The 55,627-nt window shown below is 69.7% G+C and carries 58 protein-coding genes (2 of these 58 running past the window's edge); 31 read left to right on the forward strand and 27 right to left on the reverse strand.

Annotated elements, in window-relative coordinates; translation table 11 throughout:
- The 5 genes from KLK06_RS46255 to KLK06_RS46275 all read left to right on the forward strand — a co-directional run.
- Positions 1–380 carry the final stretch of an MFS transporter gene (locus KLK06_RS46255; protein WP_214642116.1) on the forward strand. The gene continues 883 nt to the left of window position 1, outside the view, so 380 of the gene's 1,263 nt are visible here — the last part of the coding sequence; the start codon falls outside the window, past its left edge; the stop codon is at positions 378–380.
- Between the two features lie 96 nt (positions 381–476).
- A complete protein-coding gene (locus KLK06_RS46260; RefSeq protein ID WP_214642117.1) occupies positions 477–977 on the forward strand; it encodes a SigE family RNA polymerase sigma factor in 501 nt (166 codons plus the stop codon).
- Positions 974–1,753 carry a hypothetical protein gene (locus tag KLK06_RS46265; protein WP_214642118.1) on the forward strand — a complete coding sequence of 260 codons (780 nt, stop codon included), beginning with the start codon at positions 974–976 and terminating at the stop codon, positions 1,751–1,753. Before KLK06_RS46260 ends, KLK06_RS46265 begins: the two co-directional genes overlap by 4 nt.
- Before the next feature lie 92 nt (positions 1,754–1,845).
- On the forward strand, positions 1,846–2,820 hold the full coding sequence (locus KLK06_RS46270; RefSeq protein ID WP_214642119.1) for a sporulation protein: 975 nt from the start codon (positions 1,846–1,848) through the stop codon (positions 2,818–2,820).
- Between the two features lie 208 nt (positions 2,821–3,028).
- Positions 3,029–3,478, forward strand: coding sequence for a hypothetical protein (locus KLK06_RS46275; RefSeq protein WP_214642120.1), 450 nt, complete (start codon positions 3,029–3,031; stop codon positions 3,476–3,478).
- Here KLK06_RS46275 and KLK06_RS46280 read toward each other — a convergent pair.
- The 6 genes from KLK06_RS46280 to KLK06_RS46305 all read right to left on the reverse strand — a co-directional run bounded on the left by KLK06_RS46280 (position 3,467) and on the right by KLK06_RS46305 (position 7,978).
- Positions 3,467–3,727: a hypothetical protein gene (locus KLK06_RS46280; RefSeq protein ID WP_214642121.1), complete on the reverse strand. Its 261-nt coding sequence runs from the start codon at positions 3,725–3,727 to the stop codon at positions 3,467–3,469. The two genes, KLK06_RS46275 and KLK06_RS46280, sit on opposite strands and share 12 nt — an antisense overlap.
- Entirely contained in the window at positions 3,724–4,761 is a 1,038-nt protein-coding gene (locus tag KLK06_RS46285) for an ABC transporter ATP-binding protein (RefSeq protein WP_214642122.1), read from the reverse strand. The genes KLK06_RS46280 and KLK06_RS46285 overlap by 4 nt, the downstream gene beginning before the upstream one ends.
- Complete coding sequence (locus tag KLK06_RS46290) at positions 4,758–5,600, reverse strand: ABC transporter permease (RefSeq protein WP_250907075.1); 843 nt, start codon at positions 5,598–5,600, stop codon at positions 4,758–4,760. The genes KLK06_RS46285 and KLK06_RS46290 overlap by 4 nt, the downstream gene beginning before the upstream one ends.
- Before the next feature lie 5 nt (positions 5,601–5,605).
- Positions 5,606–6,412 carry a molybdate ABC transporter substrate-binding protein gene (gene modA, locus KLK06_RS46295; RefSeq protein ID WP_374197193.1) on the reverse strand — a complete coding sequence of 269 codons (807 nt, stop codon included), beginning with the start codon at positions 6,410–6,412 and terminating at the stop codon, positions 5,606–5,608.
- A 12-nt stretch (positions 6,413–6,424) separates the two neighbouring features.
- Positions 6,425–6,838: a molybdopterin-binding protein gene (locus KLK06_RS46300; protein ID WP_214642124.1), complete on the reverse strand. Its 414-nt coding sequence runs from the start codon at positions 6,836–6,838 to the stop codon at positions 6,425–6,427.
- A 459-nt stretch (positions 6,839–7,297) separates the two neighbouring features.
- The gene (locus tag KLK06_RS46305; protein ID WP_214642125.1) at positions 7,298–7,978 is read right to left on the reverse strand and encodes a DUF998 domain-containing protein; all 681 of its coding nucleotides are present in this window, start codon (positions 7,976–7,978) and stop codon (positions 7,298–7,300) included.
- A gap of 53 nt (positions 7,979–8,031) precedes the next feature.
- Here KLK06_RS46305 and KLK06_RS46310 point away from each other — a divergent pair, with 53 nt between their 5' ends.
- The 3 genes from KLK06_RS46310 to KLK06_RS46320 all read left to right on the forward strand — a co-directional run bounded on the left by KLK06_RS46310 (position 8,032) and on the right by KLK06_RS46320 (position 10,348).
- On the forward strand, positions 8,032–8,733 hold the full coding sequence (locus tag KLK06_RS46310) for a TetR/AcrR family transcriptional regulator C-terminal domain-containing protein (protein WP_214642126.1): 702 nt from the start codon (positions 8,032–8,034) through the stop codon (positions 8,731–8,733).
- A 249-nt stretch (positions 8,734–8,982) separates the two neighbouring features.
- On the forward strand, positions 8,983–9,702 hold the full coding sequence (locus tag KLK06_RS46315) for an aminoglycoside phosphotransferase family protein (protein ID WP_214642127.1): 720 nt from the start codon (positions 8,983–8,985) through the stop codon (positions 9,700–9,702).
- Positions 9,703–9,745: 43 nt separating this feature from the next.
- Complete coding sequence (locus tag KLK06_RS46320) at positions 9,746–10,348, forward strand: cadmium resistance transporter (RefSeq protein WP_308168750.1); 603 nt, start codon at positions 9,746–9,748, stop codon at positions 10,346–10,348.
- 374 nt (positions 10,349–10,722) lie between these two features.
- On the opposite strand, the gene KLK06_RS46325 is transcribed toward KLK06_RS46320, so the two are convergent.
- Both KLK06_RS46325 and KLK06_RS46330 read right to left on the reverse strand, forming a co-directional pair.
- A complete protein-coding gene (locus KLK06_RS46325) occupies positions 10,723–11,271 on the reverse strand; it encodes a TetR/AcrR family transcriptional regulator (protein ID WP_214642129.1) in 549 nt (182 codons plus the stop codon).
- Entirely contained in the window at positions 11,268–11,591 is a 324-nt protein-coding gene (locus KLK06_RS46330) for a multidrug efflux SMR transporter (RefSeq protein WP_214642130.1), read from the reverse strand. The genes KLK06_RS46325 and KLK06_RS46330 overlap by 4 nt, the downstream gene beginning before the upstream one ends.
- Positions 11,592–11,710: 119 nt before the next feature.
- Between KLK06_RS46330 and KLK06_RS46335 the strand changes: the two genes are divergently transcribed.
- Positions 11,711–12,247 carry a GNAT family N-acetyltransferase gene (locus tag KLK06_RS46335; RefSeq protein ID WP_214642131.1) on the forward strand — a complete coding sequence of 179 codons (537 nt, stop codon included), beginning with the start codon at positions 11,711–11,713 and terminating at the stop codon, positions 12,245–12,247.
- Positions 12,248–12,497: 250 nt separating this feature from the next.
- Here the strand turns inward: KLK06_RS46335 and KLK06_RS46340 are convergent, their stop codons facing one another.
- The 5 genes from KLK06_RS46340 to KLK06_RS46360 all read right to left on the reverse strand — a co-directional run bounded on the left by KLK06_RS46340 (position 12,498) and on the right by KLK06_RS46360 (position 19,681).
- Positions 12,498–13,661, reverse strand: a complete 1,164-nt coding sequence (locus KLK06_RS46340) for an FAD-binding oxidoreductase (RefSeq protein ID WP_214642132.1) — start codon at positions 13,659–13,661, stop codon at positions 12,498–12,500.
- An 8-nt stretch (positions 13,662–13,669) separates the two neighbouring features.
- Complete coding sequence (locus tag KLK06_RS46345) at positions 13,670–14,722, reverse strand: Gfo/Idh/MocA family oxidoreductase (RefSeq protein ID WP_214642133.1); 1,053 nt, start codon at positions 14,720–14,722, stop codon at positions 13,670–13,672.
- A gap of 2 nt (positions 14,723–14,724) precedes the next feature.
- Positions 14,725–16,380 (reverse strand): hydantoinase B/oxoprolinase family protein, encoded by a 1,656-nt coding sequence (locus KLK06_RS46350; RefSeq protein ID WP_214642134.1) that lies wholly within the window; start codon positions 16,378–16,380, stop codon positions 14,725–14,727.
- Between the two features lie 13 nt (positions 16,381–16,393).
- A complete protein-coding gene (locus KLK06_RS46355) occupies positions 16,394–18,439 on the reverse strand; it encodes a hydantoinase/oxoprolinase family protein (RefSeq protein WP_214642135.1) in 2,046 nt (681 codons plus the stop codon).
- Between the two features lie 177 nt (positions 18,440–18,616).
- Positions 18,617–19,681, reverse strand: a complete 1,065-nt coding sequence (locus KLK06_RS46360; protein WP_214642136.1) for a LacI family DNA-binding transcriptional regulator — start codon at positions 19,679–19,681, stop codon at positions 18,617–18,619.
- A gap of 395 nt (positions 19,682–20,076) precedes the next feature.
- On the opposite strand from KLK06_RS46360, the gene KLK06_RS46365 reads away from it, so the two are divergent.
- Positions 20,077–21,426 (forward strand): MFS transporter, encoded by a 1,350-nt coding sequence (locus tag KLK06_RS46365; RefSeq protein ID WP_214642137.1) that lies wholly within the window; start codon positions 20,077–20,079, stop codon positions 21,424–21,426.
- Between the two features lie 21 nt (positions 21,427–21,447).
- Here KLK06_RS46365 and KLK06_RS46370 read toward each other — a convergent pair whose 3' ends face one another.
- Positions 21,448–22,827 carry an FAD-dependent oxidoreductase gene (locus KLK06_RS46370; protein ID WP_214642138.1) on the reverse strand — a complete coding sequence of 460 codons (1,380 nt, stop codon included), beginning with the start codon at positions 22,825–22,827 and terminating at the stop codon, positions 21,448–21,450.
- Positions 22,828–22,958: 131 nt separating this feature from the next.
- Between KLK06_RS46370 and KLK06_RS46375 the strand changes: the two genes are divergently transcribed.
- Entirely contained in the window at positions 22,959–23,336 is a 378-nt protein-coding gene (locus KLK06_RS46375; RefSeq protein WP_250907077.1) for a mycoredoxin, read from the forward strand.
- Positions 23,337–23,363: 27 nt separating this feature from the next.
- Here the strand turns inward: KLK06_RS46375 and KLK06_RS46380 are convergent, their stop codons facing one another.
- A complete protein-coding gene (locus tag KLK06_RS46380; protein WP_214642139.1) occupies positions 23,364–24,263 on the reverse strand; it encodes a phosphotransferase in 900 nt (299 codons plus the stop codon).
- A 39-nt stretch (positions 24,264–24,302) separates the two neighbouring features.
- Between KLK06_RS46380 and KLK06_RS46385 the strand changes: the two genes are divergently transcribed.
- Positions 24,303–25,010, forward strand: a complete 708-nt coding sequence (locus KLK06_RS46385; RefSeq protein ID WP_214642140.1) for a 2'-5' RNA ligase family protein — start codon at positions 24,303–24,305, stop codon at positions 25,008–25,010.
- Positions 25,011–25,045: 35 nt separating this feature from the next.
- Here the strand turns inward: KLK06_RS46385 and KLK06_RS46390 are convergent, their stop codons facing one another.
- From KLK06_RS46390 to KLK06_RS46400, 3 genes are all read right to left on the reverse strand, one after another.
- Complete coding sequence (locus tag KLK06_RS46390; RefSeq protein WP_214642141.1) at positions 25,046–25,447, reverse strand: hypothetical protein; 402 nt, start codon at positions 25,445–25,447, stop codon at positions 25,046–25,048.
- 83 nt (positions 25,448–25,530) lie between these two features.
- Positions 25,531–28,671, reverse strand: a complete 3,141-nt coding sequence (locus KLK06_RS46395) for a tetratricopeptide repeat protein (RefSeq protein WP_374197194.1) — start codon at positions 28,669–28,671, stop codon at positions 25,531–25,533.
- 466 nt (positions 28,672–29,137) lie between these two features.
- Positions 29,138–29,824, reverse strand: a complete 687-nt coding sequence (locus tag KLK06_RS46400; protein WP_214642143.1) for a response regulator transcription factor — start codon at positions 29,822–29,824, stop codon at positions 29,138–29,140.
- A gap of 175 nt (positions 29,825–29,999) precedes the next feature.
- Here KLK06_RS46400 and KLK06_RS46405 point away from each other — a divergent pair, with 175 nt between their 5' ends.
- From KLK06_RS46405 to KLK06_RS46450, 10 genes are all read left to right on the forward strand, one after another.
- Positions 30,000–30,251, forward strand: a complete 252-nt coding sequence (locus KLK06_RS46405; RefSeq protein WP_214642239.1) for a MoaD/ThiS family protein — start codon at positions 30,000–30,002, stop codon at positions 30,249–30,251.
- Between the two features lie 74 nt (positions 30,252–30,325).
- Complete coding sequence (locus tag KLK06_RS46410; RefSeq protein ID WP_214642144.1) at positions 30,326–30,991, forward strand: DUF2993 domain-containing protein; 666 nt, start codon at positions 30,326–30,328, stop codon at positions 30,989–30,991.
- A 37-nt stretch (positions 30,992–31,028) separates the two neighbouring features.
- Entirely contained in the window at positions 31,029–31,541 is a 513-nt protein-coding gene (locus tag KLK06_RS46415) for a sigma-70 family RNA polymerase sigma factor (protein WP_214642240.1), read from the forward strand.
- Complete coding sequence (locus KLK06_RS46420) at positions 31,541–32,347, forward strand: zf-HC2 domain-containing protein (RefSeq protein WP_250907107.1); 807 nt, start codon at positions 31,541–31,543, stop codon at positions 32,345–32,347. Before KLK06_RS46415 ends, KLK06_RS46420 begins: the two co-directional genes overlap by 1 nt.
- Before the next feature lie 28 nt (positions 32,348–32,375).
- Positions 32,376–32,819, forward strand: a complete 444-nt coding sequence (locus KLK06_RS46425; RefSeq protein ID WP_214642146.1) for a thioredoxin family protein — start codon at positions 32,376–32,378, stop codon at positions 32,817–32,819.
- A 177-nt stretch (positions 32,820–32,996) separates the two neighbouring features.
- Positions 32,997–33,428, forward strand: a complete 432-nt coding sequence (locus KLK06_RS46430) for a DUF4395 domain-containing protein (protein ID WP_214642147.1) — start codon at positions 32,997–32,999, stop codon at positions 33,426–33,428.
- A complete protein-coding gene (locus KLK06_RS46435) occupies positions 33,425–34,264 on the forward strand; it encodes a sulfurtransferase (protein WP_214642148.1) in 840 nt (279 codons plus the stop codon). The genes KLK06_RS46430 and KLK06_RS46435 overlap by 4 nt, the downstream gene beginning before the upstream one ends.
- A complete protein-coding gene (locus KLK06_RS46440) occupies positions 34,264–34,593 on the forward strand; it encodes a DUF1416 domain-containing protein (protein ID WP_214642149.1) in 330 nt (109 codons plus the stop codon). The genes KLK06_RS46435 and KLK06_RS46440 overlap by 1 nt, the downstream gene beginning before the upstream one ends.
- Positions 34,594–34,768: 175 nt before the next feature.
- A complete protein-coding gene (locus KLK06_RS46445) occupies positions 34,769–35,329 on the forward strand; it encodes an RNA polymerase sigma factor (protein WP_308168751.1) in 561 nt (186 codons plus the stop codon).
- On the forward strand, positions 35,326–36,066 hold the full coding sequence (locus KLK06_RS46450) for a methylated-DNA--[protein]-cysteine S-methyltransferase (protein ID WP_214642150.1): 741 nt from the start codon (positions 35,326–35,328) through the stop codon (positions 36,064–36,066). The genes KLK06_RS46445 and KLK06_RS46450 overlap by 4 nt, the downstream gene beginning before the upstream one ends.
- A gap of 7 nt (positions 36,067–36,073) precedes the next feature.
- Here KLK06_RS46450 and KLK06_RS46455 read toward each other — a convergent pair whose 3' ends face one another.
- The gene (locus tag KLK06_RS46455) at positions 36,074–36,628 is read right to left on the reverse strand and encodes a helix-turn-helix domain-containing protein (RefSeq protein ID WP_214642151.1); all 555 of its coding nucleotides are present in this window, start codon (positions 36,626–36,628) and stop codon (positions 36,074–36,076) included.
- A 158-nt stretch (positions 36,629–36,786) separates the two neighbouring features.
- Here KLK06_RS46455 and KLK06_RS46460 point away from each other — a divergent pair, with 158 nt between their 5' ends.
- A complete protein-coding gene (locus tag KLK06_RS46460; protein ID WP_214642152.1) occupies positions 36,787–38,115 on the forward strand; it encodes a hypothetical protein in 1,329 nt (442 codons plus the stop codon).
- 25 nt (positions 38,116–38,140) lie between these two features.
- On the opposite strand, the gene KLK06_RS46465 is transcribed toward KLK06_RS46460, so the two are convergent.
- The 3 genes from KLK06_RS46465 to KLK06_RS46475 all read right to left on the reverse strand — a co-directional run bounded on the left by KLK06_RS46465 (position 38,141) and on the right by KLK06_RS46475 (position 40,358).
- Complete coding sequence (locus tag KLK06_RS46465; protein WP_214642153.1) at positions 38,141–38,710, reverse strand: hypothetical protein; 570 nt, start codon at positions 38,708–38,710, stop codon at positions 38,141–38,143.
- Between the two features lie 359 nt (positions 38,711–39,069).
- Positions 39,070–39,699, reverse strand: a complete 630-nt coding sequence (locus tag KLK06_RS46470; protein WP_214642154.1) for a hypothetical protein — start codon at positions 39,697–39,699, stop codon at positions 39,070–39,072.
- The gene (locus KLK06_RS46475; RefSeq protein ID WP_214642155.1) at positions 39,696–40,358 is read right to left on the reverse strand and encodes a hypothetical protein; all 663 of its coding nucleotides are present in this window, start codon (positions 40,356–40,358) and stop codon (positions 39,696–39,698) included. The genes KLK06_RS46470 and KLK06_RS46475 overlap by 4 nt, the downstream gene beginning before the upstream one ends.
- Before the next feature lie 163 nt (positions 40,359–40,521).
- Between KLK06_RS46475 and KLK06_RS46480 the strand changes: the two genes are divergently transcribed.
- The 3 genes from KLK06_RS46480 (at position 40,522) to KLK06_RS46490 (ending at position 46,816) form a co-directional block, all read left to right on the forward strand.
- The gene (locus KLK06_RS46480) at positions 40,522–42,456 is read left to right on the forward strand and encodes a hypothetical protein (RefSeq protein ID WP_214642156.1); all 1,935 of its coding nucleotides are present in this window, start codon (positions 40,522–40,524) and stop codon (positions 42,454–42,456) included.
- A gap of 74 nt (positions 42,457–42,530) precedes the next feature.
- A complete protein-coding gene (locus KLK06_RS46485; RefSeq protein WP_214642157.1) occupies positions 42,531–45,521 on the forward strand; it encodes an ATP-binding protein in 2,991 nt (996 codons plus the stop codon).
- A gap of 602 nt (positions 45,522–46,123) precedes the next feature.
- Positions 46,124–46,816 (forward strand): hypothetical protein, encoded by a 693-nt coding sequence (locus tag KLK06_RS46490; protein WP_214642158.1) that lies wholly within the window; start codon positions 46,124–46,126, stop codon positions 46,814–46,816.
- A 50-nt stretch (positions 46,817–46,866) separates the two neighbouring features.
- Here the strand turns inward: KLK06_RS46490 and KLK06_RS46495 are convergent, their stop codons facing one another.
- Positions 46,867–48,249, reverse strand: a complete 1,383-nt coding sequence (locus KLK06_RS46495; RefSeq protein ID WP_214642159.1) for a pyridoxal-dependent decarboxylase — start codon at positions 48,247–48,249, stop codon at positions 46,867–46,869.
- 103 nt (positions 48,250–48,352) lie between these two features.
- On the opposite strand from KLK06_RS46495, the gene KLK06_RS46500 reads away from it, so the two are divergent.
- A complete protein-coding gene (locus tag KLK06_RS46500; RefSeq protein WP_250907110.1) occupies positions 48,353–49,096 on the forward strand; it encodes a GntR family transcriptional regulator in 744 nt (247 codons plus the stop codon).
- An 84-nt stretch (positions 49,097–49,180) separates the two neighbouring features.
- On the opposite strand, the gene KLK06_RS46505 is transcribed toward KLK06_RS46500, so the two are convergent.
- The gene (locus KLK06_RS46505) at positions 49,181–49,612 is read right to left on the reverse strand and encodes an RlpA-like double-psi beta-barrel domain-containing protein (protein ID WP_214642161.1); all 432 of its coding nucleotides are present in this window, start codon (positions 49,610–49,612) and stop codon (positions 49,181–49,183) included.
- Between the two features lie 290 nt (positions 49,613–49,902).
- Complete coding sequence (locus tag KLK06_RS46510; RefSeq protein WP_214642162.1) at positions 49,903–50,406, reverse strand: MarR family winged helix-turn-helix transcriptional regulator; 504 nt, start codon at positions 50,404–50,406, stop codon at positions 49,903–49,905.
- Positions 50,407–50,479: 73 nt separating this feature from the next.
- On the opposite strand from KLK06_RS46510, the gene KLK06_RS46515 reads away from it, so the two are divergent.
- Both KLK06_RS46515 and KLK06_RS60700 read left to right on the forward strand, forming a co-directional pair.
- The gene (locus tag KLK06_RS46515) at positions 50,480–50,908 is read left to right on the forward strand and encodes a hypothetical protein (RefSeq protein WP_214642163.1); all 429 of its coding nucleotides are present in this window, start codon (positions 50,480–50,482) and stop codon (positions 50,906–50,908) included.
- A gap of 73 nt (positions 50,909–50,981) precedes the next feature.
- The gene (locus tag KLK06_RS60700) at positions 50,982–51,695 is read left to right on the forward strand and encodes a VOC family protein (RefSeq protein ID WP_250907078.1); all 714 of its coding nucleotides are present in this window, start codon (positions 50,982–50,984) and stop codon (positions 51,693–51,695) included.
- Positions 51,696–51,888: 193 nt separating this feature from the next.
- Here KLK06_RS60700 and KLK06_RS46530 read toward each other — a convergent pair whose 3' ends face one another.
- The gene (locus tag KLK06_RS46530) at positions 51,889–52,350 is read right to left on the reverse strand and encodes a GNAT family N-acetyltransferase (RefSeq protein WP_214642243.1); all 462 of its coding nucleotides are present in this window, start codon (positions 52,348–52,350) and stop codon (positions 51,889–51,891) included.
- A gap of 96 nt (positions 52,351–52,446) precedes the next feature.
- Between KLK06_RS46530 and KLK06_RS46535 the strand changes: the two genes are divergently transcribed.
- Both KLK06_RS46535 and KLK06_RS46540 read left to right on the forward strand, forming a co-directional pair.
- Positions 52,447–53,097: an HAD family hydrolase gene (locus KLK06_RS46535; RefSeq protein WP_214642164.1), complete on the forward strand. Its 651-nt coding sequence runs from the start codon at positions 52,447–52,449 to the stop codon at positions 53,095–53,097.
- Positions 53,098–53,160: 63 nt separating this feature from the next.
- Positions 53,161–53,916 carry a class I SAM-dependent methyltransferase gene (locus tag KLK06_RS46540; protein WP_214642165.1) on the forward strand — a complete coding sequence of 252 codons (756 nt, stop codon included), beginning with the start codon at positions 53,161–53,163 and terminating at the stop codon, positions 53,914–53,916.
- 105 nt (positions 53,917–54,021) lie between these two features.
- Here KLK06_RS46540 and KLK06_RS46545 read toward each other — a convergent pair whose 3' ends face one another.
- Positions 54,022–55,627, reverse strand: the 3' portion of a protein-coding gene (locus KLK06_RS46545; protein WP_214642166.1) for a hypothetical protein. It continues 743 nt past the right edge of the window; only the last 1,606 of its 2,349 coding nucleotides appear in the window; its start codon lies off the right edge, out of view — the gene reads right to left on this strand; its stop codon occupies positions 54,022–54,024.

Consider the following 55,627-nt stretch of genomic DNA (forward strand, 5'->3'; position numbering starts at 1 on the left):
GCCTCCCTCAGCGCCGGCTGCTCGTCGCGATCATCGGCCTGTGGGCGCTCTGCCCGATCGCCCTGGCCGCCGTGGACAACCTGACCGCCGCGATGATCGTGTTCGCGCTGGGCGGTCTGGTCTGGGCGCCGTTCACCCCCGTCGCGTACAGCTTCCTGCAGTCAGGCCTGCGGCCCGGCGAGCAGCAGCCGGTGGTGACGCTCTGGACGACGGGGGCGACGATCGCGGCCCCGCTGGGCCTCGTGGCCGGCGGCCCGCTCATCCAACTGACCGGTACGGTCACGGGCCTGGTCGTCTCGGGCCTGCTCACCCTGCTGCTGGTGCCGGTCGCGGCGGTGAGCGTTCTGACACGGTCACCCGAGAACCCGGCGCAACCTTGAGGGACGGGAAGCGCCATTTTGGTGCGGGACGCCTGTCATCCGTATGCGCCTCCCAAGCGGTAGTCATCGCCGGAGACAACGAGACGGAGATGATGGATGGACGACGGGTTCGCCGAGTATGTGGCACAGCGGCACTTACGGCTGTGCCGGACGGCATATCTCCTCGCCCGGGACTGGGGCACGGCCGAGGATCTGGTGCAGACCGCGCTGGCGAAGGCATGGGTCGCCTGGCGGCGGATCGAGGGCAACCCCGACCCCTACGTCTATCGGATCATCGTGAACACCCACGCGTCGTGGTGGCGCAGGCGATGGCGCGGGGAAGTGCCGGCCGAGAGCATCCCTGAGACGGCCGATCCACGCGACCCGGCCGCCGAGGTGGCCGATCAGGCCGCGATGTGGAGCGCCATCGGCACCCTTTCTCCACGCCAGCGCGCGGTGGTCGTTCTGCACTACTTCGAGGGGCGGACGCTCACCCAGGTCGCCGACATCGTCGGGTGCTCACTGGGAGCGGTGAAGGGCCAGCTCAGCCGAGCCCTCATCCGTCTGCGGGTCGATCCGGACATTCAGGCCATGAACTTGGAGAGGGTCCAGCGATGAGGCACACCGAGAGCGATCTGCGGCAGTTCCTGACCGAGTTCGGCCAGGACCCCGCGGGCGGCGAACCGTCTGCTCATCTCGACGCGATCGTACGGCGGGGGCGCCGCATACGCCGTACTCGGCGGGCGCTGACGGCTGGGGCGGCCATGGCCGTCGCCGTCACGGCCGCCGGGCTGGTGAACGGCCTGCCGGCCGGACCACCCCGGGCGGACAAGACGTCGGTCGCCCAGCGTCCTGCGGACTCGGCTCAGGTCGATCCCGGGCCGAAGCTCCCCGCGAGCTTCCCCGTGGTGCTGGGGGCGGAGAAATTCGATCTCCCCCTCGCGTACTCCCAGCGGTTCGCGACGATGGGCGTCGGCCGGACGGTGATCTTCACTCCGACCAGTTTCTCCACCGGGTACAAGGTGGTCTGCGACGATCCGCAGGCGTGGGTGGTCATAGAGGGAAGGGGCAAGGGCGGCGAACCGAGTGGTACGGCTGGACGGTGCAAGACTCCAGTGGGCGGGCATCACGACCAGCTTTCGGCACCCACCGACTGGCTGAAGCATCCGCAGTCCCTGCAAATCTGGGTATTTCCGGCGGACGCCTCCATCTTCGAGGCGGCGAAAGCCGTCAAGGACTGCAAGCCGACCCTGAAGTCGAAAGGGTGTGACGAGAACACCGTTTCCAGCGCACTGCGGCTCCCCGAAGTGCGTGAACGGCTGTCGGCCGAAGTCGGTGAACGTCCCGGCAACTGGGCCGTGGGGGTCTACGATCGACCCGCCGGAGCCGAGTAACCCTCAGCACTCGCCCCTGGAACCCGGCCCTCGCGCTGATCGTTAAGGCGGACGGCTGACACAACCAATCTCGACAACAGGGAGACGACAGCGTGGTCTTCAAGCGGATGCTGGGTGCCTTCGGCGTGGGCGCGCCCTCGGTGGACACCGTCCTTTCCACCCCGCGGGTCCAGCCGGGCGGCATGCTGGCCGGCGAGGTACGGCTCAAGGGCGGCGACTTCGACGCCGAGATCGAGCACATCACCCTCGGCCTCGTGGCCCGGGTGGAGATCGAGCACGGCGACGGCGAGCACGCCGGGCTGGGCGAGTTCTCCCGCGCCCAGGTCTCGGGCCCGTTCACGCTGCGTCAAGGCGAGAACCGCAGCCTCGACTTCCAGATCCCAGTGCCGTGGGAGACGCCGATCAGCGAGATCGACGGTCAGCACCTGACCGGCATGGCGCTGGGCGTACGCACCGAACTGGCCATCGCCAAGGCCATCGACAAAGGCGACCTGGACATGATCGCGGTCGAACCCCTGCCCTCCCAGCTCCGCATCCTGCAGGCGTTCCTGCAGCTCGGTTTCCACTTCAAGTCCGCCGATCTGGAGGCCGGCCGACTGTACGGCGTGCACCAGGACCTGCCGTTCTACCAGGAGATCGAGTTCTACCCGCCCGCCCAGCACGCCGGAGTCGTGGGCGAGGTCGAGGTCACCTTCGTGGCCGGACCGGCGGGCCTGGAAGTGATCTTGGAGGCCGACAAGCGCGCCGGCCGTTACTCCGGCGACGCCATCGGCCGCTTCAACGTCAGCCACGACGACGCGCTTCGTACCGACTGGCCCGGCGAGCTCAACCGCTGGCTGGCCGGGCTGACCCAATACGGCCACGCCGGGCTGCTCGGTGGCCACGGCTCTCATGGTCACGACGGTTATGGCCACCACGACCCGCATCATCACCAGCACGGCGACGGCCCCGGTTGGGGAACGGTGGCGGCGGCCGGAGCCGCGGGCCTGGTCGGCGGGTTCGTCGCGGCCGAGGTCGCCGAAGAGATCTTCGAAAGCGACGAGGAAGACGAGGGCGGCGACTGGTAACGCGTCAGACGCCGCTGTCCGGGGACGGCCCGCCTGGTTGGCGGGCCGCCTCTCTCGGGAGACATGCGCATATGCGGCACAAACTCGCTCCTTCCTCTCGCATTTGCCATAGGCAAGAAGACAAAGGCCCGCAGATGAGTGTGATCCCGTTCAATGGCGGGCATGCGGAGGCCAGGTGTCGTTTGGCGAGGAGGGGCCGGTGGAGCCCATGTCGATCGATCTTCATGCGGAACTCTCGGGTGAGGTGCGCGCACCGACCTGGCTGAGTGTGGCCACGCTACGGTCGATGCCGCAGCGGGAGACGACGGTGAGCTTCGAATGCCGCACCTCCGGGCTGCGGCGCCACCACTTCAGCGGGGCGCTGCTCATCGACGTGCTCCAGTCGGCCGAGCCGCTGTTCGACCCGGATGAACGCAAGGACCGGCTGCGCTTCCTGATCTCGGTACTGGGGCGGGACGGCCATCGCGCGGTGCTGTCGTGGGGTGAGATCGATCCGGAGTTCGGCAACACCCCGGCGCTGCTCGCCGTCAGCATGGACTGCCGGGATCTCGACGATCAGGGCCCGCATCTGGTGGTGCCGGGGGATCGCTGCGGGGCCAGGCACATCAGTCAGATCGCGGGGATCAGGTTGTGCGCCGACGACCGGTTATGGGGATGAATGCTCGCAGGAGCAGGGCGGGCCGGCCCAATGCAGGGCGATGTAGGCCGTCGCCTGGCCGCAGTAGCGCATCCGCTCGCGGATGACGCGGTAGCGGGCGCCGGTCTCGGGATCGTCGGGCGAACGCCGCGGGACCGGAACCGTCAGGAGGCCGATGTCCTGGTCGACGTGGGTGAGCAGGCCGTGGCACGGGCCGCCGAGGCAGATGGCGTTGCCGTCGTGGCAGTCGTCCGGCGGGTGCGCGCTCATGCCGGATAAGCGTGTGTCTCGGTGGCCTTCACCGACGCCCAGATCCGCTGGCCGGGGGTGAGGTCGAGGTCGGCGAGGGCGGCCGGGGTGATGTCGGCGAAGGCCGTGACGGGGCCGCCGAGGTGGACGCGTACGTTGTCGCCGTGACGCTCGATGCCGTCGATCGTGGCGTGCCACAGGTTGCGCGGGCTGCCGTCGGGCCGGGTGCGGTAGAGGGCGACGGCGGCGGGCGGGAAGGCCACGAAAACGGGGCCTTGGAGGTGATCGGCGGTGCTGAGCAGTAGTTCGCCTACCTTGACCCGATGGCCGTCGGCCAGGCCCTGGTAGAGGTTGAGCCCGACCAGCCGGGCCACGTAGTCGGTACGGGGCTGGCGGGCCACTTCGGCGGGGCCGCCCTGCTGGACGATGGCGCCGTTCTCGATCACGATGAGCCGGTCGGCGAGCACCATGGCGTCGAGCGGGTCATGGGTGACCAGGACGGTGGCGCCGTCGAAGTCGGCCAGGTGGCGGCGCAACTGCGAGCGGATCTCCAGCCGGGTGTGCGCGTCGAGCGCCGCGAGCGGCTCGTCGAGCAGCAGCAGGCGCGGGTGTACGGCCAGCGCGCGGGCCAGGGCGACGCGCTGGGCCTGGCCGCCGGACAACTGCCGGGGCTTGGCGGCGGCGCGGTCGGCCAGGCCGACGCGTTCCAGCAGGGCGGCGGCGGTACGGCGGGCCTCGGCCTTGGAGGCGCCGTGGCAGCGCGGCCCGAAGGCGACGTTGTCCAGTGCCGTCAGGTGCGGGAAGAGCAGGTAGTCCTGGAAGACCATGCCGATAGGCCGCTCCTCGGCGGCCTGGGCGTGCAGCGGGAGGCCGTCGAGGGTGATCTGCCCATCGGACAGGGGAGTGAGCCCGGCCAGGGCGCGCAGGGCGGTGGTCTTGCCCGCGCCGTTCGGGCCGAGCAGCGCGACCACTTCGCCGGGCGCGGCCTCCAGATCGATGTCCAGAGCGAACGCGGGCCGGGTGACGACCAGCCGAGCCCGCAGGCCGTCGGTCATGGGGAGTTCACCCACCGGTCGCGCAGGCTCGACAGGATGATCACCGAGACGGCGAGCAGGACGAGACTGAGCACGATGGCGGCCTCCGGCTCGGTCTCCAGCGCCAGGTAGACGGCCAGGGGCATGGTCTGGGTAGTGCCGGGGAAGTTGCCGGCGAAGGTGATGGTGGCGCCGAACTCACCCAGCGCCCGCGCCCAGCACAGCACCGCCCCGGCCACGACTCCTGGGGCGATGAGCGGCAGCGTGACGCGCCGGAACACGATCCAGCGCGAGGCCCCGAGCGTCGCGGCCGCCTCCTCGAAGCGCTGGTCGGCGGCGCGTAGCGCGCCTTCGACGCTGATCACCAGGAACGGCATCGCCACGAACGCCTCGGCGACGACGACCCCGGCGGTGGTGAAGGGCAGCGTGAGCCCGAACGTCGCCTCCAGCCATTGCCCGATCAGCCCCCGACGGCCCAGTACGAGCAGCAGCGCGACCCCGCCGACCACCGGCGGCAGCACCAGCGGCACGGTGACCAGGGCCCGCACCAGGCGTCGGCCGGGGAAGGACACCCGGGCCAGCAGCCAGGCCAGCGGCACCCCCAGCAGCAGGCACACGGCCGTCGCGATGGTGGCGGTCACCAGCGACAGCCGCAGCGCCTGCAGCACCTGCGGCTCGGCCAGCCGTTCCAGCAGGGTCGGCCAGGGCGCCCGTACCAGCAACCCGGCCAGCGGCAGCACCAGGAAGGCCAGCCCGAGCACGGCCGGCACCACCAGCACCCAGGGCAGACGGCCGGACACCGCGCCGCTCCCGCCGCGAAGCTGTTCGCGGCGGGAGCGGCGCGGTGCTGAAGGGGTCATCTCCGTCAGGGACCCTCGAACCCGGCCTTGGTCAGCACGTCCTTGCCCTGCGGCGACAGCACCAGGTCGACGAACTGCTTGGCCAGGTCACCCGCGGGCGCCTTGGTCAGGGTGGCGATCGGATAGTCGTTGATCGCCTTGTCCGCCTCAGGGAAGGTGATGCCCTGCACCTTGCCCGCCGAGGCGATCACGTCGGTCTTGTAGACCAGCGCGGCGTCCACCTCCCCGAGCTCGACCTTGGTCAGGGTGGCCTTGACGTCCTGTTCCAGGGTGACCGGCTTGACCTTCAACCCGGCCGCGTCCAGCGCCTTGACCGCCGCCGCGCCGCACGGCACCTGCTCGGCGCACAGGGCGACCTTCACCTTGGGGTCGGTCAGGTCTTTCAGGTCATCCACCTTGGCCGGATTGTCGGCGGGTACGGCGATCTGCAGCTTGTTGCGGACGAACGTGGTCGGCGCGCTCGCCAGGGAGGCGTCGGTCACCGTCTTCATGGTTGCCGGGCTGGCCGCGGCGAACACGTCGGCCGGAGCCCCCTGGGTGATCTGCTGGGCCAGCGTGGCGCTGGAGCCGAAGTTGAACTTCACGGTGGTGCCCGGGTGGGCGGCCTCGAAGGTCTTGCCGAGCTCGGTGAACGTACCGGTCAGCGACGCGGCGGCGAACACCGTCACCTCCTTGGCCCCGCCACCGGCAGACGCCGAAGCCGAGGCGGAGGTGCCGGACGTGGCCGGTGCGCCGGAGCCGCAACCGGCCAGGCCCGCCAGCGCGAGCGCGACGGGCACGGCGATCGCCCACCGGGAAAGACGCCTGAACACCAATGTGGCTCCTTACTGGCTGCTGGCCACGCGTTCGTGGCCGGGAATCTCGACGACGACGTTGGTGGACTTGATCACGGCGACCGCCACCACCCCCGGCTCCAGACCCAGCTCATCAGCGGCCTGACGGCTCATCAGCGACACCACCCGGTACGGTCCCGCCGCGATCTCCACCTGCGCCATCACCGCATCCCGGATCACCTCGGTCACGATCCCGCGAAAACGGTTACGCGCCGAGGACCGGCCACCATCGCTGGCCGACTCGATCTGCGCACGGGCGAAGGCCGCCAGATCCGCGCCATCCAGGCGCCGATGGCCATGCTCGTCCCGCCCGGCCGCCAGCCGTCCCGCGTCCACCCACCGGCGCACGGTGTCGGAACTGACCCCGAGCAACGCGGCGGCCTCGCTGATCCGGAACGTCGTCACAAGCAATCACCATACCCTTCGCACATTCCAGGCTGAAGACCGGTCATGCGCCGCAAGAGCGGCACGATTAATACTTTTGTCATGGCATCCACGAGACCATGCCCGATACCCACCCGCCCAAAAAGGCCCTCCGCTTCGCTCCGGACGTTCTTCCCCCCACCCGTCACCCGATTCGGTGGTTGGCCGTCTGATGCCCGCCCACCCACAACGGCCCTCCGCTACGCTCCGGACGCTCTCCCAGGCGGGCTGACGCCCGCCCCCTGAAGGACCTCGCTACGCTCGGACCGCCTTCCCAAGCACGCTTCGCCAGGCTGGGCAGAGCGGGACAAGATGAACTCGAAACCGGCACCGATTCCTATCCCTGGCACCCACCCGCCGATCAGAAATGCATCACCGATTTTGCGGGTGAGTAGTAGCAGCGCCCTAGGCCTCGCACACCTGATCTTGTTGCTCTCGACCTCATGCCACCTGCGGCGCACCTTCGGGCGCGGCTGTTCGCTGTGCGCGGTGAATCACTCGCCCGGTTAGGACCCGGACCGCGAACGCGACCTGCCAGAGTCCGATGAAGAGTGTCGGCAGCCGCTCGAAGAAGCCGGCCGGAGAGCCTCCGCCGTCGTGGCCTTGAGCCGCCGCGACAGTCGCGAAGAACGCTGCGACCGCAACAAGGGACAAGACGCCGCTGGCGATCGAGAAGGCGGACCAACCGCGGAACGGGCGGCGCGCTGTGACGAATCCGGCCGCCGGAAACGCCAGGAACACCACCAGGGCGCCGAGATTGTGCACGGTGCCGCCCGGGGTGACGACGGCAGGCTCACCGGCCGGGAAGCCGAGGATCGGATCCGTTCGGAACGGGCCGATGAGGATGAGGCCCAGTCCGGCGGTGACGAGGAGCGCATATCCCCGCGTGTTGACGGTGCCTGAACGTCGGAGTCCTTCGGCGAAGCACAGCGTGAGCACTCCGTAGAGCACGAAGTTGGCGATCTGGAGCCAGCCGTGGGGGGCCAGGCTGAGCGCGCTGATGGTGTCGTGCCAGGAGCTGTAGCCGGGCTGTGTCGCCCCGTTGACGAGGTAGGCCGTGATGAAGATGACCGGACCGGCCGCACCCAGCGCCAACAGGACGTGTGTACGAGGTATGCTCATGAGTACATCGTACACAGACGCAAATACGTCGTACCCATCCGAGAGGAAGCGGCATGACATCCCTTTGGGAGCGGCTCGAAGAGACCGCTACCGCAGCGCGGCAGGCCCTGTCCGCCCAGCGGATCGCAGCGGCAGCGGTGGCCATCGCCGACGCCGAGGGGCTCGACGCCATCACGATGCGGCGCATCGCCACCGAGTTGGGCGTCGCTCCGATGTCCGCCTACCGTCACGTGTCGGGCAAGGACGATGTCCTGGAGCTGATGGTCGACCTCGTCTATGGCGAGGTCGATGTCCCGGACGGTCTCGGCTGGCAGGAGACCCTGCGTGCACTGGCCATGGGCGTTCGCGCCCTGGTATTGAAGCACCCCTGGCTCACCCGGCTCCCCGCCTCGCAGATGGTGTATGAGCTGACGCCCAACCGGATGCACCTCACGGAGCGAGCGCTCGCGGCGCTGCACAGCCTGAACCTCGACGTTGACACGGCAATGAGCGTTTTCCGTACGGTCACCGCCTACGTGCACGGTGCCACCAGCGCCGAGATCGGTCTACGGCAACTGATGGCCGACCGAGGCTGGACCAGCGGCGACGAGACCCGGGCGGGGCTTTCCGCACAGATGACCTGGCTGTTGAACACGGGCCGCTATCCGGCGTTCCAACGCTACGTCCATGAAGGCGCTCGCAAGGATGACCTGCAATGGCAGTTCGAGACCGGGCTCGAACACGTCCTCGACGGCATCGCCGCCCGCCTCGGCTGAGGAGACACACCGAAGGCCCTCCGCTCCGGGCGCTCTCCCAGGCGAGCTGACGCCCGCCCCCTGAAGGACCTCGCTACGCTCTGACCGCCTTCCCAAGCACGCTTCGCCAGGCTGGCTGGGCGGAGCGGGACACGATGGACGAAACCGGCGCCGATTCCTATCCCTGACACCCACCCCATGCCCAACAAGAAGCCATGTCCGCTGGAACCACCATCTTGGTCCGTTCCGACATGATCCATCATGGTTGTTGTGACCGAGGAGCCTCTCAGCGGTGGAAACAACGCCCTGGAAGTCGTACGGGCCGGTGACACGGTCCGCCGCACCCGCGATGCCGGTGCCGCCTTCGCCGCGCAGGTGCTGACTCACCTCGAGTCCGTCGGTTACTCCCACGCCCCGCGCCACCTGGGTATCGATGACCAAGGACGGGACATACTCCGCTTCATCCCCGGCAATACCACCGACCACCCCACGCAGCGAGCACCCGGCGCATACGCAGCCGGCGGCCGGATGCTCCGTGAACTGCATGAAGCGACCACCGGATCCCCCCTTGCCGGCACGCACGAATGCGTCACTCACGGCGATCCCGGACCGTTCAACACCATCTTCCAGCAAGGCCTGCCAGTCGCCTTCATCGACTGGTCCTCCTGCCGCCCCGGCGACCGACTCGACGACCTGGGCTACATGGCCTGGACCTGGTGCATTCAGTCGCAAGGCCAGGTACCGATGACCGAACAGGCCCGGCATCTGCGTGAACTACGCGACGGCTACGGCGCCATCGACCCGGAGCGACTTTTGGCGGCAATGGTGTGCAGGCAGACCTGCGTCGCCGACGCCGAGGCAGCGAACATCGCCGACCTCAAGCTCACGCCGACCCGTCGCCGCCACGCCGAAGCAGCCCTTGCCTGGGCCACCGCCGATCGCGACCTCATCCACCAGCATGAGACCCTCCTGCTATCCGCACTGCGATGACCGTGACACCTGGCAGGCGCACTCGGAGAGGAACCACCCCCTCGTGAACGTGGGCATTATCGGGCAGGGCGCCGGCCTGTTCGCCGTCACCAACATCGACGACATCGTGATCCTCGCCCTGTTCTTCGCCCAAGGGGCCGGGCACCGCGGCGCCACCTCGCGGATCATCCTGGGCCAGTACCTCGGGTTCACCGCCATCCTCGCCGTCGCCACCGCAGCCGCCTTCGGCGCCACCTTCCTGCCCGAGCGCGTCATCCCCTACCTCGGCCTGCTACCCCTGGCCCTGGGCCTCAAGGCCGCCTGGCAGGCATGGCGCAGCCACAACAACGGCGCGAACGCCGACAACGAGCAGACCAAGGCCGGCGGCCCCAGGGCATTGGAGGTCGCCGCGGTGACCTTCGCCAACGGCGGCGACAACATCGGCGTCTACGTCCCCGTCCTTGCCACCGCCGGTCTCGGCGGCATGAGCGTCTACGCGGCCGTCTTCCTCGTCCTGGTGGCCGTGTGGTGCCTGGCGGGCAAGTTCTTCGCCACCCGGCCCGTCATCGCCAAGGCCCTCAGCCGATGGGGACACCTCCTCCTGCCCATCGTCCTGAGCGCGCTCGGCCTGCTCATCCTCATCCAAGGCGGCGCCTTCGGCCTCTGACGCGATCGGCCCTGCCGGCGAGCAGACGATTGGGTGCGCACGCAATGCCGGGCACGGGGTACATGTCGCCGCTGGCGAGGACGTGCACGCACCACTGGCCGCGGAGGCGGCGACACCGGCCGGGCGCGCCTGGAGCAGCTCGGCGACCTGCCGGACAACGTCATCGTGCACACCTGGGTACCGCAGTCGGATTTGCTGCCACACCACGGACACGCCGGCCACAGCGACGCTGCCCACGCCATCGCCGAAGAGATCGCCCGCATGCCCCCCCGGACGAGGTCGCCCATCGGCTGCCGGAATACGCCGAGCGCAACTGAGCCACCGAACCAAGCCAAGTCGGCAAGCGCGGAAGAACCTGGGTCATGGCGTCGAGCTCAGGCCGCGTCCATGTTCAGCAGGACGGTCAAAGCTCTGGCTAGGGAGCCGACGTCGAGGGGCTGATCGTGGGTGAGGGCGTGCAGGAAGGCTCCGTCGGTGAACACCGAGGCGGCTTGTGCGGCCTGGTGGTCGGTATAGGTGGCCAGGATGCCGGTCAGGCCGTCGCTCCATATGCGAGCCAGGGAACGCAACTCGGGCCGATGACCGGCGGCGGCGTAGAGCTCGTTCCAGGTCGTCATCTGGGCGCGGTCGTGAAGGTAGTCGCTGGTGAGGGTGGCCAGAGTGCCTGGTACGTCGGTGCTGGCCTCAAGAGCCTCAGCCCAGGCGCGCAATGCCTCGCTGGTGGCCTCGGCGGCGGCGGTCAGCGCGGCTTCGACGAGGTCGTCCAGGGAGCTGAAGTAGTAGGTGGTGGCCCCCAGCGGGACCTCGGCCCGCGCTGCGACGAGCCGGTGGGTGAGCTTGGCCACGCCTACTTCGGGGATCAGCTCGTAGGCGGCCTGGATGATGCGGCGGCGGCGTTCTTCGGGGTTGCGTCGGCTGCTCAATGCGCACCCGCGAGGTTGAGGGTGACCACGCCGGCGACCACCAGCGCCACGCCGGCGACCTTCGCCGCGGTGAGCGGCTCGTGCAGGAACAGGACCCCGATCGTCACGATCAGAGTGGTGCCCAGGCCGGCCCAGACGGCGTAGGCGATGCCCACCTGCATGCCCCGCATCAGCGCCTGGGTGAGCATGTAGAACGACGCGGCGTAGCCTGCCAGGCAGGCCAGCGATGGCCACAGCCGGGTGAAGCCCTCGGTGCTCTTGAGCAGGCTGGTGGCCAGCACCTCGCCTGCGATGGCCAAGGCAAGAAACACGTACATCATGGCCGCTGCCTCCTAAAACTAGTACATCTGTACATGTACGAATGTACTACATGCGGCGACAGGGGCGCGTGTCTGGGGCAACGACGGACCGACAGGAGGATTCGTGTCATAGTGCGGCGGTGGCCGCGATAGTCCTGGAAGCATTCCTGCCACGGCAAGCGCCCGAGGCCGACCTCGCTGCCTGGTGCATGATCTTCGTCGAGGGCCAGAGCGAGCAGTCCGGCTTCCTCCGCCTGTTCGTGGCGCGTCCGGTTCGTCGCCACGGCATAGGCTCAGCGCTGCTGGCGCGGATCGCCGAGAATGCCCGCCTGGCCGGGATGGAGCAGATCCAGAGCACGGTGCTGGCTGGGGAGCCCGGTGAGCGGTTCGCCTACACCTGGCGCGGCGTACGGGAACTGCTGCGCTTGGCGCGTCAGGAGCAGCGACTTGAGGAGAGTGTGCTGCGCCGCTGTCAGAAGCTGGCTGTCTGCCCGGATTCTGCCGAATACCGCCTCGCGCACTGGTACGACCGCGCCTCCGAGTCGCTGGCCACCTCCTTCGGGCAGGTGATGGGCCATGTGCTGGACGCGCCGGGCGCCGCACTTCAAATGGCGCCTGGAATCGAGCGGCAGTCCGTGCCTGGGAGGCGGAGACTACCGAAGGCGGCGAGCGGCTGATGGTCTGCGCGGCGGTGCGACGCGCGACCGACGAGGTCGTCGCCGCGACCACCGTGCCGACCGGCGATGGCCCAGCGGCGCGACAGCACGACACCGCGGTGCTCCCCCAGCACCGGCGGCGCGGGCTCGCCCGCTGGATCAAGGCCGAGCAGACCCTGCGGTTGCACGAACGTTTTCCGCACGTACGTACCGTTAGCACCACCGTCAATCAGCAGAACCTGGCGATGATCGCGGTGAACCGGGCCCTGAGTTACCGAACGGGTTGTGAGCGGCTCCTCATAGCGGCTCCTTTCTGGGTGAAGCGTTCGGGGCGGAAGTCCTTCAGGAGCGGGTGCCTGACGCCGGTGAGCACCTCGTACGCGGTGAGCTCTCCGGCGATGAGTCCCAGCGTCGCGCCCGAGTGGGTGAACGCCACATGGCAGCCGGGCACCGCCTCGAGTTCGCCGAAGACCGGCTGGCCGTCCCCCGGTATGGGTTTGCGCCCGAGCTTCCACGAGGCCGCCTCAAGCGATATGTCGCCGTCGAGCAGGGCGGATGCTTCGGCGACGAGTTCCTTGACGTAGATCTCGTCGATCGAGCATGAGCCGTCCTCGTGCTCGACGATGTGCTCTTCGTACCAGCTGTGGTCGATCGCGAACCTCGACTCGGGATGGGGGCGCATCGCCGCGCGCGGAGTGTTCAGCACCGTCGTGACCTCGGTCCTGACCGGTTCCGTGATGACGAGCATGGACAGCGGGGACCCGTCGGGGACGTCCACGCCGAGGTCCGCGAGCACGGCCGAGGTCTGCGCGCCGCAGGCGACCACGACGGCGTCACCACGCCATGACGTGCCGTCGGCGCTGCTCACTCCGCGCGCGCGGCCGTCCTGCACGGTCACCGAGCAATGCCCGGCGCCGGTGACGATCTGTCCGCCGCGGTGGACCAGTTCGTCCGCGAGCTCCTGGATCAGGTGGGGGAGGGACACCCAGCCCTCGCCCGCATTGTGGATCGCGAGGTGTTCGCTCGGCCCCACCTGGACGCCGCCGGTCCGCCGGCCGGCGTGCGCGCGGTCGACGAGGTGCGACTCGTAGCCGTTCGCGACTTCGTGCGCGTGCCGTGCGCGGGTCTTCTCGCTTCCGTCAGGGGTCGTCCACCACAGGCCGCCGTCGAAGCGCAACCACTCCCGGGCCGGGTCGGCGGCGAACAGGGTGCGATAGCGGTCGATGCCGATCAGGCGCAGGAGATGGTAGGAGGGGGGCCGCGTCCCCGCCGAGTTCAGCCAGGACAGCGAACGCCCCGACGCCCCGCTGGCCAGTTCCGCCTCGGTGACCAGGACGACCTCGGCGCCGCCGCGTACGAGGTGCACGGCGGTGGACACGCCGAGGATGCCGCCGCCGAGGACGATGACGCGTTGGGCCGCGCGCTGATCTGTCATGTGACTCCTCACTTCTTCGAGCAGGCGTGAGCACGCTCGATGACGTCGAGGACGTCAACGGCGTCGTGGGGATCGACGGGCAGTTCGCCGCCGTTACGCAGCGCGGTGGCGAGCAGGCGGTAGAACTCGGCGTAGTTGCCGCGCTCGGGCTCGACGGGAGTCGTCTCGGAGTGATCACCCAATCGGCCCCAGCACTCCTCGGGCTCACGTCCGAACGCCGGATCGGCAGGGCTCATGCCGGCTTTCAAGGCGGCTTCCTGACCGTCCAGCCCGTCCTTGACGTAGCCGGCCCGCGAGCCCAGCACCCGGTACCGAGGGCCGGGCAAGGCCGCGACGCTGCTCATCGTCAGGCGCGAACTCGTGCCGGACGCGTGGCGCAGAATCACGACCGTGTCGTCGTCGGCGTCGCGACCGGCGCGGGAGTCGCGACGGTTGACCTCGGCCAGGACCTCCGCCACGGGTCCGAACAACCGCAGAGCCTGGTCGATCAGGTGCGTACCGAGATCGAAGAGGATGCCGCCGCCGTCCGCCACATCGGTGTCGCCCTTCCACCCCTGGAGTCCGTCCGGACGCCACCACTCGAAGCGGGACTCGAAGGCGTGCACCGTGCCCAGCCGCCCGTCGGCGAGCAGCCGTCGCAGGGTCAGGAAGTCGGCATCCCACCGGCGATTCTGGAACACCGTGAGGCGGCGCCCCAGCTCGGCCGCCAGCGCGATCAGCTTCCGTCCCTCGGCGCCGGTCGGCGCGAACGGCTTGTCGACGACGACGTCAAGTCCCGCCCGCATGGCGTTCGCGGCCAGCTCGACATGCGTCGACGGGGGCGTCGCCACGACGACGAGGTCCAGTTCGGACGCGTGGTCGATGACGGCCTGGGGATCGGACACCACCGTGGCGCCCGGATGCGCGGCCCGCGCCGCCGCCGCCCGGTCCGGATCGCCCGTGACGATCACGCGCAGGTCGTACGCCGGATCAGCGGCGAGGAACGGCGTGTGGAAGAAGCGTCCCGCCGTGCCGAACCCGACGACGGCGCAGCGAATCGGCGATGTGTCGCGTGCGGTCACGTTCACTCCCCTTCCTGGAGGTCGTACGCGTCGCGTGCGGTCTCGGCTGAGATGACGCCCTCGCGCAGGTTCTGCTCGACCAGCGCACGCGCCCTGCGTGAAGGCGGGCCGTAGCCGCCGGCGCCGGGAGTGGTGATCGTGACCACGTCACCCGTGTTGAGCACGGTGTGTCCATGGTCGATGGGCTGGGCCCCTTCGCTGACCGCCCAGCCACCGCTGGCCCCGGGGCCGCCGCCGAACAATCCCCACGGCTGGGACTTGTAGCGGGTGCCGTCCAGCCAGAACCCGATGCCATCGGCTTCGACCCGCACCACGCGCCTGATGCCCATGCCGCCCCGGAACTCACCGGCGCCGCCGGATCCGTCGACGAGTTCGTAGGCCTCGACCATCAGCGGGTACTCCTGTTCGAGGCTCTCCACGGGCAGATTGCTGGTGTTCGTGACGTGGACCTGCACCCCGTCGAGGCCGTCCTTGGTGGCGCGGGCGCCGGATCCGCCGCCGATCGTCTCCAGGTACACGAAGTACTTGCCGGTCCGCGGGTCGAGCCCGTCGAAGTGGAAACCGGTGTTCGATCCGTTGTGCGCGGCCGTGACCCGCTCCGGCAGAGCGGGGGCGAGCGCGCCGTGGATGAGGTCCACCACCCGTTGTGAGGTCTCGGTGCGGGCGTTGACCGCGGCGGGAGCGACGGCGTTCAGGATGCTGCCGCGGGGCGCGTCGATGTGGATCGACCGGACCACCCCCGCGTTGGGCACGATGTCGGGGTCGATGAGCGTCTTCACGGCGTAGTACACCGTGCTCTCGAGCGCGCCGTAGACCATGTTGACGCTGGCGCGGACCTGCGGCGGGTTGCCGGAGAAGTCGAAGAAGAGCTCGTCGCCGCGCACCGTGACGGCGACGCGAAGGGTGAGCTCCTCATCCAGTTCGGGGCAGTCGAACCTGTCCTCGAACGAGTAGACGCCGTCCTGGACCTCGCGGATCGCGGCGCGGGTCTGGCGGTCGGTGTGGTCCAGCAACGCCTCGGCGGCGGCGGACATCGTCGGGATCGAGTGCCGCGCGCACAGCTCCCGGAAGCGGATGACCGCTCGCCGGTTGGCCGCGAGCTGGGCCTGGAAGTCGGGTCGGCGCTCGTCGGGCACCTGGCAGTTCAGCAGGATCAGGTCGAACAGGTCGGTCTGCAGTTCGCCGGCCCGCTCCAGGCGTACCGGCGGGATGCGCAGGCCCTCCTGGAAGATGTGCGCATGCCCGCGGTCGCCGAAGTCGGCGTGGTGGGCGAGGTTCGCCGCCCAGGCCACCAGCCGCCCGTCGACGAAGATCGGGCAGGCGAGCACGATGTCGGGGATGTGGGTGCCGCCGCCGCTGTGGGGATCGTTGGCGATGAAGGTGTCCCCGTCGGCGAGCTCGCTGACGTCGTACCGCTCAACGATCTTGGCGATCACCCCCATCAGGACGCCGAGGTGGCTCGGGTTGTGCTCACCCTGCGCGACCAGTTGCCCTCTGGCGTCGAAGAATCCGGCGGTGCAGTCGCGGCGCTCCTTGATGTTCGTGCTGTACGCCGCTCGCACCATGGTTTCCATCATCTCCTCCACGATGGAGGAGAGGGCCGCTCCGATGACCTCGACGGAGATCGGGTCCAGGGGAGAGGTGTCAGTGGTGTTCATGACGCTCCGATGCTCACAGATGGATGACGAGGTTGCGGTGGGCGTCGACCTCCGCGGTGGAGCCGGGCAGGACGAGGGTCGTGGTGTCCATCTGCTCGACGATCGCGGGGCCTTCGACGACCGTTCCCGGCGCGAGCGCTGCCCGGTCGTGGATCAGGCATTCGTGGAATCCGCCCAGCTCCGGGAGATAGACGGGCCGCTTCCGCGCCTGCTCGCCGTCGGGCCTGCCGGTGACGACCGGGCTCGACGTCGGCCGTGCGCCGATCTCACCGGAGGCCTGCACCCGGAACGTCACGGCCTGGATGGGGTTGCCGGGGTTGGCGTATCCGTAGGTCCTCTCGTGAGCCAGGGCGAAGCCGTCCAGCAGCGCCGTCACCGCCGCCGCGGTGACGGGCCCCGCGGGGAAGTCGACGGTCAGCTCATGGTTCTGGCCCGCGTAGCGCAGATCCACCTGGCGGCGGCTGCCGCGTGCCCGCTCCTCGATGTCGCTCGACTCGAACCACCGCTCCGCCTGGGCGGACAGCTCGGCGAAGACCGCCGCGATGTCGTCCGCGGCGCCGGTGGTCACGGTCATGACCGACGTACGGGAGAAGTCGCTCTTGATGTCGGTGAGCAGCAGACCGAGCGCCGACAACGCGCCCGGCGACTCGGGTACGAGGATGGTCCTCATGCCGAGCTCCGCCGCCAGCCGGGAGGCGTGCAGGGGACCGGCGCCGCCGAAGGGCACCATGACGTAGTCGCGAGGGTCGTAGCCCCGCTGGACGGAGATGACGCGGATCGCCCGCGCCATGTTCGCGGTGACCACCCGGATGATGCCCTGCGCGGTGTCCTCGACGCTCATGCCGAGCTTTTCGGCCAGCGTCCCCACCGCACGGCGCGACGCCTCTCGGTCGATCGTGATCCGGCCGCCGAGGAAGTAGTCCGGGTTGAGGACCTGCAGGACGACGTTGGCGTCCGTGACGGTGGGCAGCTCCCCGTGACCGTAGCAGGCAGGACCGGGAAAGGCCCCGGCGCTCTCCGGCCCGACCTTGAGCAGGCCGCCACTGTCCAGGCGGGCCACGGAGCCGCCGCCGGCGCCGACGGTGTGGATGTCGAGCATGGCGGTACGGATCGCGCGGCCGTCCAGGTCCAGCCCAGAGCTGGTCTTGGGTTCACCGTGCTGGACGAGAGAGACGTCGGTGGACGTGCCGCCCATGTCGAAGGTGATGATGTCCGGATATCCGGCGCCGTTGGCCGTCCGCGCCGCGCCGACGACTCCCGTGCTGGGACCCGACAGGACCATCCGGACCGGGTACTTCTCCGCCTCGGCGAACGACACCACGCCACCGTTGCTCTGGGTGACGTACGGCTGCGTCACGAGCCCTCGCTCCGCGAGCTTCTTCCGCAGCCGGGCCAGGTAACCGGAGACCTTGGGGCCGAGGTAGGCGTTGCTGACGACGGTCGACAGCCGCTCGTACTCGCGGAACTCCGGCAGCACCTCGGAGGACAGCGAGACGTAGGCGCCGGGGAACTCCTCCTCGACCCAGCCCGCGATGCGCCGCTCGTGGTCGGGGAAGACGTAGCTGTAGAGCAGGCATACCGCGATGGCCTCGACGCCCTCGTCGCGCAATTGGCGGATCGCCTGGCGGACCTCGCTCTCGTCGAGAGGAGTCCACACCGTGCCGTCGTGCCGCACCCGCTCGGTGACCTCGTGGCGGAGGCCGCGCGGAACGAGGGGAGTGGGCTTGTCCGCCTGGAGGTCGTACAGTTTCGGCCGGCGTCCACGGGCCAGCTCCAGCAGGTCACGGAAGCCGCGGGTGGTCAGCAGTCCCGTACGCGCGCCGGTCTCGGTCAGGAGGGCGTTGGTGCCGACGGTCGTCCCGTGCGCGAAGTAGGAAACGTCGGAGAACTCCCCGCTGCCGGCGGTCCGCAGCAGTTCCGCGACCCCTTCGATGATCGCTTTACCCGGATCCTCCGGTGTGCTGGAGACTTTGAAGACGCGTAGTTCGTCGCGCGTCGTGTCGTAGAGACAGATGTCGGTGAAGGTGCCGCCCGTGTCGACACCGATGCGAAGGGCCATCGCCTTCGTTCCTCTCGCCGGATCTTCGGCAGTTCCGCGGGAGTGCCGGTCAGCTCAGCCGCCGCTTGCCGACCGCCTCCTTCCCCCGCCACGTCGTGACGTTCTTCAGAGAACGTTCTCCGAACCTAGCCACTGCGGCGTGGTGACGTCAAGAACGACGCCACCACGCCGCAGTGGTCAGGAAGGTGGTGCCGCGACCGAGCCGCGGACGATCAGGGACGACCGCAGGATCGTCTCGCTGGGCGCGCTCGGCGACTCCCGGCCGGACAGCCGCCCGAGAAGGACGGTGCCGGCGGCGGAGCCGAGGTCGTAGGCCGGTTGCGCGACCACCGACAGCCGAGGGCGCACCAGAGTGCTCCACTCGTGATCGTCGAAGCCCAGCAGGCTGACGTCCTCCGGGCAGCGCCGGTCGCTGTCGATGATGGCGCCGAAGGCCCCTCTGGTCATGACGTTCGTGGTCGCGAAGATCGCCGTGACGTCCCGGCGCGTGGCGAGCAGTTCGCGGACCCGCTCGCCGGCCGCGTCGGCGTCATCGCAGCTCAGGACCCATCCCGGATCACAGGTGACGCCCGCTTCCTCGAGCGCGTCAAGGTAGCCCTTGAACCGCAGCGAGCTGGGAAACTCGGCCATGGCCTTGCGCCGCCGACCGGCGGGGCGCTCGACGGTCACGGATGGGGTCACGACCGCGATCGCCCGATGCCCCTCGTCCAGGACGTGGCTCACGGCCCGGTGCGCCGCGGCCCGGTTGTCGAGCAGCACCGCGTCGACCGCTCCGGCGCCGTCGTTGCGACGGTCGAGGAGGACCAGCGGAACGCCCGCTTCGCGGACCCGGCGCAGATGAGTGCCTTCCGAGACGCTGGCCGAGGCGACGATCATGCCGTCCACGCGTTTGACCATCAGCGCCTCCACCGCGGAGCGCTCCCGCTCCACGTCCATCCCGGTGCTGATGAGCAGCATCTCGTAGCCCGCGTCCCGCGCGCGGTCGGAGATTCCGCTGACCGCGCGCGCGAAGAACGGATTTTCCAGGTCGCTCACGACCACGCCGACGACGCGGGTGGAGCCGGTCACGATGCTGCGCGCCACGTCGTTCGGGCGATAGCCGAGTCGCTTCGCCGAGGCCTGCACCCGATGCACCAGCTCCGGCGCGGGGGTCCCGTAGCCGCCCAGCACCCGGCCGGCCGTAGCGGGAGATACGCCGGCATCACGCGCGACGTCGATGATCGTCGGTCGCCCAGCGGACACCTGTTGTCGCCTCCCCGTCCGATGGTGGCGGCTAGCTCGGCCACTGCCTCGCCGATCATCGTAGCCGCCCTGTCGCTGAATTCGACGTGACGAGTCCTTGACACTTCGTCACACCGATTCTAGCGTTTGGGAGAACGTTCTCCCACTGCGGTTCAGCCCACCCGTCAGCCGCCGACGGACGGAGCGGACCCGCGCCCCGCGGAGCGAACGCCACCATCGACGGCCGCATAGCCTGTCACGGGCTTGACGCGGCATTCGCCAACGACGACAGACCTCACCCCACGTCAATCCGCGCCCGCAAGCCGCTGAGCTGCGCTTCGGTCGCTCGTGCCCCAGCGGGCACACCTGTCGTCGCCACTGCGCGCCGTCGCACTCACCGTTCATGAGGAGACCTGATGAGCACTCCCGTACCCACCGACCAGGACGTCGCGCCCACACCGAAGGCGCGCCGGCGCTTGTTCGCCTCCACCATGATCGGCAATGCCGTCGAGTACTACGACTTCACGCTGTACGGGACTCTCGCGGCGGTCATCGCCTCGCACTTCTTCCCGGAGGGGCAGACGACCGTCGCCTTGCTCGCGGCGTACGTCGGTGTGGCCCTGTCGTACTTCATCCGGCCCATCGGCGCGATGATCCTCGGTCCCCTGGCGGACCTGAAGGGCAGGCGGCCCGTCCTCGTCCTCACGATCGTGTTGATGACGGTCGGCACCGCGGGCATCGGGCTGCTGCCGACGTACGCGGCCGCCGGTGTCGTGGCGCCGATCCTGCTGCTGACCGCGCGAGTCGTGCAGGGCCTCGGCGCCAGCGTGGAAATCACCACCGCCGCGAATTTCCTGCTGGAGCACGAGAACAAGCGACGCCGCAACTACGTGCTCGGCACCCTGAACTCCACCGCGTCGGTCGGCTCGTTTCTCGCGGCCGGGGTGGCCTTCCTCTTCACCCAGTTGATGTCGTCGGAGGCGTTCGCCAGTTGGGGCTGGCGCATTCCCTTCCTGCTGGCGATCCCTCTGTCCGCGGTGGCGGTCTACATCCGCAACCGGCTGAACGAGAGCCCTGAGTTCGAGGCGGTGCGACAGCTCGCCGACCAGCGAAAGGTGCCGCAGACTCCCTTGCGCACGGCTGTGCGCTACTACTGGCCCGACATGCTGCGCTCGATCGGCCTGAGCGCGGGCCAGCGGATCGGATCGTTCGTCATCCAGGCGTACTTCGTCACCGCCCTGGTCGGCGCGGGCTTCCCCACCTCACTCGCCCTGCTGGCGTCGATGATCAGCTATGCCGTCGGCCCGGTGCCGAGCATCTATGGCGGATACCTCGCCGACAAGTACGGGGCTCGCGTGCCGCTGCTGATCGGTTACGGCCTCTTCGTCGTGCTGACGGTGCCCACGTTCATCGCCATCGGCAGCAAGTCCATCCTCATCGCCGTGCTGGCCGTCGTGGGCTTCACGATCATCAACAACATCATTTCGGCGCCGATGATGGCGGCGGCGATACTCAGCTTCCCCTCAGAGGTCCGCTCCAGCGCGTCGGCCCTGAACTTCAACGTCTCGACCTCGCTCATCGGCTCCACCGCCGGCCTGGTCGCCGTCTGGCTGCGCGACATCACCGGCAGCGACGTGACCTTCGGCTGGTACATGACCGGGTTCTGCGTGCTGTCCCTGCTGATCACCATCTTCGCGCTCCCGACGGGCGCGCGTCGCGACGCCAGCACCGGCCTGCTCGCCGAGACGGCCGTTCGTACACCGTGAAATCGACGGCGAAGCGTTCGCTCACACCATGGCCAGATATTCAGCGAGCTCTTCCGCCGATGAGGTCGAGATCCCCACATACCCATCCGGCCGGACCAGCGTATGGCGCTCGTCGCCGTACGACTCGGCCGGCTCGTACGCCCGCACCTCCGGCCCGTTCACCACACGCGGCGCGGGATCAGGCGACAGCAGCGTGAAATGCGTCCCCCGCAACAGGTCGAACATCCGCGCCTCGCTGCCGTCGGCCAGCCGCACCCGGCCGTCCGGCACCCGATCCCCGCCCCGCCGGGCCAGCGAGCCGCCCCGATAGCTCACCAATAGCTGATGAGTCTCCTCGTCGCGTTTGTAGGACTTCTTGTCGTGCAGGTCGGTGCTCAGGCCGAGCACGCGGGCGGCGACCGGCCGGCGTTCCTCCTCGTACGTGTCGAGCAGCGCCGCCGGTGCGCCGGCGAGCACCCGGGCGAGCTTCCAGCCCAGGTTGTAGGCGTCCTGTACACCGGTGTTGAGCCCCTGCCCACCCGCGGGCGAATGCACGTGGACGGCATCCCCGGCGAGGAAGACCCGGCCGGTCCGGTAGCTGTCGGCCAGGCGGATGTTCACCCGGTACAGGGACGACCACCGCAGCTCGGTGATCCGAACCCCGCGCAGCATCGACCGTTCGGCGAAGAGCCGCTGGAAACCCGGCAGCGTCTGGTCCGGAACGACGCCCGCCTTCAGCGGGGCGAGCAGTTGGAAGGTGTCGGTGCCGGCCATCGGGTACAGCACCACCATCCCCTTCCCGGGCCGGAACCAGACATGGATGTGATCCCGGCCGAGCCCCTCCACCCGCACGTCGCCGAGGACCATCCGCTCCTCGTCCCGGGTCTCCCCGGTGAAACCGATGCCGAGCGCCTTGCGTACGAGGCTCTTGCCGCCGTCCGCCGCGACCAGGTAGTCCGCCCGCAGGGTCACCCCGGTGCCCAGCCGGGCCGTCACCCCACCCGCGTCCTGCTCGAACCCGGTCAGCGCGACACCCTGCTCCACCTTCCCGCCCAGCTCGGCCAGCCGCTCACGCAACACGGCCTCGGTGCGCCACTGCGGGTGCATCATCACCATCGGGTACGGCACCGCGTCCGTGGGGGCGGTGAGCTTGTGCATCCGTCCCTGGTACACCGGCACCCTGCCGATCCTCACCCGCAGCGGCGGATAGAGCGTCGTAGCCGCCAGAACACGGTCGATCACCCCCAGATCATCGAAAACCTCCTGTGTACGCGGCTGCAGCCCCTTGCCCTTGGAACCGCCGGAGGGCTCCGGCGCCTGCTCCACGATGCGGCAGGCAACTCCGCGCCTGGCCAGATCCACGGCGAGAGTGAGCCCGGTCGGCCCGCCGCCGACGATGAGTACGTCCGTCTTCTCGGTCATGGTCCGACCATGCCTGTCCGCACTGCCAGATCTCTGTCAGCATCAGGCCCGCCGCTGTCATCGCCCGCCGGAACACCGACCTCCCCATGGGCGCCATCGCCCGCGTCGACCGGTCTTGGGATACTTCCCCCATGTTCTCCGGCGTGTTCTCCGTGATCGCGATCCTCTTTCTCGTCCTCTACCTGGCGTGGATGATCGTCGCGAACCAACCCCGCCGAGACCGGGCGACGTCCCACGCGCTGGCGGACCGCACGGGCATGGTCATCTACTGGAGGCCCGGCTGCAAGTACTGCATGAGACTGCGCATGCGCCTGCGCTTCACGCCGCTGCGCTACACCGAGGTGAACATCTGGAAAGACCCCGAGGCGGCGGCGTTCGTCCGCTCGGTCGCGAACGGGAACGAGACCGTGCCGACCGTGACGGTGGCCGAAAAGGCGATGGTGAACCCGTCGAAGGCCCAGGTGCTGGAAGCGGTCGAGAGGTACGCCCCGCACCTGGCCAGGAAATGACGGACCGGCTCCCTCAGGACACCGAAGTCAGGCGCCTGCGCGACGTAGCCGGGTCTTCGCCTCGTGCGCCAGCCGGTCGAGGACCGGGGACCCGCCGTCAACCAGCGAGGCTTTCTTGGCGTTGAACGCCCGCACCCACAGCCCCGCCGCCCAGGCGATCTCGTGCTCCTCCGCCCCCCAGTCGCCCCCTCGCGCGTACGCCGCCAGAAACCGGTCCGTCTCGTCGATCGTCGCGGCCTCCAACGGTCCGCCCGTCTCCGTGAACACGGCCGCCGCCGCTCCCGCGATGGCGGGCTCGGGCAGGCACACCACGCTGTCCCAGTCGTGTACGGCGTGCAGCCGGTGGTCCTGCCACCGGAGGTTCTGCGACTCCCAGTCCCCGTGACCGATCACCGACGCATGCCGTACGGCCACCAGGCGGTCGCGGACTCGGCGCCCGAGGTCGTCCAGCCAGGCCGGACCGGGACGGGTGTTGAGATCGACGTCCATGTCGTCCGGCCACGGCCAGACGCCCGCCGAGCCGTGCGCCCAGCCGACCCACGGCGGCGCGGGGGCGACGGAGGAGACGGCATCGGGGGCGGGCGCCAGCCGCACGAACCGCGCCAGCGCCTCCGCGAACAGCCGGGGCCGGTCGGCATCCCGGTCCAACTGCACCCCGCCCGGGACGTAGGTCTCGGCGCTAACCGTCCAACCGGCGAGTGGCACGGCGTCCGTGAGCGGGGAAGGGCACGGGAAGCCCGCACGAGACAGGTGCCGTTGCACCTCGACACACCCCTGGACGCGCGCCGAGGCCGGACGCCGCTTGAGCACTACAGCCCGGCCGTCCGCCAGCTCGACCCCCAGCACCACGGACAGATGACCAGTACGGAACAACTCATGGACCGGGACCGAGCCGAGCCACGTCTCACACCATGCCCGTAAATCCATAGATCACTAGATATCAAGGGATCCTGGCATACTGCCCGGATGTCCGACTTCACCGCCTTCTTCGCCGCCGGACGCGCCGCCCTCCTGTCGGGGCGCGCCACCTACGACCGGCCGATGGTGGAGGGGGCCGCTCGCTGGGGAGCAGCCGCGATCCTGCGGCCGGTCGGTACGGTGCTCGAACGGCTGGCGGACCTGGCCCAGGACGCCGGTACGGTCGCCGGACCCGGGCACTGGGCGCACGGCGCGGACTGCCTGCACGTCACGCTGCGTTCCCTGGAGCCCTACCGGTCGGTCATCCCCGTGGACGATCCGCTACGGCGTGCCTATGCCGACGCTCTGCGGGAGGCGGCTGCGGACGTGTCGCCGGTTCGGGTGGTGCTGCGGGGGGTGAGTCCCCACCCGGGCGGGGTGCTCGCCTGCGGCCATCCGGTCGACGACACGCTGCTCACCCTCCAGAAGCGGTTCGCGCACGGGCTGGCCGCTCGCGGGGTGCGCGACCTCGAACGCGGCTGGGTGCGGGATCGCTGGTACGTCAGCCTCGTCCACTTCGCCGAGCCCGTGCCCGTCACCACGGCCGAGGCGATCGTCGGTTGGTGCGATGAGCGGGCCGACCTGCCGATCGGCGTCGCGGAGCTCGGCGCGGCCGATCTCGTCCAAGCCGTCCACACCGGAACCGGAGTCCGGCTGGACGTACTGGAGCGGGTCCCGCTGCGGTGGGCGCCAGCACGCGACCCCGAATCGCACTGACACCCACAGCCAGAACCACCACGCGGCCAAAACGGCTACCTCACCAGCAGCGCGGTGACGAACTGCAGCAGATGCCAGGCCACATAAGCGCTGAGCGAGCAGAACGCCCACTCCTTGGCCCGCGAGATCCGCGACACCCGCCGCAGCACCTCGACCGCCTCCCGCTGCGGCCGAGCCGTGATGGCCAGGAAGTACGCCGACACCAGCCAGGCCGCCCCCGACGCGGTCACCAGGCCGAGTGAGAGGGCCAGCAGCGCTCCCGAGGCGGGCATCGGGTCAGCCGGCGAGAGGCCGGGGGAGAGCTGGCGGTACCAGAAGGCGAGCACTCCGGTCAGCACGGAGACGGTGATCCGCCTGTCCTTGCGCGCCTGTCGCTTGAGCCAGTGCAGGTCCCGACTGAGCCAGCGCAGGTCTCGACGCGGCTGGTTTCTGAGCATCCGGTTCACCTCCGTTGGAGTAGCTGGTCGTACCAGCTAACGGCAGGAACCCGGTCAAGATCTGCGACCTCAGGTCGCAAAATTTACGACATTTGGCGGAGTTCGGCGGAGGCTTTCTTGAGTTCGAAGACGTCACCCACCTCCTCCAGGATGCGTACCGCCTCCCTCAGGTTGGCCACGGCCTCGGCGCGGTCGCCGGCCCGGTGGGCGATCAGGCCGATGGCCCGCAACGCGCAGCCCAGGTCGCGCCGGGTGCCGCAGACGAGATGCACGTCCTTGGCCTGTGACGCGAACGCCAGCGCCTCATCAGGCCGGTCCAGGTCGAGCAGGATCATGGCCAGCGTGGTGAGCGCCGCCGCCCAGCGGTCTTTGGTGGCGCTCTCGTTCTGCAACTCGACCGTCTCCCTGGCGTACTCGAGCGCGGCGGCCGTCTTGCCCGCGACGTGCAGGGCCTGCGCGATCGACAGCAGCGCGCTGGCCTTGTTGTCGCGTACCTCCTCCCGGATCTCCAGCGACGCCTTGGCGGCGCGCAGCGCGTCCTTGTGCCGGTCCAGCGACAGGTACGTGTAGGCGAGCGTCTCCTGGACGTCCGCCTCGGCCCGGCGGTTGCCCATGCCCTGGACGAGGTCCAGCGCCTCCAGCGCGTGGACGAACGCGACCTGCGGCAACCCCTGGCGTCGCCGTACCCGCGCCAGCCGGTTGAGCATCCTGGCCTCCACCGGCAGGTCGTGGATCTCCCGGCTGATGGCGAGCGCCTGGTTGAGGTAGTCGTCGGCGCGCAGGTAGTCGGCCAGCCGCCAGTGCACCAGCCCGATGTCGCCGAGCGTCTCGGCGCGTCCCTGCTCGTGGTGGAGCTCCCGCTGTACGGCCAGCGCCTGCTCGTAGTGTTCGAGAGCCTCGTCGTAACGGGAGCCGTTGCGCGCGATGCGGCCCAGCGTGCACAGGGCCCGGCCGCAGCCGTGCTGGTCGCCGGTGGCCGTGTACCCGGCCAGGGCCCGCTCGGCGTCGCGCTGCGCGTCGTGCGGCAGCCGGAGCGAGTCGTAGATCTCGGCCAGGCAGAGCAGCGTCTCGGCCTCGCTGTGCTCGTCGCCCAGGTCGTGGCAGATGGCCAGGGCCTCCAGCCCCTCCGACAGGGCGGCGTTCGGCTCGCCCAGGTAGTGCTGGACCCGGGCCAGGATGATCAGGCTCTGGGCGGTGCCGTGCAGGTCGCCGAGCTGCTCGCGTACCTCCAGCGCCTGCCCGGCGTGGTGCAGCGCGAGCTCGTGCCGTTCCTGCGACAGGTGCAGGCGCGACAGCGAGTGCAGGCAGTCGGCGACCCCGGCCAGGTCGCCGATCTCCTCGTAGACCTCCAGCGCCTCGCCCGCGCACTTGAGCGCGTCCTCGCTGTTGCCTGCGATGCCGTGTACCTCGGCCAGGTCGTTCAGGGCGCGGGCCCGGCCCTCGCGGTCGCCGAGCGAGGTGAAGTCGGACAGCGCCTCGCCGATGTAGCGGGCGGCCTGGGTGGACGGGCCGATGTCGCGGTGGATCGAGCCGAGATGGCTGCGCATCAGCGCGATCGCCCGCCGGTCGCCGATCCGTGCCGCCGAGTTGAGCCCGATCTGCTGGATCTCCAGGTCGTTCTGGTAGTAACGCAACCGCCTGAACGGCTCGAACACCGCCTCGGCCAGCCGCCAGGCGGCGTGGTGCGCGCCGGTCTCCTCAGCCAGCCGTACGACGGAGACCAGCGACCGGCGCTCGGCCTCGAACCACGCGCGTGGCGTGGCCGGGTCGGTCGCCATGCCCAGGTAGTGGTCGAGCAGCCGGACCCTGGCCTCGCGCACGCCGGCCTCCGCGTGCCTGCCCAGCTCTCTGGCCAGCCGCTTGACCAGGTCGTGCACGCGATAGCGCGGCCCGGCCATCGGCTCGATCAGGTACGCCCGGTGCAGGCCCTCGACCGCGATCACCGCCTCGCTGACGGAGGCGCCGAGCGCGGCGGCCAGGACCTCGGGCGTGAAGTCCTGGCCGGGCAGCAGCCCGACGTGCCGGAAGGCGCGCCGCTGAGGCGGGGTGAGCGACTCGTAGGCCAGGTCGAGCGCGGAACGGAAGGCGTCCTCCGGGTCGCCGGAGAGCGGCTGCCGCCGGTCGGGCCCGCGCAGCTCGCGTACCCGCGACTCGACGCTGAGCCCGGGGTCCTCGGCGAGCTTGGCCGCCGAGATGCGCAGCGCGAACGGATGGTACGAGCAGACCCTGGCCAGCTCGGCCAGCGCGTCGCGGTCGGTGGCCCGCGGCGACTCCTCGCCGAGCACCGCGACCAACAGCGCGACGGCGTTGCCCGGATCGAGTACGGACAGGTCCATCAGGTCGGCGTGTCCGGTGGCGCGTAGCGGGGCCATCCTGGTCCTGCTGGTCACCAGCACGACGCAGTCTTTGCTGCCCGGCAGCAGCGCCCGCACCTGCGCCGGGTCGGCGGCGTTGTCCAGGATGAGCAGCAGCTTCCGCCCCGCCAGGCGGCTCCGGTACAGCAGCATCAGCTCGGCCTCGTCGGAGGCGGGCATCTGCTCGCCGACACCGAGCGAGCGCAGGATCTGCCCGAGTGCCTCGGCCGGGGTCATGGGCGGCTGGCTGGGCGACTGGCCGCGCAGATCGATCACGATCTGCCCGTCGGGGAACCGCCAGGCCTGCTGGTGCGCCCAGCGCGTGACCAGCGCCGTCTTCCCCACGCCCGGTAACCCTTGGACGACCATCGTGTTCGGCCGGCGCGGCCGCTCCAGCCACGAGCTGAGCAGGTCGAGACTCTGCTGCCGCCCGGTGAAGTCGGAGACGTCGGCAGGCAACTGAGCGGGCCGGGGCACCTCCCCTGCGGGCAACGCCTCGACCGGCGCGCCCGGCCGGGTCAGGAACGGGGTGACCCGCCCCTCCCAGGGAGCGGACAAGTGCTCCCAGGCCCCGGCGACGCCCCGCAACGCCGCCGCGTCGGAGATCCGCAGCCGCCGGTACCCGGGCCGGACCAGCCAGCCCCGCCGAACCCACTGAGTGAGCTGCCGCTGCACCACATCGGGCGCGCTGCCCACCAGATCGGCCAGCGTCTCCATGGACAGGGGCGGCGCCGACTCGCCGGCCAGCCCGTAACGCTCGTCCAGGTGCAGTAGCCACACGGCCAGCCGCGCGGCGACGGGCGCCCGGGCCAGCGCCTCATGCCTGCGGGCGGCGACGTCCCTGGCGAACAGTTCCTGCACCAACGCCATGGCCACGGCCGTATTGGCCGCGGCGTGTTCCCGCAATGTCCGCACATCGATCGGCCACGCCCGAACCTCGGTCAGCGCGTCGATCCGAACCCGCTCGGCCGGACTCCAGAACGCCAATTCCCCGACGAGATCCCCATCGGCCCGGAGATCGTGAATGCCTTCACGCTCGCCGCCCGCCAAATATTCCCGCGCATAGCCGTAATCGATGACAAATACGCGGTTGGCGGGCCGCAATACAGAGCAAATACTTTCGTTACGCCGGAAAATCCGGGGTCGCGCGCCTTCTTCGACGAGCGACCGAAAGATCCCCACCCCGACACCACCCCCCTCGGGACGGCGGTGTCCGCGACGAAACAGCCCACACGACATGACAGCGACACGACCGCCAAGGGCCGTCCTGTCACATCAGTGGAACCCTGGCGACAGCACCTGTCAACCGCGGGCTACCCGGGCTGTGCCGTGAAGATCACGCGTGGGCCGGCTCCGTACGGTCGGGGACGAACCGGTAGCCCACGTTGCGGACCGTGCCGATCAGGGACTCGTACTCGGTGCCCAGCTTCGCGCGCAGCCGCCGGACGTGCACGTCGACCGTCCGGGTGCCCCCGAAGTAGTCGTAGCCCCACACCTCCTGCAGCAACTGGGCGCGGGTGAACACGCGGCCGGGGTGCTGCGCGAGGTATTTGAGCAGCTCGAACTCCTTGAACGTCAGATCGAGCACCCGCCCCCGCAGTCGCGCCGTATAAGTCGCCTCATCGATGGACAGATCGCCACTGCGGATCTCGTCCGGAACGTCCTCGGCCTGGGTCGTACGGCCGATGGACATGCGCAGCCGCGCCTCCACCTCGGCCGGCCCCGCGCTGTCGAGCAGCACGTCGTCGACGCCCCACTCGGCGGTCATCGCGGCCAGCCCGCCCTCGGTGACGATCACCAGCAGCGGGCAGTCGATGCCCGTCGTGCGGATCAACCGGCACAGGCTTTTGGCCTGCACCAACTCCTTTCGGGCGTCGACCAGAACCGCGTCCGCGGGCGGCGTGTCGATCAGCGCGGACGCCTCGGCCGGCGAGACGCGGACCGAGTGGAGCAGCAACCCCAGTGCCGGTAGCACCTCGGCTGATGGCTCAAGGGCGTTGGTCAGCAGGAGCAGGTTGCTCATATCGGCCTCCTCAAACACACAAGGACCCGGGGGCTTCGTCGCCCAGGTCCTGTAGGCGAGGATATCCCACGCGAACGTCGCGTCCATTGCGCGTCCACCAGATGAACAGCGTAAACCATGGTTCGCGGATGTTAACGCGGTCCCACAATGGAGCTGAGCCGAATGTGAGGTGGCCATGGCCACGGGAAAGGTACGTTATTGGGCCGCCGCGAAAGAGGCGGCCGGAGTGGCCGAGGAGCCGTTCGACGCGGTCACACTTGGCGAACTCATGACCAAAATCACACAAAATCGTGCCGAACTTGCCCGCGTGATCGGCCGTTCGTCCTTCCTGGTCGACGGCTCGCCGGTGGGCAAGCGGGCCCACGAGGAGGTGATCCTGGGCGACGGAGCGACGGTCGAGGTGCTGCCGCCCTTCGCCGGCGGGTGATCGGACGCTTGTTCGGGGAATGAGGCATCCCAGTCGATAAGCTCATGATCCCCCGTTGTGAGACAGGATGTCCGATGCGCAAACTGATCATTTTCCTGATCGTGCTGGTCGTTCTCCTCGCCGTCGTCGATCGAGTGGCGGTCGCCGGAGTGCAGCGCGATCTCGCCAACCGGATCGGTGCCGCGGCAGACCTCAACAGCACGCCAACCGTGACAATTGAGGGCATCCCATTTCTTACACAGGCAGTCTCCGGGAGGTATCCGGAGGTACGGTTCAATCTCGGCACTCTCACCTACGGGGGAGTTCCGGTGAAGAACCTGCAGGGCGTCGCCTACGACGTGACCGCTCCGCTGGCCGACGTGCTCCAGAACAGAGCCAACGTCCGGGCCGGGCGCCTGACCGTCCGCGGCACCCTGACCAGGGCGACGATCGACAAGTACGCGCCGCAGGGCGTCAAGATCTCCGGGAACGGCCAGCGGCTCGTCGCGTCGGGTGAGGTGACGGTAGGGGTGAGCAAGGTGAAGTTCAACGCGGAGCTGCGCGTCCAGGTCACCGACGGGGGTATCAAGCTCCAAGCGGAGAAGATCCAGGGCGTGCCCGCCGCGCTCGCGCAGTTCGTGACGTACACGATCCCGTTCAAGGGGAAGCTCCCGTTCGACGTCAAGGTGACAGGAGTGAAGAGCGTGGCCGAAGGATTGGAGTTCGCTGCCGAAGCGTCTGACGTGCCGCTCCGTGGATGACTTCGAACCGGTCAGCCCCGCCGTACGTGATGAGGGTGTGACTGCAGCCGACACCGCCGACGAGGAGCTGGTTAAGACTCTCTTCGACGAGCACGCTGGGCCACTCTACGGATACGTGCTGCGACTCACGGGCGATTCGGGACGAGCGGAGGACGTCGTGCAGGAAACGCTGCTGCGGGCTTGGCGGCATCCTGACGCCCTCACCGGCCGCCCGATTCGTGCATGGTTGTTTACGGTTGCCCGTAATCTCGTCGTAGACCAGCACCGCGCCCGCAAGTCCCGCCCGCCGGAGACCGGTGATGAGGCGCTCGCCGTACTACCGGCGGACGACGAGCTGGAGCGGGCGGTCGAGTCGTGGGCCGTGGCCGAGGCGCTGGCCGCGTTGCGGCCCGAGCACCGTGAGGTGCTGTTGGAGGTCTACTACCGGGGGAGATCGGTGAAGGAGGCGTCGGCCACGCTGGGCATCCCGCCGGGCACGGTCAAGTCACGCACCTACTACGCGCTGCGCGCGCTCAGGCTCGCGCTCGAGGAGCGAGGGCTGGCGCCGTGATGACGTGTGAGGAGGTGCGGCTGTCACTGGGCGCGCACGCGCTCGGCGCGCTGGAGCCCGAAGAGGCGATGGAGATCGACGTCCACCTGGCGACCTGTGAGGTGTGCGGAGGCGAGCTCCTGGACATGGAGGGCGTCGCGTCCTTCCTCGGCAAGGTGTCGGAGCGCGACGTCGAGCTGGTCGCCAGCCCCCCGCGCCAGGTGCTCGACCGGCTGCTGAACGCCCGCGCCCGGCGCCGCAGGAGGGGACGCGCGCTGCTGGCCGTGGCCGCCTCGGTCGCGGTGATGGCGGTCGGCGGCACGGTGTGGACGGCCTCCCAGCAGTCGAACGCCCACCAGACCTCCGCCGCCGCGCCCGCCGCCAGCGCCGCGCCGTCCGCGCCCCAGGAGAACTCGGCGTTCTCCGCGGCACAGGACAGCGCGCCGAGTGACGCGCAGCGCAAGTCCGCGGTGCGGCCGACCCCGAGGCCATCGGCGAGCCCGACGGCACCCGGCCGCGAGTTCGCCGGCGAGAACGAGGCCAGGCGCTACTACGCGACCGTGGCGGCCTTCCCCGGCGACGACGTGACCAAGCTGGCGGTACGGATCAAGGGCGTGCCGATCGGCACGACGTGCCAGCTGGTGGTGGTCGGCAAGCGAGGGGAGCTCGACCCCACCGAGAGCTGGACGGTCGAGCGCGAGACCTACGCGGACAAGGCCGTCTTCCCGCGCCAGACCCGGATCCCGATGAACGACATCGCCAGGTTCGAGATCGTCGACGCGGGCGGCAAGGTGCTCGTCAAGATTCCGGTCCCCAAGCGGAAGTAATCCGTTCCCCCCGAGGTTGCAACAAGGGATGACAGGACTATGGGTGGTGCTGGCGACGCTGGCGCTCGGCTCGGTGATCGGGGTGGTACGGCTGCGCCGCGACGGCAGGGTGCGCGACACGGCTCAGGCGGACGACCGCCTGGTCATGGCCGACCTCGGTACGGACCTGGGCGAGCGGGCGACGCTCGTGCAGTTCTCGACCGCCTTCTGCCAGCCGTGCCGGGCGACCCGGCGGGTGCTGGCCGACGTCAGCGAGCTCGTGCCGGGTGTGGCGCATGTCGAGATCGACGCGGAGTCGCGGCTGGATCTCGTGCGGCGGCTCGACATCATGCGTACGCCGACGGTCCTCGTCCTCGACAGCTCAGGAAACATCGTGAAAAGGGCGTCCGGCCAGCCCCGCAAGGCGGACGTTCTCGCCGCTCTGGCAGGGGCTGTGTCTCACGTTTCGTCTCAAAACCCGGACGACATGTGACAGATGGCGAGACGGCGGGTAGTGTCATCGCCATGAACCCATCGACAGAGCTGCTGACGAAGCGGCGCGCGGTTGATTTCTGCCGCGTCGCCACCGCGCTCTGTCGCGCTGCCTGAGGACGGTCTCGCGCGGACTTCCGATCCGCCCCAATCCGACCCCCTTCAGGAGCATCCTTCGATGCGTGCCGACCCTAGAGCGCTGCGCTTCAGCGCGATCATTACGACTGTGGTCCTCGCCCTCGTCCTGGTGACGGGGAGCGTCTGGCCGTCGGCTGCGCCGGTGCTGCTCGCCGCTCAGGCGCTGGTCTTCGCACTCGGCGTGGCACACCGCTCGCCGTACGGGATGCTTTACAAGGCGTTCGTCAAGAGCGCTCCGAAGGAGACAGAGGACGCCCGCCCGCCCCGCTTCGCGCAGGGTGTCGGGCTGGTCTTCGCGGTCGCGGGCCTGGTCGGATACCTCGCCGGGATCACGCCGCTGGCCCTCGTGGCCACGGCTGCGGCTCTCCTCGCCGCCTTCCTCAACGCAGCCTTTGGATTCTGCCTTGGCTGCGAAACGTATCTGCTGATTCGCCGTCTACTGCCCGCCGCCAAATTGGAGGTTCCCGAATGAGCCGCTCCGCCGTCCTGGTGGATGCCGAATGGGTCGAGGCCAACCTCGACACCCCCGGCGTCGTCCTCGTCGAGGTCGATGAAGACGCCAGTGCCTATGACAAGGGCCACATCCGTGGCGCCGTGAAGGTCGATTGGCAGAAGGACCTTCAGGACCCGGTCCGCCGCGACTTCGTGGACAAGACCGGCTTCGAGACGCTGCTGTCCGAGCGCGGCATCTCCAACGACGACACCGTCGTGCTTTATGGCGGAAACAACAACTGGTTCGCCGCCTACGCCTACTGGTACTTCAAGCTCTACGGCCACGACAACGTCAAGCTGCTCGACGGCGGGCGTAAGAAGTGGGAGCTCGACTCGCGCGAGCTGGTCAAGGACGTGCCGCAGCGCGCCAAGACCTCCTACGTGGCCCAGGAGCAGGACCTCGCCATCCGCGCCTTCCGCGACGACGTGGTCGCCGCGATCGGCAAGCTCAACCTGGTCGACGTCCGCTCTCCCGACGAGTTCACCGGCAAGCTGCTCGCCCCGGCCCACCTGCCACAGGAGCAGGCGCAGCGCGCGGGTCACGTACCCACCGCTCGCAGCATCCCGTGGTCCAAGGCGGCCAACGACGACGGCACCTTCAAGACCGACGATGACCTGCGCACGCTTTACGGCGACGCGGGCGTCAACTTCGACAAGGACACGATCGCCTACTGCCGCATCGGCGAGCGTTCGGCGCACACCTGGTTCGTGCTGCACGAGCTGCTCGACCAGGCGAACGTGAAGAACTACGACGGTTCGTGGACCGAATACGGCTCGCTCGTGGGCGTGCCGATCGAGTTGGGGGAAGCCCGCTGATGAGCACCACTCAGACCGCACAGACCGTACAGGCCGCACCGGGTTGCGGAGCTCCGGAGCAGACCATCACGCTGCCCGCGGGGATCGATCTGTCCAACCAGGCCGTGATCCAGGGCGTCGTGACGGGCGTCGGCACCGCGTACGCGCGGCTGCTCGACCACTCCGGCGAGTTCACCGGCGAAGTCGTCGTGTCGGACGAGGGCGTGTTCCGCTTCTTCGCCGCACCGGGCGACTGGACCGTGCGCATCATCGCCGGCGGCGGCGTCACGCGTGACGTCCAGGTCGAGGCGAGGCTGGGCGAAGTGTCGCAGCTGGCCGTCACCGTCTGATCCATCTGTCTCCAGAACAGGCTCGCGTCCTCCTGGGCGCATGAAAGGACCCGCGTCCGACTTCGGGCGCGGGTCTTTTCGCTTGTCGCGGCGCTTTCCAGCGCCGTGACGAGACGGTGGGACCATGGCCGGTCAAGCGTGCAACCGAATCCGCGCCGGCGGTGTTCTACCTGGTGTGAGTGACATCGACTGCCTCGACCCGGTGCGGAAGGCGCTGCTCGACGACCTCGATGAGGGGTTCGCCGAGCTGTTCGGCGTCTATCGCGGGGTGGTGTTCTCGACCGCGTTGCGGCTGAGCGGTCGGTGGGCCGACGCCGAGGACCTCACCGCTGAGACGTTCCTGCGTGCCTACCGGGCCATGGCCGGCTATGAGCGGGACCGGATCGCCGCCTTGCAACCGCGCGCTTGGCTCCTGACCATTCTGCTGAACATCTGGCGGAACTGCGCCCGTGCCAAGTCCCGGAAGCCGCCACCCGATCTGCGTGAGGAGCCGGTCGATACCGTTGATCCACGGGAGAGCGTCGAAGACGCGGCGGCGCGGCGTGAGACCGGCGACGAGCTCGCCGAGTTGCTCGGCATGCTGCCCGACGAACAGCGGGCGGCCGTCGTGCTCAAGCATGTCGTCGATCTGCCGGTCAGTGAGATCGCCAGGGTGCTCAGGATTCCGCAGGGCACCGTCAAGTCGCACGTGTCGCGGGGACTGAAGCGCCTGCGCACGCTAGGAGGTGCCCCATGACCCAGGATCCGCTGCTCGCCGGACTCGCGGCCCTCGCCACGGACGCGCCCGACGGGCTGCTCGACCGGATCGCCGCGCGCTGGGTGACGGCGCCGGGCCCGCTCGGGGAGGTGTCCGTCGCGTTCACCGACCAGGGCATCTCCTACGTTCATCTGGGCGACGGCTTCGCCGCCGCCTTCAGGGCCCGCGCCGGACGTCCGTTGCTGCCCGCCGACCGGCCGCCCGCCGGACTGGTGCCCGCGCTGCGCACAGGACGGTCCTCGGGGATCGCGCTCGACCTGCGGGGGCTGAGCGACTTCCAGCGCGACGTCCTGCTCGCCGCCCGGACGATCCCCCGGGGCGAGGTGCGGCCCTACGCTTGGGTCGCGGCCCGGGTGGGCAGGCCCAAGGCGGTGCGCGCGGTGGGTGCGGCGCTGGGCGCGAACCCGGTCCCGCTGCTCGTCCCGTGCCACCGGGTGACCAGGTCCGACGGGGTGGCGGGCGACTACGTGTTCGGGGCGACGGCCAAGGAACGGCTGCTGCTGGCCGAGGGCGTGGATCTGGACGCGCTGCGCGGGCTGGCGCGGGAGCGGGTGTTCTACCTGGCCAGCGACACCACGGGCGTGGTGTGCTTCCCGACCTGTCACAACGCCCGGCGCATCACCTCCGCGCACCGGCACGGCTTCCGCAGCCTCGCCCAGGCTCAGGAGGCCGGCTACCGGCCCTGCCGGACGTGCAAGCCCGCCCTGGCCGCCTGAGTGCCCCTCAGGGGCGGACCGGCGTCGGGTAGCGCATCAGCAGCGAGGCTTTGACCTCTTCCGGGCCGACCGCGCGGTAACTGTGCGGGACGTCCGAAAGCCACGAGATGTGGTGGCCCGGTCTCGCCGTCAGCGGCGCGTCCACCGGGCCCGCGATCAGCGTGCCGCTGAAGACCGTGAGGTGCTCGCTCACGCCTTCGAGGTGCGCGGCCGAGGTCTGGGTGATGCCGGGCGGGATGCGCAGCCGGTACAGCTCGTAGGTCACCCACTCGTCCTCGAACAGCTCCAGCAGCGCCGCCTCGATCGCCGTGCCACGCATGATCTGCGGCGACGGCGGCGTGTCGAGTATCGCGCCGATCGGCACGCCGAGCTGGGCGGTGATGGCCCAGAGCGTCTCCAGCGTCGGGTTGCGCGTGCCGGTCTCCACGCCGGACAGAGTCGCCTTGCCGATGCCGGCGCGATTGGCCAGCTCGGACAGCGAGACGCCGGCCGCCTGCCGGAGCACCCGTACTCGCTCCCCGACCACGCGCGGATCTGTGTCCAGTGCGGGCCGCGATTCCATGTCGCCATGTTGCCTCAGAATCCCGCTGGATTGGGCCGGGCGCTCGGGGTTGGTTGTCACCATTTCGCGCTGATCATTCCGGTCCGGTGCGGGAAGGGCGTCAGACGATCATCATGCCTGATAGGCGCATGTGTCGACATGTCTGTAGGATCCCGTGGGTGTCCGCGTTGTCAGGAGTGATGGCCCCGTCCCGGTCCGTGCCCGTACCAGGGCAGGGACCGATGCCGTCGCCGTTCTCGCTGCCCTTGCACGCGCTCCGTATCGCAGGGAAGTGCGCGCTACCGCTGATCGCCTGGTTCTCGGCCGGTCAGGCGGTGCGCTTCGCGCTGCTCTATCTCGGCACTGAGATCTCTCATGGAGACGCCCGGCAGTTCCGCCTGGTCGCGACCATCGCGGTGCTGACGCTCATCGTCCTGGCGTCGATGACGGTCACCGCGGGCATGCTGTGGTCGCTGCGGGGCGCGCTCTGGGAGATCGCCGCCCGGCGGGCGTCGGGCGAGGAGGACGAGCGCTACTGGGTCTCGATGAACCGCGTCGCCCCGGCTTTCGCGGTCATATATCTGACCTGGGGGTTCCATGTCGAGGACGCCCGGGACTTCGTACAGACCGACTTCCTGCACAACATCGACGACTTCTTCAGCGACAGTTTCCTCGGCAGGAGCAGCACGGTCGGGCGGGGGCTCATCGACCTCGACTGGCGGATCTCGCTCGCGCTGATGGTGGTCGCGTTCCTGCTGCGCGCGCTGTTCAGCAGAATGGTGGAGCGGGGGGACGGGAAGGTCTCCGGGCTGGCCACGGCGGTGTCGGAGTTCGCCTTCGTGTTCTTCAGCCTGAACGCCACCTTCGTGCTGGCCAACGCGCGCTCCGACTGGGTCTCGCACCGCGCCGCCGTGTCCACCTCCGGCCAGCTCGTGTCGCAGGCCGAGCAGAACATCCCGGGCTGGGAGGCGTTCTGGGGAGCGGTCGGTGACATCTGGCCGTACATCGTGGACGGCGTCTTCATCCCGCTCACCTGGCTCACGGTGGCGGTGCTGGTCTTCGGCACGTACGCCGACGACGCCCGTACGATGCTCCGCGACACCCGCTTCGAGAAGGGGATCGACAAGCTCTACTCGACTCACTCGCTCACCCAGAAGTCGGTCGAGAGGATCACCGGCGGCTTCCAGGAGCGTTGGGTCCCGCTGGCCAACTCCTTCAGGCAGACGCTGACGGGCGGTATGGCGCTGTTCGGGATGATGTGCCTGTGCTACGTGTCGCTGCACGTCGGCGCGGAGTACGCGATGCGCGGCGTGCGGACGCTGATCGGGTCGAAGACGGAGTGGTTCTGGATGGCCATCGGTCCGCCCATCGACTTCGTCCAGAACCTGCTCGTCACGGTCCTGACCATGGCCCTGCTGGCCGCCGCGTTCGACATCGCGGCCACGCGCGGCCGCCGGATGGCGCCGGCGCCCGCCGTACCCGACGGCCGGATGGGCGCCGGCGCCTGAAGCGCCTTAGGCGCCGGACGGGGCGTCAGCGCTTGAAGCGCAGCACGTCCTGCTCCGGTTCGGTCTTCGTGGTCATCAGTTCGCTCGTGGGGATGTCCGCGCGGTAGTTGCTCGGCGTGAGCAGCAGCTCGACCTCGCCCGCCTGCGCTTGCGGCACCCGGGCATAGGCCGTCATCCGGTACGGCTTGCCGATCTCCATCTTCTCGGTCGGCGTCGTGTCGTCGGCGACGAGGGCCACCCAGGTGCGGCCCTGGCGATCCGTCACGAAGAGTTCCTTGGGTTTGGCCGTCTTGACCGCGCCGTCCGCGTCGACGGCCGACCGGACGATGTCGATCTTGGCGTAGGCCGTCCCCGGCTGGGGCTTGTCGCCGGGCAACTGCGGCACGGTCGCCAGCGTGGACTTCCAGCTGACGTGCTTGACCGTGACGGACTGCCCCGCCGGCACCACCTGCTCCCGCATCGGCGAAGACTGCCCCGACCGGACCAGGTAGACGTGATAGCGGTCGTAGGTCAGCGCCCCGAGCGCCACGACCAGCGCGGCCGCGGCGCCGAGCGCCGTCAGCACAGGTCGGCGCCGGCGCGGCGGCGGAGCCACGGCGGCCGGGACCTCGATGGTGGGCGGCTCTACGGGTGGTTCTACAGGCGGGGCTATGTGCGGGGGCGCTTCTACGGGAGGGGGCGGTTCTACGGCGGGGGGTTGCCTGGAGGGCCGAGGCAGCGGCCCGGCGCTGGGGATGGCCGGGATCGGCTGGGTGGAGCTCTCCACCGTGGGTTCCACCCGCTTGGGCGGCCACACCTGCTGGTCGGGAGGGACGATCCGCGGGGCGCGCGAGACCGGACGCCGGCGCCGCGGCCTCGCCTGAGGCTGAGCGGGGGGCTGGGATGGAGGCTGACGCTGGGGGTCCGGATTCTGGCTGGGCGGAGGGGAGAACCAGCCGCGGTCGTCTGTGCTCATCAGCTCTTCTTCAGGGTGTAGACATCGCTGGGCGCCGACTTGAGCCGGGCCGCCGCCGGGCCGTCGATGCCCAGGTCGACCTCGACCTCCGGCTCGAAAGGCTCGACCAGTGCCGATCCGGGCAGCTTGAACACGACCCGCGCGCCTTCGAGCGCCGAAGGGGGGATCTCGAAGACGAAGTAGCCGTTGACCCAGAAGCCCGGCTGCACCCAGGGGTTGGCCAGCGTCTCGGAGGACTCGATCTTGTCCGTGGCGTCGTAGGTGACGCCGTCCGGAGTCAGCAGCGCGGGCGTGCCCAGGTGCATGGGCTTGGTGTCCGAGGTCGCGGACGCCTGGACGACCAGGAACAGCTGCTCGGTCTCCACCTTCCCGGACAGACCCTGTACGGCGCGCGCCGACGCTACCGAGTTGACGCGCACCGCGAACCTGCCCGCGTTCACGTCCTGGCCCTTGGCGCCGACGGTGGTGATGGGCGCGTCGATCTCGTTCGGGGTCGGGTTGAGCGTCTGGAGGCCGACGGCGCCGCCCAGCAGCACCAGGCCGGCGAGGGCGCCGAGCACCCGCGAGCCGCCCGGCCGGCGGGAACGGGAACCGCGGCCGCGCGGGCGGCGGGAAGCCGTGGCGGTCATGCCGCCTCCGCGTCGTGCACCGGGAGCGTCACCTGGGCCTGGACGACGGGGAGCCGGACGTTGTCGTCATCTTCCGAGATCATGTTCCAGTGGAAGCTCGGGTCGTTGAAGCCCGGCTCGTAGGCGAAGCCCCCCACGTCCAGCGTCACCTTCTTCGGAGGCGTGGCCGCCTTGTCCAGGTCGTACCGGAGGATGACCGTGGTCGGGACGCCCGGCTGGAGCTGGCCGCTCTTCGCGTTCTTCGACAGGCTGTAGACCGACGGCACGCCCTTCACCTGCACCTGCGGGGTCACCTTGACCAGCGACCCGGCGAAGCTCGTCAGCGAGGCCGCGCGCTCCGGCTTGTCCGGCGGAAGGCCGACCATGGCGGTGGCCTTGCCTTGGTTCGTCACCTTGAAGACCAGCTCCACGAAGCGCTTGTCGGTATCCCAGGCGGCTGTGGCCTTCTGCGTGCTCACCTTGGCCGCCACGAACTGGGTGCTGAACTGTCCCTGGTCGAGCACCGCTCCCTCACCGTACTGGGGAGGAGCGGGATCGGGAACCTCGGCGAAACCGCCGAGCAGGGCGGTGATGCCGAGGGCGGTGACCGCCACCAGGGCCACTGCGGGCACCACTACCGGGCGTTTGGGTTTGTCGCTGCCGCCGGAGGGTTCCGTCATGGGTAAGGATGGTAATAGGTCACGCTTGCCCCATCTGCCGCTAGCCTCCCATCTGGCTGGTCTAATTGCCGAGAACCCTGCCGCAGCAGGGGGTGTAGCTCATACGCTGTCACGGAGCGGAGGGTCAGCCCCCACTAACGACATATCGCGGCCGGAGGGTCACGTGGCGGACGTGCATCCCGAGCATGCGCAGCTCCAGGCGGACCGCATCTACCTGGGCTGGCAGTACATCCTGCTGCATCCTGATCCGGGACCGCCGCCGAAACGCCCCTCGCCCGCCGAGGAGGAGGCCACCTCCGCGGCGGCCGACCAGGAGTTGCTGCGGCGCGAACGCTTCCAGGAAGACCTGCTCAACCGGCCCGTGCGGGTGTTCAGGGTGTTCATGGTCATCCTCACGGTGCTGATACTCGGGCTGGCCGTCGCCGGCCTCCTGCGGTGGTCGTTCGCCCTGCTCGGTCTGGTCGCGGCCGGCGGCGTGGCGATCATCTGCAGCTACGCGCTCGTCCAGGGCGACCGGGCGGTCCGTTACCGGGTGACCGAGCAGCAGGCCCGCGACGACCGCCAGCGACAGGAACGTGACAAAGAGCTGTTCCGCGCGCAGGAAGAGCACGCCCAGCGCTACCGCGAGTGGCAGGAGGTCAAGGAACGCCACGACCGCCAGCTCACCTGGTACGCCGTGGCCGTCCCCGACGAGATCGACCGCATCGACGTGGCGGGCGGCACGCTGCCCGGCTGGTCGGCGCTGATCACGCTGCTCGGCGCCACCCGCCTCTACAGCGGCGGCCACCTCACCGTGCTCGACCTGTCCGAGGGCGCGATCGCCAAGGACCTGATCGAGCTGGCCCGCCGGGGCGGCGACGACCCGCTGGTCTGGGTGCTGCCGACGGACCTGCCCCGGCTGGACCTGGGCGCGACGCTGAAGCCCGAGGCGTTCGCCGACGTACTCGCCCACGTGGTCAGCGTGAGCGAGGAGCACCGCACCACGCGCGACCTCAGCTTCGACAACGCGATCCTCGAACGGGTGCTGGAGGTGCTCGGCGAGAACGCCACGATCAACCAGGTCACCGCCGCGCTGCGGGCACTCGCCCAGGTCGGCGACCCGCGCGACGACCTGAGGTTCGGGCTGATCACGGCGACGCAGCTCGAACGGATCGGCACGCTGTTCGGGCGCGGCGTCAGCGACCGCGTGGTGATCGAGCGCGCCTGGGCCCTGGAGTCGCAGTTGCGCAAGCTGGAGACGCTCGGCACGCAGGCCGTACGGCTGCCGCCGGCCAGGCTCAGGGTGGTGAGCATGGACCGGCAGGCCGGTGTGTTCGGCAACCGGGTCCTCGGCACCTACGTGGCCACCGCGCTCACCCACATCCTGCGCCAATCGCCCGCCTCCGACCGGCCCTGGTATCACACGATCATCGTGGCGGGCGCCGACAAGCTCCGCGGCGACGTGCTCGACCGGCTCATGGACGCCTGTGAGACGTCCAGGACCGGCCTGGTCCTGACATACCGGAGCCTGACCCCGACCGTGCGGGAGCGGCTCGGCAGGGGCCACGCGGCGGTGGCGTTCATGCGCCTGGGCAACGCCGAGGACGCCAGGGTGGCCAGCGAGCACGTCGGCACCGAGCACCGGCTGGAGCTGGCCCAGCTCACCGAGACGATCAGCGACTCGATCCCCGGACTCGACGGCGGCTACACCTCGACGATCTCCCAGGTCGAGGACGCTTCGGGGGCGCGCGACGACAACCGTACGGACCTCGCGGAGGACCTCGTCGAGTCGACGGAGTGGGGCAGGACGGCCGACAAGATCGCCGAGAAGGAGCGGGTGCTGCAGCGTTCCCGCGAGTTCCTCGTCGAGCCGCATCAGCTCCAGCAGTTGCCCACCACGTCCGTGATCGTCACTGACGCGACCGCGCAGGGCCGCCGGGTCCGCCTTGCCGACGCGAACCCGGCAATCCTCACATTCCCCAAGACCACGCTCGGCGAGCTGGAGGACGTCCGCGAGGCCGTACTCGCGATCGACGGCAAGGGCGGAGACGGAGACGGCGAGCCGCCGCCGAACCTCGGCCCGCCGCCGCCACGCCTGGACTGGCGCAAGGACAGGTAATGACATGGTCAATGTCAAGGTGACGTGCGGACGGTCGGCGGGACTTTACTAACAACCGTCTGTGGGGGAATGAAATGCAGCCGAGTGTCTCGCTGAGCGGGCCCTGGTACCGAATCCAGTCGATCGCGGCACCCTCGCGAAGCTCGTCGGCGGAGTGGGACTTCGTCACCGTGCTGCCCGCCGTGTTGTCCGCGGCGCAACGTGACCGGCCGTTCGTCATCGGCTGGCTCTCCCGCGGTTCCGGTGCGCCGCTGGAGCTCATCACCAACGCCGGGCCGCTGTCGCCGCCGCGCCAGCCGCGCCGCGCCACGGACGCGCCGGGGGTGCCGGCCGGTCCGCAGCCGCTGCTCTTCCCCGGCGGGGCGCGCGGGGTGCAGCTCGACGAGGAGTACCTGGCCGACCTCGCCGACCTGGTGTGGACGCCGTGCCCGGGACGGCAGGCGCCGCCGCTCGGCGGCCGGCGTGAGTTCGGCGGGCTCGAACCTGACGAGCTGAAGCGGCCGACGCTGTTCGAGGCGACGCTGGTCACGCTCATGTCGAGGCCGTTCGCGTGGCTGGTGGTGGCCGAGCCGACCGACCTGCTCGACGCCGAGGTCGCGCACCTGCGTACGCAGCTCAACGTGCTCAGGCAGTACGGCGACGCCTCTGAGCGCAGCAGGTTCGACGCCGAGCGGGCCGAGCGCCGGATGCAGGAGCTCGACGCCTTCCGCGAGGCCGGGCTCTGGAACGTCCGCGTGCTGGCCGGCGGCGCCACGGCCGAGGAGCTCCGGCAGATCGCGCCGGTCCTGGTCGGCTCCGTCGAGATGAGCCACCATCCGTACCGGCTCCGCAGTGCCCAGGGCGCCGTCTACGGCCTGTCGGAGGCGCTCGGCCTGACCATGCAGGATCCGGCCGACGGCGCGGCCGCCCCCTTCGCCGCCACCGCCGGGGCGCTCGCGGCGCTGGCCGGGCTGCCCAGGCGCGAGGTGCCCGGCGTACGGGTGCTCGACTCGGGGTTCTTCGACGTGACCTCCGAGGCCGAGGAGGGCGAGCTGGACCTGGGCGAGATCCTCGACGGGCAGGACCGGTGCGTCGGCTCGTTCCGGGTGCCGCTGAGCACGCTCAACAGGCACGCCTTCGTCACCGGGGCCACCGGCTCGGGCAAGTCGCAGACGGTCCGGCACCTGCTGGAGCAGCTCAGCAGGGCCGGCATCCCGTGGCTGGCGATCGAGCCCGCCAAGTCCGAGTACGCCGCCATGGCCGGTCGCCTCGAGCCGCTGGGCACCCATGAGCCTGGGGCTGCCCAGTCGGTCACCGTGATCAACCCGTCGGCGCCCGCGGGCGTGCCGTTCAGCATCAACCCGCTGGAACCCGAGCCCGGCTACCCCGTCCAGGCCCACATCGACATGGTGAGGGCGCTGTTCATGGCGGCGTTCGACGCCGAGGAGCCGTTCCCGCAGATCATGTCGCTGGCCCTGCAGCGCGTCTACGAGGCCACCGGCTGGGACGTGGTCACCGGCGGCGCCGTGCCGGGCTCCAAGGTGCCGCCCAGCGTGCCGACCCTCGAACTGCTCCAGCAGCACGCCATGGACGTGATCAAGGAGATCGGCTACGGCCGCGAGGTCCAGGCCGATGTCGAGGGCTTCATCTCGCTGCGGCTGCGCTCGCTCCGAGTCGGCTCGGCCGGACGCTTCTTCGAGGGCGGCCACCCGGCCGACATCGGCGGCCTGCTGGAGCGCAACGTGGTGCTGGCGATCGAGGACGTGGCCAACGACGAGGACAAGGCGTTCCTGATGGGCACGCTGATCATCCGCATCGTCGAGCACCTGCGGATGCGGGCCAGGCAGGAGAAGTCCACCGGCCTGCGCCACGTCATCGTCATCGAGGAGGCCCACCGGCTGCTGCGCGACCGCGGCACCGGCCGCGCCTCCACCCACGCGGTCGAACTGCTGGCCGGCATGCTCGCCGAGATCAGGGCCTATGGCGAGGGCATCGTGGTGGCCGAGCAGATCCCCACCAAGCTCGTCACCGACGTGGTGAAGAACACCGCGCTGAAAGTCGTCCACCGCCTCCCCGCCGAGGACGACAGGCAGCTCGTCGGCGCGGCCATGAACCTCAGCGAGGAACAGTCCCGCCACGTCGTCTCCCTGCAGCCGGGATCCGCCGCGGTGTTCGCCGACGGGATGGACCGCCCGCTACGCGTCCGGGTGCCGCTCGGCGAGTCCCGCGAGCGGCTCCTGGCCGGCCCGCCCCCGCCGATCCGGGGCCGAAGATCGGCGGCCTGCGGCAGCCAGTGCCGTACCGGGCAGGCATGCACGCTGGTCGAGCTGCGCGAGGCCGACGTCCTCGCCGACGCCCCCGACTGGGCCTGGCTGCGCATCTGGTGCGACACGGTCGTCCTGGCCTTCGTGAGCAACCGGCCGCTGCCCGGCGTACCGCGCGTCCTGGCCGCCGCCTGGTCCGACCTGCCGGCCAGGCGCAGAGAGTGCCTGCTGGCCACCCTGATCGAACGGTCGGTGCAGCGCCGGGCCTGGTCGCTGCGGACCTGGTTCGACCCGGTCCTCCTCACCGAGAAGGCCGCCGAGACGGCCACGCGCCTGCTGGCCGCCGTGGAGAGCGGCGGCGAGCGCCCCGGCGCCTCCTGGGTCATCCCACAGGTGCGCTGGCTGCACGAGGTCGACAGACTCTTCCCGTACGGCCAGCCGGCCCCGAACCTCCGCAGCCCCGCACCCCCGATGGAGTACGCCCTGTTCCGCAACGCCTCCAACGGCGGCTCCGCCGAACTCCTGCACTCGGAGCTGCTCGGCCACCGAGCCAAGGCACTGCGGCACCACCCGCTGTCCATGGAGGTCGACCACAACAGGGCACTGGCCTGGCGGGTCATCCTGGGCGACGACGAGAACGAGGGCGTCCAGCGCGACATCACCACGGTCGCGATCGGCGTCGACCCTTCAGCGCGCCTGCGGCACGTGGGGCAGACGATGGGGGCCGGTTGGCTCGAAGGGGTACTGTCGTGGCCGCGCCGCTTCGTCCTGCCATTCGACCGAGACGGCGCCCCGGAACTCTCCTTCGCCGAACCGAGCTGAATCCGTTTACCGGCTTGGCCATCTGACTCCCGCCCCGCCACAAAGGGCTCGCCATCGGCGCTCCGCGCCCAAGGGCCTCGGCGTGCTCCCCGGGGCCTTCGGCCCCTCCTCTGCGAGGGCAAGCCCTCGCGCTCCCACGCTTCGCCACGGCCAGACCACGACGAAAACGCCAGCGCGGTCGGCCAGTACCACCGCCAGGTCCACGATCAGCGCGGCCAGGCCCACGGCGCGGCGGGCGTAACGGGCCGTCATCCGCAAGACCTGTTCTCGGTTGCACGCTCGGCGACGGCGTGCACGTCCTCGGCCAGGGCGGCCAGAAGATCGCCGGTTTCGCGGATCTAGTCGGCAAAGGCTTCATAATTGACCTTCGGCCTCGACCTTTCGAGCGCTTAGCCGTGGTCTTGCATCACTTCGCGGATGTCCTGCGATGTGCCCTCGGGAGGTAGCGGGTGATGGGTCACAGGCCGGTGAGGTGTGCAGCGGCCGTGATGGCGGTCGTCGCAGCATTGGGCGCGTCCGGGTGTGGAACACAGCCGGCCAACACCGCAGTCCGGTCCAGCGCGTCCATGGCTCCTTCCCCGAGGGCGTCCGCGTCACTGGACGTGAAGATCGAGAGACCGGGGCAGAAGGACGATACGCCCAATCCCGGGTCGGGGACGGGCGACCCACGGCTGGTAACGGCCCTGCTCACTCGCTTCCGGGATGTGCAGGAGTGGTCGTACATGCCGGGTGCCGTCGTCGCACTGCCTGTCGCCGACATGGAGTCCACCTTCATTCCATCGCGCCAGATCAGCAGTCCTTTTGGGGGGCCGGAGGAGTGCGACAAGTGGACTGCTGGAATGTGGTTTGCGGTGCTGCAGAGGTACAACACCGCCGGCGTGCAGGTGGCCGTCACCCAGACCATGGAGTTCTCCAGCCCGGGGGCACAGCGCCCGCGACGGCCCGAGAGCGCGGGCTTCAGCGAGGCGATCATCACCGGCTCCCCGGCCATGCTGAACCGTCTCGGGGATCCGAACCTGCCCGCGCAATGCCACCACCTGTCCGACGCGAACGTCGGATCCGGTGACATCCAGCCCTTGCCCGTCCCACACCTGGGCGAGCGATCCTGGGCCTACCGCATCACCGGCAGCGGGAAGGTCCCCATTTGGCAATGGGTGGAGGTGATCCAGACTTCACGCTATCTGCTGGAGATACGGATCCCGAATCAGGAGCCGCGCCCTCGTACCGATCCCGCCAAGCTGCTGCCCCAGATCGCCCAGGAGGCCTACGCAAAGACGGAGGCGGCGTTCCAATAGCTGCCGTACTGTGTCGCATTCCCGAATTTTCCGTACCGTCGGCCTTCCCCTCAGGCGTGGCGCACGGCGGCGCGTAGGGATCCGGCGATGTGGTGGGCGTCGGCCTCTGTGGTTCGCCAGTTGCTGAAGGCGGCGCGCAGTGCGGGCACTCCGTTCAGGACGGTGGGGGTGAGGAACGCCTCGCCGGCGAGGCGTTCGCTGAGCGCGGCCAGCCGCTCAGCGGTGGGGCCGGCGCTCAACGTGAAGCACACGACATTGAGCCGGACGGGCGCGAGCAGCCGCAGGCCGGGGATGCCCTCAATGGCCTCGCCCAGTGCCCGGGTGCAGGCGATGCACCGTTCGGTGATCTCACGGTGGCCGTCCCGGCCGTAGGCGCGCAGGGTGAACCAGGCGGCCAGCGCCCGCAGGCGCCGGGAGTTCTCCGGGGTGAGGTGGGCGCTGTCGGGCGTGTCGCCGAGCGGGCCGAGGTAGGCGGCGGCGTTCTGGAACACGGCCGTCTGCAGGTCGGGGCGGCGCGTGAATTGAAGCGCGCTGTCGTACGGCACGTTCAGCCATTTGTGCAGGTCGATGCAGATCGAGTCGGCCAGGTCAAGACCGTCGCACAGGTGGGCGTGGGCCGGGGAGAGGGCAGCGAAGGCGCCGAACGCGGCGTCCACGTGCAGCCAGAAGTCGTGACGCTCGCGCAGCGCCGCGATGGCGCGCAGGTCGTCGAAGTCGGCGGTGTTGACGGTGCCGGCGTTGGCCACCACGATGCACGGGCCGTCGACCTCACGCAGCGCGAGCTCCAGCGCCGCCGGATCGACGCACTCCCGTCCCGGGCTGGTGGGCACGGTGACCAGGGCGCGGCGTCCGAGCCCGAGCATGGACAGGCCCTTGGGCACGCTGGAGTGGGCGGTGCCCGACAGCACCGTCACCGGACCGAGGGCGCCGACCCCGTTCTCGGCCGGCGAGACGCCTGTTCGTTCGCCGATCCACTCGCGGGCGATGGCGAGCCCGACGGTGTTGGACATGGTCGCGCCGCTGACGAACGTCCCCTGGTGGTCGTCGGAGAGGCCGAACAGGGTGCGCAGCCAGGCGATCGTCTGGCGTTCCAGGTGCTGCCCCGCTGCGTCGAGGGAGGTGAAGGAGTTCTGGTCCCAGGTCGCGGTCAGCCAGTCACCGGCCAGCGCGGCCGGTGTGACTCCTCCGGTGACGAATCCCCAGTAGCGGGGGCCGGCGCTGGCTGACAGCGTCGGCTCCCAGCGCGCGCTGAACTCCTCCAGCGCCGCGCGCAGCCCTTCGCCCGGCACGGGTAGCGCAGTCGGCTCGGGGACTGGGGCCGGCGGGACGACCGGGCGTTCGGCCAGGTGTCCCAGCAGGTCTGCGCTGTGCTCTTGAACCGCGCGCAACAGCTTGGGCAGCTCGTCGCGGTCGGCGGCGAGTGTGGGATGCATGAGGTTTCTCCCTTCGTCTGCAACTCGTATGCAACGGTTACGACGGTAGGCGGGCCCTCTACCCCGTTGCCTGGTCCAATCGTGGAAAACTGGACCAGTGCGGATGGGAGAACAGCAGATAGCCAGGGCTCTGGGGTCCTGGCGCGGCATGGGGGAACCGCTCAGCACGGCGCTGGCCCGCGCCGTACGGGAGGCGTTGCTGGACGGCCGCATCCGCGCCGGCAGCGAGCTGCCCGCCGAGCGCCGCCTGGCCGTGGCGCTGGGGGTCAGCCGCGGCACGGTGACGGCCGCCCTGGCGCGGCTGCGCGAGACAGGATGGGTCCACACGCGGCACGGAAGCGGCAGCCTTGTACGGCTGTCCGCAGCGGTGGCCGAGCGCGTGGCCCCGCTCTCGGCGACCGGGGACACCGGGTCGATGATCGACCTTCGCCGGGCCGTCCCGGCCGCACCGCAGAAGCAGTACCTGGAGGCCACGCTGCGGGCGGCCGAGCGGGCCGGGCCTGTTCTGGCCGAACACGGGGAGCCGGGACCGGGGTTGCCGGAACTTCGCGCGGTGATCGCCGCGCGCTACAGCCGCAAGGGGACGGCCACCCGACCCGAGCAGATCCTGGTCACTTGCCCGCCCGGCGGACTGGCCCTGTGGCTGCGGTTGAGCGCCACACCCGCGGACACTGTCGTACGCCACGCGAACGAGCACGGGATCGCGCTCGTCGCGGGTCCGCGCTTCGCGGCCGACGCCACCCTGACTCACTACCTGCGCGTCCCGTTCACCCCGCCGCGCCCCGTCCTGGATCGCGTCGCCGCGGTCCTCGGCGATGCCTGCGCGCAGGGTCATGGCGCGCTCTGACGTGCCGTAGCCCGGATCTCCCGGAGCAGGAGGGCCAGTTCGGCTTCGGAGGTGTCCGGATGTGGATCGAGAGCTTGAGATCACTCAGCTACTCCACGGCCTTCTGATCCCCCAGGGAAGCTGAACCTTGGCTGCCGCCGGCTTCCCGGTGATCAGTTCGAAGGCCGGCTGGCTGAGATTCAATTGATTCGGCTTACAGCTCGAGCAGCGTCCTCCGATCCGGAATTTATAGACCTTGCCCTGATAGTCGAGCCTGACCAATTTATTGCACAGGGGATCATTGCTGGACTTGCCGGCGGTCCAGTATGCGGCCGGCGCACTGGCGATCGCCCAGACGGCCGGGTCCATCTTGGTTCCGCAGGCGCGGTAGTTGGCCAAGGCGTCGTCATGGGTGATGATGCCCTTTTTTACATTTGGCGGTGGGGTGTCGGCGTAGGCGGCAGGAATGGCCAGTGCTGACAGCGCGCAGGCGGTCAGCGTTGCCGCCGCGAAGACGTTACGGCCGAGGGTTTTCATCGAGGACCTTTCTTGGAACGCGTAGTCGTGCATATTGCAGAGCGATGGTCGTGATCACCATGCATTCGTCAGATTATGCCGATAGCGCGCAAGATGGCCAGGACGCCACGGCGGTTCCGAACCGAGTTTCCTTCATGGGCCATCGTTGAAAGGGTGAATTACCGCCTATTATTAACCGCTCGGTCCGCAATCGGTGCGATGGAAATATGTCGAGATAAACCGTTGCCGAAGGGTGGGAGGCGGTTGAGCCCCGGCGGGCCCCGGCCGCCTCCAGCGACCAAGCCTGATCTTTAATCTCCATCATCGGGTCGGTCGTGGCGTGGGCTGCGCGGCTGCCGGCCGCCCGGCTCTACCGGGCCCTTGAGCTCCGTCAGCAAGCGCAGGAGCGAGGCGCGCAGCGCCTCCAGCTCCTCCGGGCTTGTCAACTGCGCCCAGCGCTCCTCGACGCGCGCGGCGGTCGCGTGGGTGACCGGTTTGACGGACGTGCCGCGCTCGGTGGGGAACACCAGCCGGGAGCGGCGGTCGTTCGGGTTCGGGCGGCGCTCTACGTAGCCCATGCGCTCGAGCTGCTCGACTGCCTCGGCCATCGTCTGTTTGCGCACCCGGGCGAGCGCGGCGAGTTCCGAGACGCTGATGCCCTCTTCGGTCAGGAACGGGAACACGTTCGCGTGCGCGGGGCGCAGGTCGCCGAAGTCCGCCTCGCGCAGCGCGGCGTCGATGTCCTGGGCGTAGTGCTGGTAGAGCAGTCGCAGCAGGAGCCCGATCAGCGGCTGGGTAGGGAAGTTCGCTTCCATGATATAGACAGGCACCTGTCTACTTGCTTATATTGGTCAGGACCCTGTCGATCCTAGTAGAACGGAACCCGCCATGACCACGCCGCAGACCGCCTTCGGCCCGACTCTGGCCTTCGCCGAGCAGACGCTGACGGCCGTCCTCCACCAGCACCTCACCGAGCGCCAGACCAAGCCCGAGACCTGGTACGCCCTGCAGCTGATCGCCATACGTGGGCCGAACCTCGCCCGCGAAGCGCTGATCCGCGGCCTCGAGGGCTCGCGGACCCTGAACGCCGCCTCGACGCACGAGCTGCTCGCCCGGCTCGAGGCCGAGGGTCTGATCCGCGGTGACGCGGAGCTCGACCTGACCGCCGAGGGGGAGGCCCTGCATCGGAGCCTGCGCGAGTACGTCACCGGCCCGACGGCCCGGCTGCTGAGCCAATTCAACGCCGATGACATCGACACGACCGTACGTACGCTGCAGGCGATCACCAAGCGGGCGGCGGAGGGGCTCGCCGTCTAGTATCCACCGGCTCGGCCATCTGACGCCCGCCCGTCCACAAGTTTCTGTCGGAGGGTGAGGGCAGGATGAGGGCATGACTGTGACAGGACGCCTGGAACTCGTCGCGCTGGACGCCCCTGACATCCAGAAGCTCGCGTCGTTCTATACCGACCTCACTGGTTGGGAAGTCGTCCGGGAGATCTCCGACTGGATCACGGTGCGCACGGGGGACGGCCAGGAGATCGGGTACCAGCTTGCCCTCGACCATGTCGCACCCCAGTGGCCCGGGCAGGCGCACCCGCAGCAGTTCCATCTCGACCTCCAGGTCGACGGGCACGAGGCGGCGGCCGAGCGCGCCATCGGCCTCGGCGCCACCCGGCTGGCCGACGGTCCGACCTGGATCACTCTGGCCGACCCGGCCGGCCATCCGTTCGACCTGTGCCAGAAGGACGGCGCCGGGTCGGCGATGGAGCTGTTCGCGGTGACGATCGATGCGCCCGACGCGCCCGCGCTGGCCCGCTTCTATGCCGACCTGCTGGGCATGAAGGTCACGTACGAGGGGCCCGAGGGCGCGCTCATCGCCGGTGACGGCAAGAACCTGATGTTCCAGCAGATCAGCGAGTACAACCCGCCCCAGTGGCCGGACCCGGCCCACCCGCAGCAGGCACACCTCGACATCCTGGTCGATGATCTCGTCCCCGGCGAGGTCCGGGCCCTGGAGCTGGGCGCGTCGCGGCTGGACGCCGGTGGCGAACGGTTCCGGGTCTTCGCCGACCCGGCGGGGCATACGTTCTGCCTGACCCTGTAGCGCGGCTTGGTCGGACAGGGCGATCAAGCCGGACCTCGACCACTGATCGGCGGGCGGCATCGGCCCGCACTCCGCGGGCCATGGCGAGGTTCTGACGAACATCAACCCATCGGGCGCCCCTACGCTCCCGTTCGGAGCCACCCCGCTGGACTCAGAGGTGATCCGAGGCCATTCGGCGACATATCCGGTGTCGTCATTGCGAGTCGAGCTGAAGCTGGAAGACGATCCGGTCGACTTCCGGGCCGTCATAGTCGGGCACGGGCCCCACGACGGTGAAGCCCATCGCGGTGTGGAAGGCGATGGAGCCGTGGTTCTGGGGTGAGGTGATGGCCCGGATACTCGTCCGGTGCTCGGCCCCGGCGAGCTCGAAGAACCGCTGGTAGAGAAGTCGGCCCAGCCCACTGCCGCGAAGGCGCGGGTCGACGCCGACGAAGTGGATGTAGGCAGCGTCGGCCACCGAAGGGGACAGGAACCCGACGAGGAACCCCACCAGTTCCCCGTCCTCCTCAGCCACCATGCTGGTGCGATAGAAGTGGTCGAGGAACAGCCGCGGCAGAATCGACCGAATCGGCCGCCCCCACCAGTCATCCACCACGGCAACGATGCGATCGTAATCACCGGGGTCGGCCGACCGCAGACGCAGACTCTCACTCATCATCAAATGCTCCCCGTGTCGTTCATCGGCTGTCCAGAGGTCATGTACGTCCCGCGGGCCTGCTCACGCCGTACCCGACATGATCTACTGCCTGACATGCCGCTGCTCATGCTTGACCTCGACAACACGTTGGTCGACCGCGATGCCGCCTTCCGGGACGCGACCACCGCGTTCCTGGCCGAGCACGCGCTGCCTGGATCTGACGTCGAATGGCTGATGTCCATCGACGCCAGCGGGTACGCCCCAAGGCAGACCGTGGCCAACGCCATGGCCGACCGCTACGGAGCGTCCCTCCCCGAGAGCGCCATCCATCTCCTTCTTGACCACGGCGCCGCCGATCGGGTTGTCCTGACCGAAGCCACCTGCGACGCGCTCGGCAGCGCGATCGCCAACGGCTGGACATGCACGATCGTCACCAACGGCCGAACCGCGCAGCAGGAGGCGAAGATCCGGAACGCCGGCCTCGACAGGCTGGTCCACGGCTGGACGATCTCCGAGGCGATCGGTCACAGGAAGCCCGAGCCGGAGATCTTCAAGGCGGCGGCGGTAGCCGTCGGAGCCTCCCTCCACGGGGCTTGGGTCATCGGCGATTCCCCGCAGGCCGACATCGTCGGCGCGTACGGACTCGACATCCAAAGCGTATGGGTGTCATGCGGCCGACCGTGGACCGAGGCGGCCTACCGGCCCACCCATGTCGCCGACGACGCCGCATCCGCGATCCATTACGTCCTCGGCACTCCGACCTGACTGATCGGCCCTCTGAGAATTAACGGGTGGCGGCTGCGGAGGGTCTGTGGCCACAGTGGATAGGTGCCGGAGAACTACTTCGATGAACGGGTAGCGGAGACGTACGAGGCCAAGTGGCCGGAACTGTTCGACCCGGCGGTCGTCGAGCCGGCCGTCAGTTTCCTCGCCGATCTGGCGGGATCTGGCGCCGCTCTTGAGCTCGGCATCGGCACCGGCCGCATCGCGTTGCCGCTGAGCCGACGAGGCGTTCGCGTACACGGAATCGAACTGTCGCCGGCCATGGTGGCGCAGTTGCGGGCGAAGCCCGGCGCGGAGAGCATCGGCGTGACCGTCGGCGACTTCGCGACCACCGGGCCGGGTGGCACCTTCCAGCTCGCCTATCTGGTGCGCAACACGATCACGAACCTGACCACGCAAGACGAACAGGTTGACTGCTTCCGCAACGTGGCGGCGCATCTCGAACCCGGCGGCTGCTTCGTCATCGAGGTGTACGTCCCGGAGCTTCGGCGTCTCCCGCCCGGCCAGAGCATCCATCCGTTCACCGTGACCCCGGCGCACCTCGGTTTCGAGGAGTACGACGTCGCGTCGCAGATCGCGTTCTCCCATCACTACTGGGTGGTGGACGGCCGGCTGGAGACCCGATCGTCGCCGCACCGCTATGTGTGGCCGTCTGAGCTGGACCTCATGGCGCGACTCGCCGGAATGACCTTGCGCGAACGGTGGGCCGGCTGGAAGCGCGAGCCCTTCACCAGCGACAGCACGAGTCACATTTCGGTCTGGCAGAAGACGCCGCAGCGGTCGGCACGGGATGGCGGGTGAGACAGTTGCTGCGACGGCTGCGCGAACAGCGGCCGCACGAGTTCCCACGGACGCCCGAACGCATACCCTCGGCTCCCGCAGGGTCGTCGGCGCCGGTGATCGGGCTCACCGGTGGTCGGGGACGTGGGCGAGGCGTTGCTGGAGGGTGGCGTGCCGGAACTGGTACACCGCGCCCGCCTGGCGCAGCACACCCAGGCGGTGGGCGTCGGCCAGGAACGCCTGGAGCCGCCAGGGGAGCTGTCCGGTCAGGGCGAAGCGCAGCCGGGCGAGGGAGTAGTACGGCCAGCAGGTGGCGGCGAGGGCGATCAGGGCGCCGGTCGGGCCGAAGGTCGTCAACCAGTCGGTGAGCAGCTTCCTGGTGATGTCCTGGGCGTCGAGGTGGGCGGCCATCGGGGTGGGCGGCAGGAGGGTCGCGGCGCCGTCCAGGTTGATCAGCAGCGAGCCCGCGAGCGCGGAGCCGAGCCGGAGCGTGCGGTCGGTACGGATCGACCGGCACGGGCTCGAGACCGGCGGGCCGCCCGGCCTCTCGTACCACCAGGCCGCGGCGGCGAGCAGGCCCGCCACGGTGCCCGCGATCAGCGGCGCCACGGCCACGCTCGTGGCGCAGGACGTGCTGAGCTGGACCGGCCCACGGGCCCGGAGGCAGTACACCGCCATCGAGCCGAGCTGGATCACCACGGCCACGAGCGCGCCCGCGGAGGCGGCGCGCCTGCAGGCGCCGCCCAGTCGCCGTCTCCACCCCTGGAAGGAGAAGCGCCCGCGCCGTGGCTCCGCGGGCATGACCGGAAGCCCGACGACGACCACGACGGGCAGCACGAGGCCCACGTAGTAGGCCACGATGCCCGTCTCGGTGAGGATCATCACGAGCGGCGACAGCCCCATGAACAGCAGGTGCTCCACCAGTACGACGACCATGGGCGCCAGGGAGGCGACGCCGACCGCCGGCAGCATCGTCCGCAGCGCGCCGGACCGTGACGGGCGCCGCCGGGTGAACCAGTCGGCCGTGGTCAGCAGGGCCGGCAGGAACAGCATGGCGGCCAGCACCTTGGCCGCCGCGATGTGCCGCCAGTCGTCGCCCTCGATGGCGGCCCATTGCTCGCTCACCCGCACTACTGTGGGCAAGATCATCAGGCCGGTGATCGCGCCGGCCAGGGCCCGTACGGCCAGGCGTGAGCAGGTCAGCCGCGTCCAGTCGCGCAGGTGCCACCAGGCGAAGTCGGTCGTGCCGCGTTGCTGGAGCTGCCCGCTCAGGAAGCGCAGGTAGCGTTCGGCGCGTTCGGGGTCGCGGTGGCGCATGCGTGGCGCCTGAGCCGCCGCCCGCTCGTACAGCGCGGGGACGAAGGCGTCGAGCAGGTGTTCCTCCAGGGCTGCGGGGTCGGGGAAGAGATCGCGGTCGAGGAGCGTCGCGGGGTCGCCGCGGCCGTGGGCGTACAGGGACCGTACGAGGGTGACGCCGAGCGGCCGGGCGAGCACGGCGGCCAGCGGCTGGGCGGGATCGGCGCGCAGCCGTACGGCGACACGCCGCCACGCGTCCCGGCCGGTCGGGTCGGCGTACGTGAGCAGCCGTATGGCGTCGGTCACCGGCACCGGCGAGGGGACGAGCACGGCGGCGCGCGGCAGCCCCCCGCACCGGGCGGCGGCGGCCGTGAACTCGGCGGTGCGGCAGGCGACGACGAGTGGCGCGCGTGGATCGCCCGCCACGACCAGCGCC

It is taken from the genome of Nonomuraea sp. NEAU-A123 (assembly GCF_018603905.1).
In the GTDB taxonomy this organism is placed as follows: Bacteria; Actinomycetota; Actinomycetes; order Streptosporangiales; family Streptosporangiaceae; genus Nonomuraea.

Coding starts and splice junctions, on each gene's coding strand:
- KLK06_RS46485 (WP_214642157.1), top strand. CDS start 42,531: ATGCAGCCGAGTGTCTCGCTGAGCGGGCCCTGGTACCGAATCCAGTCG.
- KLK06_RS46260 (WP_214642117.1), top strand. CDS start 477: ATGGACGACGGGTTCGCCGAGTATGTGGCACAGCGGCACTTACGGCTG.
- KLK06_RS46420 (WP_250907107.1), top strand. CDS start 31,541: ATGACGTGTGAGGAGGTGCGGCTGTCACTGGGCGCGCACGCGCTCGGC.
- KLK06_RS46365 (WP_214642137.1), top strand. CDS start 20,077: ATGAGCACTCCCGTACCCACCGACCAGGACGTCGCGCCCACACCGAAG.
- KLK06_RS46425 (WP_214642146.1), top strand. CDS start 32,376: ATGACAGGACTATGGGTGGTGCTGGCGACGCTGGCGCTCGGCTCGGTG.
- KLK06_RS46285 (WP_214642122.1), bottom strand. CDS start 4,761: ATGACCGACGGCCTGCGGGCTCGGCTGGTCGTCACCCGGCCCGCGTTC.
- KLK06_RS46400 (WP_214642143.1), bottom strand. CDS start 29,824: ATGAGCAACCTGCTCCTGCTGACCAACGCCCTTGAGCCATCAGCCGAG.
- KLK06_RS46375 (WP_250907077.1), top strand. CDS start 22,959: ATGTTCTCCGGCGTGTTCTCCGTGATCGCGATCCTCTTTCTCGTCCTC.
- KLK06_RS46515 (WP_214642163.1), top strand. CDS start 50,480: ATGACCACGCCGCAGACCGCCTTCGGCCCGACTCTGGCCTTCGCCGAG.
- KLK06_RS46275 (WP_214642120.1), top strand. CDS start 3,029: ATGTCGATCGATCTTCATGCGGAACTCTCGGGTGAGGTGCGCGCACCG.
- KLK06_RS46430 (WP_214642147.1), top strand. CDS start 32,997: ATGCGTGCCGACCCTAGAGCGCTGCGCTTCAGCGCGATCATTACGACT.
- KLK06_RS46305 (WP_214642125.1), bottom strand. CDS start 7,978: ATGAGCATACCTCGTACACACGTCCTGTTGGCGCTGGGTGCGGCCGGT.
- KLK06_RS46265 (WP_214642118.1), top strand. CDS start 974: ATGAGGCACACCGAGAGCGATCTGCGGCAGTTCCTGACCGAGTTCGGC.
- KLK06_RS46510 (WP_214642162.1), bottom strand. CDS start 50,406: ATGGAAGCGAACTTCCCTACCCAGCCGCTGATCGGGCTCCTGCTGCGA.
- KLK06_RS46405 (WP_214642239.1), top strand. CDS start 30,000: ATGGCCACGGGAAAGGTACGTTATTGGGCCGCCGCGAAAGAGGCGGCC.
- KLK06_RS46310 (WP_214642126.1), top strand. CDS start 8,032: ATGACATCCCTTTGGGAGCGGCTCGAAGAGACCGCTACCGCAGCGCGG.
- KLK06_RS46440 (WP_214642149.1), top strand. CDS start 34,264: ATGAGCACCACTCAGACCGCACAGACCGTACAGGCCGCACCGGGTTGC.
- KLK06_RS60700 (WP_250907078.1), top strand. CDS start 50,982: ATGACTGTGACAGGACGCCTGGAACTCGTCGCGCTGGACGCCCCTGAC.
- KLK06_RS46290 (WP_250907075.1), bottom strand. CDS start 5,600: ATGACCCCTTCAGCACCGCGCCGCTCCCGCCGCGAACAGCTTCGCGGC.
- KLK06_RS46380 (WP_214642139.1), bottom strand. CDS start 24,263: ATGGATTTACGGGCATGGTGTGAGACGTGGCTCGGCTCGGTCCCGGTC.
- KLK06_RS46495 (WP_214642159.1), bottom strand. CDS start 48,249: ATGCATCCCACACTCGCCGCCGACCGCGACGAGCTGCCCAAGCTGTTG.
- KLK06_RS46395 (WP_374197194.1), bottom strand. CDS start 28,671: ATGGCGTTGGTGCAGGAACTGTTCGCCAGGGACGTCGCCGCCCGCAGG.
- KLK06_RS46450 (WP_214642150.1), top strand. CDS start 35,326: ATGACCCAGGATCCGCTGCTCGCCGGACTCGCGGCCCTCGCCACGGAC.
- KLK06_RS46530 (WP_214642243.1), bottom strand. CDS start 52,350: ATGAGTGAGAGTCTGCGTCTGCGGTCGGCCGACCCCGGTGATTACGAT.
- KLK06_RS46475 (WP_214642155.1), bottom strand. CDS start 40,358: ATGACGGAACCCTCCGGCGGCAGCGACAAACCCAAACGCCCGGTAGTG.
- KLK06_RS46385 (WP_214642140.1), top strand. CDS start 24,303: ATGTCCGACTTCACCGCCTTCTTCGCCGCCGGACGCGCCGCCCTCCTG.
- KLK06_RS46350 (WP_214642134.1), bottom strand. CDS start 16,380: ATGAACACCACTGACACCTCTCCCCTGGACCCGATCTCCGTCGAGGTC.
- KLK06_RS46390 (WP_214642141.1), bottom strand. CDS start 25,447: ATGCTCAGAAACCAGCCGCGTCGAGACCTGCGCTGGCTCAGTCGGGAC.
- KLK06_RS46470 (WP_214642154.1), bottom strand. CDS start 39,699: ATGACCGCCACGGCTTCCCGCCGCCCGCGCGGCCGCGGTTCCCGTTCC.
- KLK06_RS46410 (WP_214642144.1), top strand. CDS start 30,326: ATGCGCAAACTGATCATTTTCCTGATCGTGCTGGTCGTTCTCCTCGCC.
- KLK06_RS46355 (WP_214642135.1), bottom strand. CDS start 18,439: ATGGCCCTTCGCATCGGTGTCGACACGGGCGGCACCTTCACCGACATC.
- KLK06_RS46330 (WP_214642130.1), bottom strand. CDS start 11,591: ATGATGTACGTGTTTCTTGCCTTGGCCATCGCAGGCGAGGTGCTGGCC.
- KLK06_RS46535 (WP_214642164.1), top strand. CDS start 52,447: ATGCCGCTGCTCATGCTTGACCTCGACAACACGTTGGTCGACCGCGAT.
- KLK06_RS46280 (WP_214642121.1), bottom strand. CDS start 3,727: ATGAGCGCGCACCCGCCGGACGACTGCCACGACGGCAACGCCATCTGC.
- KLK06_RS46370 (WP_214642138.1), bottom strand. CDS start 22,827: ATGACCGAGAAGACGGACGTACTCATCGTCGGCGGCGGGCCGACCGGG.
- KLK06_RS46455 (WP_214642151.1), bottom strand. CDS start 36,628: ATGGAATCGCGGCCCGCACTGGACACAGATCCGCGCGTGGTCGGGGAG.
- KLK06_RS46435 (WP_214642148.1), top strand. CDS start 33,425: ATGAGCCGCTCCGCCGTCCTGGTGGATGCCGAATGGGTCGAGGCCAAC.
- KLK06_RS46340 (WP_214642132.1), bottom strand. CDS start 13,661: ATGACAGATCAGCGCGCGGCCCAACGCGTCATCGTCCTCGGCGGCGGC.
- KLK06_RS46500 (WP_250907110.1), top strand. CDS start 48,353: ATGGGAGAACAGCAGATAGCCAGGGCTCTGGGGTCCTGGCGCGGCATG.
- KLK06_RS46505 (WP_214642161.1), bottom strand. CDS start 49,612: ATGAAAACCCTCGGCCGTAACGTCTTCGCGGCGGCAACGCTGACCGCC.